44 protein-coding genes and 1 other RNA gene (1 of these 45 running past the window's edge) are annotated in these 57,671 nt (G+C 72.3%); 24 read left to right on the forward strand and 21 right to left on the reverse strand.

Features of this window, described 5'->3' with window-relative positions:
- Window positions 1-134 precede the first annotated feature (134 nt).
- The 5 genes from ACZ64A_RS24870 to ACZ64A_RS24890 all read right to left on the reverse strand — a co-directional run bounded on the left by ACZ64A_RS24870 (window position 135) and on the right by ACZ64A_RS24890 (window position 5,880).
- Window positions 135-1,445, reverse strand: a complete 1,311-nt coding sequence (locus ACZ64A_RS24870; protein WP_469813238.1) for a DUF58 domain-containing protein — start codon at window positions 1,443-1,445, stop codon at window positions 135-137.
- Window positions 1,445-2,434, reverse strand: a complete 990-nt coding sequence (locus ACZ64A_RS24875) for an AAA family ATPase (protein WP_469813239.1) — start codon at window positions 2,432-2,434, stop codon at window positions 1,445-1,447. Before ACZ64A_RS24875 ends, ACZ64A_RS24870 begins: the two co-directional genes overlap by 1 nt.
- Window positions 2,434-3,630, reverse strand: coding sequence for a DUF4350 domain-containing protein (locus ACZ64A_RS24880; protein ID WP_469813240.1), 1,197 nt, complete (start codon window positions 3,628-3,630; stop codon window positions 2,434-2,436). The genes ACZ64A_RS24875 and ACZ64A_RS24880 overlap by 1 nt, the downstream gene beginning before the upstream one ends.
- Window positions 3,627-4,370: a DUF4129 domain-containing protein gene (locus tag ACZ64A_RS24885; protein ID WP_469813742.1), complete on the reverse strand. Its 744-nt coding sequence runs from the start codon at window positions 4,368-4,370 to the stop codon at window positions 3,627-3,629. Before ACZ64A_RS24885 ends, ACZ64A_RS24880 begins: the two co-directional genes overlap by 4 nt.
- A 175-nt stretch (window positions 4,371-4,545) precedes the next feature.
- The gene (locus ACZ64A_RS24890; protein ID WP_469813242.1) at window positions 4,546-5,880 is read right to left on the reverse strand and encodes a glycerophosphoryl diester phosphodiesterase membrane domain-containing protein; all 1,335 of its coding nucleotides are present in this window, start codon (window positions 5,878-5,880) and stop codon (window positions 4,546-4,548) included.
- Between the two features lie 140 nt (window positions 5,881-6,020).
- Between ACZ64A_RS24890 and mtnA the strand changes: the two genes are divergently transcribed.
- The 7 genes from mtnA to ACZ64A_RS24925 all read left to right on the forward strand — a co-directional run bounded on the left by mtnA (window position 6,021) and on the right by ACZ64A_RS24925 (window position 14,799).
- Window positions 6,021-7,163 (forward strand): S-methyl-5-thioribose-1-phosphate isomerase, encoded by a 1,143-nt coding sequence (mtnA, locus tag ACZ64A_RS24895; RefSeq protein ID WP_469813244.1) that lies wholly within the window; start codon window positions 6,021-6,023, stop codon window positions 7,161-7,163.
- A 126-nt stretch (window positions 7,164-7,289) separates the two neighbouring features.
- Window positions 7,290-7,979: a two-component system response regulator MtrA gene (gene mtrA / locus ACZ64A_RS24900; protein ID WP_009188938.1), complete on the forward strand. Its 690-nt coding sequence runs from the start codon at window positions 7,290-7,292 to the stop codon at window positions 7,977-7,979.
- A gap of 1 nt (window position 7,980) precedes the next feature.
- On the forward strand, window positions 7,981-10,059 hold the full coding sequence (gene mtrB, locus ACZ64A_RS24905; protein ID WP_469813246.1) for an MtrAB system histidine kinase MtrB: 2,079 nt from the start codon (window positions 7,981-7,983) through the stop codon (window positions 10,057-10,059).
- Window positions 10,049-11,896, forward strand: coding sequence for an LpqB family beta-propeller domain-containing protein (locus ACZ64A_RS24910; RefSeq protein ID WP_469813247.1), 1,848 nt, complete (start codon window positions 10,049-10,051; stop codon window positions 11,894-11,896). The genes mtrB and ACZ64A_RS24910 overlap by 11 nt, the downstream gene beginning before the upstream one ends.
- A gap of 98 nt (window positions 11,897-11,994) precedes the next feature.
- On the forward strand, window positions 11,995-12,837 hold the full coding sequence (locus tag ACZ64A_RS24915; RefSeq protein ID WP_469813248.1) for a ComF family protein: 843 nt from the start codon (window positions 11,995-11,997) through the stop codon (window positions 12,835-12,837).
- Between the two features lie 315 nt (window positions 12,838-13,152).
- Window positions 13,153-13,845: a ribosome hibernation-promoting factor, HPF/YfiA family gene (gene hpf / locus ACZ64A_RS24920; RefSeq protein WP_469813250.1), complete on the forward strand. Its 693-nt coding sequence runs from the start codon at window positions 13,153-13,155 to the stop codon at window positions 13,843-13,845.
- Window positions 13,846-14,049: 204 nt separating this feature from the next.
- Window positions 14,050-14,799 carry a response regulator transcription factor gene (locus ACZ64A_RS24925; protein WP_361638535.1) on the forward strand — a complete coding sequence of 250 codons (750 nt, stop codon included), beginning with the start codon at window positions 14,050-14,052 and terminating at the stop codon, window positions 14,797-14,799.
- Between the two features lie 53 nt (window positions 14,800-14,852).
- Here ACZ64A_RS24925 and ACZ64A_RS24930 read toward each other — a convergent pair whose 3' ends face one another.
- On the reverse strand, window positions 14,853-16,043 hold the full coding sequence (locus ACZ64A_RS24930) for a winged helix-turn-helix domain-containing protein (RefSeq protein ID WP_469813251.1): 1,191 nt from the start codon (window positions 16,041-16,043) through the stop codon (window positions 14,853-14,855).
- Between the two features lie 85 nt (window positions 16,044-16,128).
- A complete protein-coding gene (locus tag ACZ64A_RS24935) occupies window positions 16,129-16,698 on the reverse strand; it encodes a GNAT family N-acetyltransferase (protein ID WP_469813253.1) in 570 nt (189 codons plus the stop codon).
- A 280-nt stretch (window positions 16,699-16,978) separates the two neighbouring features.
- Here ACZ64A_RS24935 and secA point away from each other — a divergent pair, with 280 nt between their 5' ends.
- Window positions 16,979-19,789 (forward strand): preprotein translocase subunit SecA, encoded by a 2,811-nt coding sequence (gene secA / locus ACZ64A_RS24940; protein WP_469813254.1) that lies wholly within the window; start codon window positions 16,979-16,981, stop codon window positions 19,787-19,789.
- Between the two features lie 133 nt (window positions 19,790-19,922).
- Here the strand turns inward: secA and ACZ64A_RS24945 are convergent, their stop codons facing one another.
- The gene (locus ACZ64A_RS24945; RefSeq protein WP_469813256.1) at window positions 19,923-20,471 is read right to left on the reverse strand and encodes an Rv3235 family protein; all 549 of its coding nucleotides are present in this window, start codon (window positions 20,469-20,471) and stop codon (window positions 19,923-19,925) included.
- Between the two features lie 285 nt (window positions 20,472-20,756).
- On the opposite strand from ACZ64A_RS24945, the gene ACZ64A_RS24950 reads away from it, so the two are divergent.
- Both ACZ64A_RS24950 and ACZ64A_RS24955 read left to right on the forward strand, forming a co-directional pair.
- Entirely contained in the window at window positions 20,757-21,272 is a 516-nt protein-coding gene (locus ACZ64A_RS24950) for a DUF6912 family protein (protein WP_469813744.1), read from the forward strand.
- Window positions 21,273-21,329: 57 nt separating this feature from the next.
- Window positions 21,330-21,995, forward strand: coding sequence for an HAD family hydrolase (locus ACZ64A_RS24955; protein ID WP_469813257.1), 666 nt, complete (start codon window positions 21,330-21,332; stop codon window positions 21,993-21,995).
- A gap of 3 nt (window positions 21,996-21,998) precedes the next feature.
- Here ACZ64A_RS24955 and ACZ64A_RS24960 read toward each other — a convergent pair whose 3' ends face one another.
- Window positions 21,999-22,565: a DJ-1/PfpI family protein gene (locus ACZ64A_RS24960; RefSeq protein WP_469813258.1), complete on the reverse strand. Its 567-nt coding sequence runs from the start codon at window positions 22,563-22,565 to the stop codon at window positions 21,999-22,001.
- 917 nt (window positions 22,566-23,482) lie between these two features.
- Here ACZ64A_RS24960 and ACZ64A_RS24965 point away from each other — a divergent pair.
- Window positions 23,483-28,435, forward strand: a complete 4,953-nt coding sequence (locus ACZ64A_RS24965; RefSeq protein ID WP_469813260.1) for an NAD-glutamate dehydrogenase — start codon at window positions 23,483-23,485, stop codon at window positions 28,433-28,435.
- 77 nt (window positions 28,436-28,512) lie between these two features.
- Here the strand turns inward: ACZ64A_RS24965 and ACZ64A_RS24970 are convergent, their stop codons facing one another.
- From ACZ64A_RS24970 to ACZ64A_RS24980, 3 genes are all read right to left on the reverse strand, one after another.
- Window positions 28,513-30,165 carry a serine/threonine-protein kinase gene (locus ACZ64A_RS24970; protein WP_469813261.1) on the reverse strand — a complete coding sequence of 551 codons (1,653 nt, stop codon included), beginning with the start codon at window positions 30,163-30,165 and terminating at the stop codon, window positions 28,513-28,515.
- Window positions 30,166-30,282: 117 nt separating this feature from the next.
- Window positions 30,283-31,098, reverse strand: a complete 816-nt coding sequence (locus ACZ64A_RS24975; RefSeq protein WP_469813745.1) for an ABC transporter ATP-binding protein — start codon at window positions 31,096-31,098, stop codon at window positions 30,283-30,285.
- Between the two features lie 46 nt (window positions 31,099-31,144).
- Entirely contained in the window at window positions 31,145-32,062 is a 918-nt protein-coding gene (locus ACZ64A_RS24980) for an ABC transporter permease (RefSeq protein WP_469813262.1), read from the reverse strand.
- Between the two features lie 158 nt (window positions 32,063-32,220).
- Between ACZ64A_RS24980 and ACZ64A_RS24985 the strand changes: the two genes are divergently transcribed.
- Window positions 32,221-32,847 carry a TetR/AcrR family transcriptional regulator gene (locus tag ACZ64A_RS24985; RefSeq protein ID WP_469813263.1) on the forward strand — a complete coding sequence of 209 codons (627 nt, stop codon included), beginning with the start codon at window positions 32,221-32,223 and terminating at the stop codon, window positions 32,845-32,847.
- Between the two features lie 351 nt (window positions 32,848-33,198).
- On the opposite strand, the gene ACZ64A_RS24990 is transcribed toward ACZ64A_RS24985, so the two are convergent.
- Window positions 33,199-33,684: a MarR family winged helix-turn-helix transcriptional regulator gene (locus ACZ64A_RS24990; RefSeq protein ID WP_469813265.1), complete on the reverse strand. Its 486-nt coding sequence runs from the start codon at window positions 33,682-33,684 to the stop codon at window positions 33,199-33,201.
- A 116-nt stretch (window positions 33,685-33,800) separates the two neighbouring features.
- Between ACZ64A_RS24990 and ACZ64A_RS24995 the strand changes: the two genes are divergently transcribed.
- Window positions 33,801-34,214, forward strand: a complete 414-nt coding sequence (locus ACZ64A_RS24995) for an organic hydroperoxide resistance protein (protein ID WP_469813267.1) — start codon at window positions 33,801-33,803, stop codon at window positions 34,212-34,214.
- Window positions 34,215-34,306: 92 nt separating this feature from the next.
- Here ACZ64A_RS24995 and ACZ64A_RS25000 read toward each other — a convergent pair whose 3' ends face one another.
- The 6 genes from ACZ64A_RS25000 to ACZ64A_RS25025 form a co-directional block, all read right to left on the reverse strand.
- A complete protein-coding gene (locus ACZ64A_RS25000; protein ID WP_469813269.1) occupies window positions 34,307-36,001 on the reverse strand; it encodes a hypothetical protein in 1,695 nt (564 codons plus the stop codon).
- Between the two features lie 251 nt (window positions 36,002-36,252).
- Window positions 36,253-37,464: a glycosyltransferase family 2 protein gene (locus tag ACZ64A_RS25005; protein WP_469813270.1), complete on the reverse strand. Its 1,212-nt coding sequence runs from the start codon at window positions 37,462-37,464 to the stop codon at window positions 36,253-36,255.
- 123 nt (window positions 37,465-37,587) lie between these two features.
- Window positions 37,588-38,502 (reverse strand): carbohydrate ABC transporter permease, encoded by a 915-nt coding sequence (locus ACZ64A_RS25010; protein ID WP_469813272.1) that lies wholly within the window; start codon window positions 38,500-38,502, stop codon window positions 37,588-37,590.
- Complete coding sequence (locus ACZ64A_RS25015) at window positions 38,499-39,842, reverse strand: carbohydrate ABC transporter permease (protein ID WP_469813273.1); 1,344 nt, start codon at window positions 39,840-39,842, stop codon at window positions 38,499-38,501. The genes ACZ64A_RS25010 and ACZ64A_RS25015 overlap by 4 nt, the downstream gene beginning before the upstream one ends.
- A 4-nt stretch (window positions 39,843-39,846) precedes the next feature.
- Window positions 39,847-41,238 (reverse strand): ABC transporter substrate-binding protein, encoded by a 1,392-nt coding sequence (locus tag ACZ64A_RS25020; RefSeq protein ID WP_469813275.1) that lies wholly within the window; start codon window positions 41,236-41,238, stop codon window positions 39,847-39,849.
- Window positions 41,239-41,451: 213 nt separating this feature from the next.
- Window positions 41,452-44,985, reverse strand: a complete 3,534-nt coding sequence (locus ACZ64A_RS25025; RefSeq protein WP_469813276.1) for an FHA domain-containing protein — start codon at window positions 44,983-44,985, stop codon at window positions 41,452-41,454.
- Window positions 44,986-45,328: 343 nt separating this feature from the next.
- Here ACZ64A_RS25025 and ACZ64A_RS25030 point away from each other — a divergent pair, with 343 nt between their 5' ends.
- The 4 genes from ACZ64A_RS25030 (at window position 45,329) to ACZ64A_RS25045 (ending at window position 51,280) form a co-directional block, all read left to right on the forward strand.
- Complete coding sequence (locus ACZ64A_RS25030; RefSeq protein ID WP_469813277.1) at window positions 45,329-47,065, forward strand: serine/threonine-protein kinase; 1,737 nt, start codon at window positions 45,329-45,331, stop codon at window positions 47,063-47,065.
- Between the two features lie 128 nt (window positions 47,066-47,193).
- Window positions 47,194-48,444 (forward strand): serine/threonine-protein kinase, encoded by a 1,251-nt coding sequence (locus tag ACZ64A_RS25035; RefSeq protein WP_469813279.1) that lies wholly within the window; start codon window positions 47,194-47,196, stop codon window positions 48,442-48,444.
- Between the two features lie 581 nt (window positions 48,445-49,025).
- Window positions 49,026-50,132, forward strand: coding sequence for a peptide chain release factor 2 (gene prfB / locus ACZ64A_RS25040; protein ID WP_469813281.1), 1,107 nt, complete (start codon window positions 49,026-49,028; stop codon window positions 50,130-50,132).
- Window positions 50,133-50,416: 284 nt separating this feature from the next.
- Entirely contained in the window at window positions 50,417-51,280 is an 864-nt protein-coding gene (locus ACZ64A_RS25045; protein ID WP_469813283.1) for a hypothetical protein, read from the forward strand.
- 115 nt (window positions 51,281-51,395) lie between these two features.
- On the opposite strand, the gene ACZ64A_RS25050 is transcribed toward ACZ64A_RS25045, so the two are convergent.
- On the reverse strand, window positions 51,396-51,587 hold the full coding sequence (locus ACZ64A_RS25050; protein WP_469813284.1) for a hypothetical protein: 192 nt from the start codon (window positions 51,585-51,587) through the stop codon (window positions 51,396-51,398).
- A gap of 298 nt (window positions 51,588-51,885) precedes the next feature.
- Between ACZ64A_RS25050 and ftsE the strand changes: the two genes are divergently transcribed.
- From ftsE to ACZ64A_RS25085, 7 genes are all read left to right on the forward strand, one after another.
- Window positions 51,886-52,575 (forward strand): cell division ATP-binding protein FtsE, encoded by a 690-nt coding sequence (ftsE, locus tag ACZ64A_RS25055; RefSeq protein WP_361622374.1) that lies wholly within the window; start codon window positions 51,886-51,888, stop codon window positions 52,573-52,575.
- Between the two features lie 51 nt (window positions 52,576-52,626).
- A complete protein-coding gene (gene ftsX, locus ACZ64A_RS25060) occupies window positions 52,627-53,544 on the forward strand; it encodes a permease-like cell division protein FtsX (RefSeq protein ID WP_361622377.1) in 918 nt (305 codons plus the stop codon).
- A gap of 68 nt (window positions 53,545-53,612) precedes the next feature.
- Window positions 53,613-54,782: a S41 family peptidase gene (locus ACZ64A_RS25065; protein WP_469813286.1), complete on the forward strand. Its 1,170-nt coding sequence runs from the start codon at window positions 53,613-53,615 to the stop codon at window positions 54,780-54,782.
- Window positions 54,783-54,847: 65 nt separating this feature from the next.
- Complete coding sequence (gene smpB, locus ACZ64A_RS25070) at window positions 54,848-55,327, forward strand: SsrA-binding protein SmpB (protein WP_361622383.1); 480 nt, start codon at window positions 54,848-54,850, stop codon at window positions 55,325-55,327.
- A gap of 140 nt (window positions 55,328-55,467) precedes the next feature.
- Window positions 55,468-55,872: a transfer-messenger RNA gene (ssrA, locus tag ACZ64A_RS25075) on the forward strand.
- A 104-nt stretch (window positions 55,873-55,976) separates the two neighbouring features.
- The gene (tsaA, locus tag ACZ64A_RS25080; protein WP_469813288.1) at window positions 55,977-56,381 is read left to right on the forward strand and encodes a tRNA (N6-threonylcarbamoyladenosine(37)-N6)-methyltransferase TrmO; all 405 of its coding nucleotides are present in this window, start codon (window positions 55,977-55,979) and stop codon (window positions 56,379-56,381) included.
- Between the two features lie 107 nt (window positions 56,382-56,488).
- Complete coding sequence (locus ACZ64A_RS25085) at window positions 56,489-57,409, forward strand: DUF4232 domain-containing protein (protein ID WP_469813290.1); 921 nt, start codon at window positions 56,489-56,491, stop codon at window positions 57,407-57,409.
- Window positions 57,410-57,415: 6 nt separating this feature from the next.
- Here the strand turns inward: ACZ64A_RS25085 and ACZ64A_RS25090 are convergent, their stop codons facing one another.
- Window positions 57,416-57,671, reverse strand: partial view of an HAD family hydrolase gene (locus ACZ64A_RS25090; RefSeq protein ID WP_469813292.1) — the 3' end only. 854 nt of this gene lie beyond the right edge of the window; 256 of the gene's 1,110 nt are visible here — the last part of the coding sequence; its start codon lies off the right edge, out of view — the gene reads right to left on this strand; its stop codon occupies window positions 57,416-57,418.

Below are 57,671 nucleotides of genomic sequence, written 5' to 3' on the forward strand. Positions count from 1 at the left end.
GTACTGCAGGGGGGACCCTGTGGGAGAGTAGGACACCGCCGAACAATTCTTGGGAAAACCCCCGCATCTTCGGATGCGGGGGTTTTCTGCGTTTCAGAAGCTTTTCGCCCCCGGGAGGGGAGCGAAAGCCGCTGTCAGAGCCGGCCCGCTGCCTTCAGCGCCAGGTAGGCGTCGGCGACTGCCGGCGCCAGGTCGTCCGGGGTGGCGTCGACGACGGTGACGCCATGACGGCGGAGCTTGTCGGTGGTGCGGTTGCGTTCTGCCTGCGCCTGGGCGGCCGCGGCGGCCTCGTAGACCGCGTCGGTGGAGCCGCGGGCCGCTGCCATCCGGGCGATGTGCGGGTCGGACACGGATGCCACCAGGACCGTATGACGCTGGGTCAGCTGCGGGATGACGGGGAGGAGCCCTTCTTCCACGGGGGCCGCGTCCAGCGTCGTCAGAAGGACGATCAGGGAGCGGCGGGGGGCCGTACGCAGGGCTGTGGCGGCCAGGCCACGAGCGTCCGTCTCGACGAGCTCGGGTTCGAGGGTCGCCATGGCGTTGACCAGGGACGGCAGGAGGTCGCCCGCCGTGCGGCCCTGCACCAGGGCGCGGACGCGGCGGTCGTAGGCGAGCAGGTCGACGCGATCGCCGGCCCGGGAGGCGAGGGTGGCCAGGAGCAGAGCGGCGTCCAGGGAGGCGTCGAGGCGCGGGGCGTCTCCGACGCGGCCGGCCGAGGTGCGGCCGGTGTCGAGGACCAGAAGGATGTGACGGTCGCGCTCGGGACGCCAGGTGCGGACGGCGACGGTGGTGTGGCGGGCGGTGGCGCGCCAGTCGATGGAGCGGGTGTCGTCGCCGGGGACGTATTCGCGGAGGCTGTCGAACTCCGTGCCCTCGCCGCGTTGCAGGACGCTGGTGCGGCCGTCCAGTTCGCGCAGGCGGGCCAGCTTCGACGGCAGGTGCTTGCGGCTGGTGAACGGCGGCAGGACGCGGACCGTCCAGGGCACCTTGTGGGTGCCCTGTCGGGCGAACAGACCGAGCGGGCCGTAGGAGCGGATGGTCACGCGGTCGGCCTGGCGGTCGCCGCGGCGGGTGGGTCGCAGGCGGGTCGTGACGCGGCGGCGCTCGCCCGCCGGGACGGTGAGGTGGTGGCGGGACGCCTCGACCTCGGTGCCGGGGCGCCAGCTGCTGGGCGGCCAGGCGTCGCGCAGATGCGCGCGGAGCGGTCGGCCGGTGGGGTTGGTGACCGTCAGGGTGACGTCGGCGGAGTCACCCAGGCGTACCGAGGTGTCGCCCGAGCGGGTGAGGCCGAGACGGCGCACGGGGGCGGCGAGGGCGTAGTCGCAGGCGCAAGCGAGTGCCAGGGTGCCGTTGACCGCGAGGATGCCCGTCCAGCCGGGTTCCAGGATGCCGACGGGCAGGGAGCCGATTGCCGCGAGGAGCGCGGCGCGTCCGGTGAGCGCCATCAGCGGGGCACGGGGACGTGGGCGAGGATGGCGGTGATGACGGAGTCGGCGGTCACGCCCTCCATCTCGGCCTCCGGGCGCAGTTGGACGCGGTGGCGGAGCGTGGGCAGGGCGAGGGCCTTCACGTCGTCGGGGATGACGTAGTCGCGGCCGGTCAGCCAGGCCCAGGCGCGGGCCGTGGACAGCAGGGCGGTGGCGCCGCGGGGGGAGACGCCGAGGGTGAGGGAGGGTGACTCGCGGGTGGCGCGGCAGATGTCGACGACGTACGCGGCGATCTCGGGGGAGACGGTCGTCTTGGCGACGGCGGCGCGGGCGGCTTCGAGTTGGGCGGCGTTCGCGACGGGGCGTACGCCGGCGGCGCGCAGGTCGCGCGGGTTGAAGCCGGCGGCGTGGCGGGTGAGGACGTCGATCTCGTCCTGGCGGGAGGGCAGCGGGACCGTGAGCTTGAGCAGGAAGCGGTCCAGCTGGGCCTCGGGGAGGGGGTAGGTGCCCTCGTACTCGACCGGGTTCTGGGTGGCGGCGACGAGGAAGGGGTCGGGGAGGGCGCGCGGGGTGCCGTCGACGGTGACCTGGCGTTCCTCCATCGCCTCCAGGAGGGAGGACTGGGTCTTCGGGGGCGTCCGGTTGATCTCGTCGGCGAGGAGGAGGTGGGTGAAGACCGGGCCGGGCTGGAAGGAGAACTCGGCCGTGCGGGCGTCGTAGACCAGGGAGCCGGTGATGTCACCGGGCATCAGGTCGGGGGTGAACTGCACGCGCTTCGTGTCGAGTTCGAGGGCGGCGGCGAGTGCGCGCACGAGGAGGGTCTTGGCGACGCCGGGGACGCCTTCGAGCAGGACGTGGCCGCGGCACAGCAGGGCGACGACGAGGCCGGTCACGGCGGGGTCCTGACCGACCACGGCCTTGGCGATCTCGGCGCGCAGGGCTTCGAGGGCGGCGCGGGGGTCGCCCGGCTGTCCGGTCCGCCCGGCGTTGTCAGTGGTCGGGTCCATCATGGACGGCGTACCTCTCTTTCGAGGGCGTCGAGTCGGTCGGCGAGTGTGATCAGGGCTGCGTCGTCGCTGGGTGGCGGCCCGAACAGGAGGGTGTGCAGGTCGTGTTGCCCGTCGCTGTGCAGGCGGGCGGACAGGGCCGGGAGCAGAGCTTCGGGCGTGTGCGCCTGGGTGGTGGGCACGCCGACGAGGGGGGCGAGGCGGGTGCGGGTGGTGGAGCGCAGAGCGGCGGCGGCGCGGTCGCGGGCGTTCGCCTTGCGGTAGAGCCGGGCGCGGCCTTCGGCGGTTTCGGAGGCGCGGATCGCGACGGGGAGTTTTTCGGGGACGAGCGGGCCGAGCCGGCGGGCCCGCCACAGGGCGGCGAGGGCTGCCGCGACGAAGAGTTGCAGGGTGCCCCGTAGCCAGCCGGAGGGGAGCAGGTCGACGAGGGATTTCCGGTCGTCGGGTGCGGTGGCCGAGGTGTCGGACAGTGAGGGGAGGTACCAGACGAGATGGGGGCGGGAGCCGAGGAGTTGGAGGGCGAGCGAGGCGTTGCCCTGCTCGTCGAGGTGCTCGTTGACGAGGATGTCGGGCGCGCCGAGGGCGACGGTGTCGCCGTGGCCGGTGGCGTCGGGGACGCGTACGAGGGTGGCCAGGCCGTCGCTGGGGTAGCACTCGTCGGCGTGGACGTGGGTGGTGGTGTAGCGGATGCCGCCGGTGTCGGCGGTGCCCGCGCGTTGCGCGGCGGGCAGGGCGCAGCCGGGTTCGAGCAGGGAGTCGGTGCTGGTGACGGGGTCGGCGGTGACGCCGGGGGCGAGCCGTTCGACGGAGGTGTTGCCGGCGACGAGGAGGGTGCGGCCGCCCGAGTCGGCGGTGGCCGTGCGCAGTTGGCGTTGCTGACCGGGCGTCAGCAGGTCGGGGACGGCGACCAGGAGGGTGGTGTCGGGGCCTGCGGCGGTGCGTGCCTCGTCCAGGGTGGTGACCACGCGCGTGTGGACGCCGTGGTCGGCGAGGAGTGCGGCGATGGCGCGGCTGCCGGAGGGGTCGGCGGAGCGTGGGTCGAGGGAGCCGTGCTGGGTGGTGGAGCGGACCAGGGCGATCACGACGGCCGCAGCCAGGAGGAGGACGAGCGCGAGGGCGATGCCCCGGGCGCGGGTGAGGACCTGACGGGCGGTGGGCGAGGCCGAGGTGGTCGGGAGGGTGGCCTCGGTGGTCATCCGGCGGCTCCCTGCGGGGTGTCGGGGGTCGGGCCGGCGGTGCTGGTCGTGAGCCGGGGCCTGGTGCTCTCCAGGTCGCGGTCCAGTTCGGCGAGGCGCTGGTACGACTGCTCGCTCGCGCTGCGGCCGCCGTATGTGACGTCGTCGAACTCCCGGGCGGCGGCGCGCAGTCGGTCCAGGTGCGCGGGCAGGGCGCGGCCGGCCTCGTCGGCGGCTTCGTCGGCGGTGCGGCCCGGGCGTACGTCGAGCAGGGCGCGTTCTTCCAGGGAGCGGACGATGGCGCGCATGCGTTCCTGGACGGCCTGGTTCCAGTGGCCTTGGGCGGCGTGTGCCTCGGCGGCGGCGCGGTGTTCGGCGGCGCTGCGGGGGCGGTCGTCGAACAGGGCGGCGGCGGAGGCGGGTCGGCGGTGCGGGGTGCCCAGGCGCCACCAGAGGGCGGCGAGGACCGCGAGTACGGCGACGACGATGACGACGAGGCCGACGGTGCCGCCGGGCGTCGCCGTGGTGGCGGCGCTGAAGAGGCGGTCCAGCCAGTCCCAGAAGGCGTTGAGGGCGCGCTGGAGCGGGCTGGGGTCGTCCTGGTGGTACATCCGCTTGGACAGTTCCCGGCGGGCGGCCTCCCGTGCGGGGTCGCGCGGTGTGGTCACCGGGGGAACCCCGTCGGAGCCGGCGCGCGAGAGCAGGGAGGTGCCGTGCAGGCGCAGCAGTGCGTGTACGGCGGTGTCGGTGGCGTGGGCCAGTGTGGTCGCGGCGGTGTCGGCGGCGCGGGCCAGCGTCGTGCCGGCGGTGTCCGCCGTGTGGGCCAGTGCGGCCGAGGCCGTGTAGGTGGCGTGCGGCCAGGCCGGCACGGCCGTGTCGGCGGTGTGTGGCGGTGCTGTCGCCGCCGTGACGATTCCCCCCGTCAGGCTCACGGCATCAGCTCCGCGGTGTGCTGCCGGCCGGGCCGGTGCTGTGGTCCTGGAGGCCGGCGGCGCGGGCGAGTTCGAGGTCGAGGGCCTCGCGGCGGATGCGCTGGTCGATGTAGAGCAGGACGGTCACTCCGGCGCTGATCGGGAAGGTGATCATGGAGCCGATCACCGAGCCGATGCCGCTGATGATGAGGAAGGTCCAGCCGCGTTCGCCTTCCATGAGGCCGGAGACGCCGCCTCCGTTCGCGGCGGCGGCGATGAAGGTGAAGGGGATGACGACGAGCGCGGCGATGATGTTCGCGATGATCCCGGCGAGCAGCTGGATGCCGAAGACCCGCCACCAGGTGCCGCGTACGAGCTTGGCGGAGCGGCTCATCGACTTGCGGATGCCCTGCTTCTCCAGCATCAGGGCCGGGGAGGCCAGGGAGAAGCGGATCATCAGCCACAGGACGACGACGAACGCGGCGAGACCGCCGAGGGCGCCGAGCCCCGCTCCGGCGTCCGCGTTGCCGCCGACGGCGACGAGGATGCCGGGGGTGATGCCGACGCCGAAGACGACGGCGCCGATGAGGACGAGCAGCCCGATCAGCCCGAAGAGCCTGGGCAGTTGGGTGCGGGCGTCGCGCCAGGCCTCGCCGATGGTCACCGGCCGGCCGAGGACGGCCCGGCTGGTCACCGTGGTGAGCAGGGCGGTCGCCGTGACCGTGCCGATCATGGAGATCAGGAAGATGACCGCCGAGTTGAGCATGGTGTCGCCCAGGGCGCGGGTCACCTCGCTGAGGGTGGCGCTACGGTCGTCGAGGGCGTCGGTGCCCGTGGTGTCGAGGGCGAGGCCCTGCACCAGGACGGCGAGGACCTCGGTGACGACGGCGACGGACAGGGTGATGCCGAGCACCGTGCGCCAGTAGGTGCGCATGGTGGACACCGCGCCGTCGAGGATCTCGCCGACACCGAGGGGGCGCAGCGGGATCACACCGGGCTTGGCCGCGGGCGGCGGCCCGCCCCAGCCGGCTCCCCAGGCGCCGTGACCGGGGGCGCCGTAGCCGTATCCGCCGGGGGGCCCGTATCCGCCGGGTCCGTACCCGCCGGGGCCCGCCGGGGGCGCGCCCCAGCCGGGGCCGGGCGGCGGGGGCGGCGGGGACTGGGCCGGGCCCTGCTGCCCGGTCGGCGCCGACCACTGGCCGGCCGGTGGCTGCACCTGGGACCACTTCGTGCCGGGGCTCTGCGGGTCCTGAACCGGCTGGTCCGCGGGCTGCTCCGGCTCGGCGGGGCGGGACGCGCCGGGCTGCTGCCCGTCGGACGGGGCGGATCCGGGCGAGGCCCAGCCCGGAGTGTCGTTCATCGTCGCTCCTTCACGGTGCCCGTCCGCGGTCGCGGCGGCAGGTTGGCAGCCATCGTGCCATGGGGTCGTCATCCGGGTACCGGCCGAGGTCGGGCCCGCGCATCTTCAATTGTCCGCCGGATACGGGGAAGACTGACGGCATGGCTGATCAGTACGCGCACGCCGGCGACGACACGCAGCTCACCGGGATCCCCGCGATCCGCTGGGAGGAGCCGCCCGAAGGACCCGTTCTGGTCCTGCTGGACCAGACGAGGCTGCCGACCGAGGAGGTCGAACTGGTCTGCACGGACGCGTCCGCGCTGGTGGAGGCGATCCGTTCGCTCGCCGTGCGCGGGGCACCGCTGCTCGGTGTCGCGGGGGCGTACGGGGTCGCGCTCGCCGCCGCGCGCGGCTTCGACGTGGACGAGGCCGCGACCACGCTGGCCGGCGCCCGGCCGACGGCGGTGAACCTGTCGGTCGGGGTACGCCGGGCCGTCGAGGCGCACCGGGCGGCGTGCGAGAAGGGCGCCACCCCCGGGCAGGCCGCGCAGGCGGCGCTGGCCGCGGCGCGGACGCTGCACCGGGAGGACGCCGAGGCCAGCGTCCGCATGGCCGAGCACGGCATGGCGCTGCTCGAGGAGTTGCTGCCCGCCGGAGGGCACCGGATCCTCACGCACTGCAACACCGGGTCGCTGGTGTCGGGCGGTGAGGGCACGGCGTTCGCGGTGGCGCTGGCGGCGCACCGGGCGGGGCGGCTGCGGCGCCTGTGGGTGGACGAGACGCGGCCGCTCCTGCAGGGGGCGCGGCTCACGGCGTACGAGGCGGCACGGCACGGCATGGCGTACACGCTGCTCGCGGACAACGCGGCGGGGTCGCTGTTCGCTGCCGGTGAGGTGGACGCGGTGCTGATCGGGGCGGACCGGATCGCGGCCGACGGGTCGGTGGCGAACAAGGTGGGCAGCTATCCGCTCGCGGTGCTCGCCCGCTACCACCATGTGCCGTTCATCGTGGTCGCGCCGGTGACGACCGTCGACCTCGACACCCCGGACGGGGCGGCCATCGAGGTGGAGCAGCGTGCCGGGTTCGAGGTCACGGAGATCCCGGTGCCGCAGGTGCAGGCCAGCGGTCCGGGAGGCGGGGTGCCGGTGGCGCCGCTGGGGACGCAGGCGTACAACCCGGCGTTCGACGTGACGCCGCCGGAGCTGATCACGGCGATCGTCACGGAGGGCGGCGCGCTGTCGCCGGTGACGGGCAAGGGGCTCGCGGAGCTGTGCGCGCGGTCCCGGGAGGGGGCCGCCGGGTAGGCCCGCGGTCGGTGCGGTGCTCTCGCCCGCGGAGGTCGTGGGCAGACAGTGACCGGTGAGTACGACTATCGTCACGGGCCAGTGACGTGCCTCACCAGGCGCCCCGGTCACTGTTACGAGAATGGGATGATGTCGTTTATGAAGGGACGAGTCCTTGTCGTCGACGACGACACCGCACTGGCCGAGATGCTCGGCATTGTGCTGCGTGGTGAGGGTTTTGAGCCGTCTTTCGTAGCCGACGGCGACAAGGCGCTGGCTGCGTTCCGGGAGGCCAAGCCCGACCTGGTGCTGCTGGACCTGATGCTGCCCGGCCGGGACGGTATCGAGGTGTGCCGTCTGATCAGGGCGGAGTCCGGGGTGCCGATCGTGATGCTCACGGCCAAGAGCGACACCGTCGACGTCGTGGTGGGTCTGGAGTCCGGCGCGGACGACTACATCGTCAAGCCGTTCAAGCCCAAGGAACTGGTGGCCCGGATCCGGGCGCGCCTGCGCAGGTCCGAGGAGCCGGCACCGGAGCAGCTGGCCATCGGTGACCTGGTCATCGACGTGGCCGGGCATTCCGTGAAGCGCGACGGGCAGTCGATCGCGCTGACCCCGCTGGAGTTCGACCTGCTGGTGGCGCTGGCCCGCAAGCCGTGGCAGGTGTTCACCCGTGAGGTGCTGCTGGAGCAGGTGTGGGGCTACCGCCACGCGGCGGACACCCGCCTGGTCAACGTGCATGTGCAGCGGCTGCGCTCCAAGGTCGAGAAGGACCCGGAGAAGCCGGAGATCGTGGTGACCGTCCGTGGCGTCGGTTACAAGGCCGGACCGAGCTGACATGTCCAGGGACAGTGCCGCCTCGGCTCCCGGCCGGTCCGGGGTCCACGCCGGGCGGCCTGTCGGCCGGAAACCGGTCGGCTCGCGCTGGGCCCGGCTGGTGGAGGGCGGGCTCCTGCACGGCGGGGTGCACGGCAGCCCCGTGGTCCGGCTGTTCATGCGCTGGATACGCCGCCCGCTGCTGCCGGTGATGCGGTTGTGGCGGCGCAACATCCAGCTGAAGGTCGTCGCCACCACGCTTTTGATGTCGCTGGGTGTGGTGCTGCTGCTCGGCTTCGTCGTCATCGGGCAGGTGCGCAACGGCCTGCTGGAGGCGAAGGTGAAGGCCTCGCAGAGCCAGGCCGCGGGCGGCTTCGCGGTGGCCAAGCAGAAGGCGGACGAGGCGGCCGCGGGCACCGACGACGGCACCGGTGTCGACACGCGCCCCTCGCAGAACGTCATCGAGTGGATGAGCAACCTCGTCTCGTCCCTCGCCAGCGGCGGACAGGGCGCCTTCGACGTGGTCACGCTGCCCGCCGGCGCCGGGGCCGGCAGCGCGGGCGGCCTCGGGCCGCGTGCCTCCGGGTTCGTCAGCCCGTCGGAGAGCGTGCCCGTCGCCCTGCGCGAGCGGGTCGACTCCAGCACGGGCGCGGCACAGAGCTACACCCGGATCATCTACAGCAACGGCCGCCCCTCGCAGCCCGCGCTGGTCATCGGCAAGCAGGTCAACGACCCCAACGGCGACCCGTACCAGCTGTACTACCTCTTCCCGCTCACCCAGGAGGAGAAGTCGCTCAGCCTGGTCAAGGGAACGCTGGCGACCGCCGGGCTGTTCGTCGTCGTCCTGCTCGGCGCCATCGCGTGGCTCGTGGTGCGCCAGGTCGTCACGCCGGTGCGGATGGCGGCCGGGATCGCCGAGCGGCTGTCGGCCGGGCGGCTGCAGGAACGGATGAAGGTCACCGGCGAGGACGACATCGCGCGGCTCGGTGAGGCCTTCAACAAGATGGCGCAGAACCTCCAGCAGAAGATCAGCCAGCTGGAGGACCTGTCGCGGATGCAGCGCCGCTTCGTCTCCGACGTCTCGCACGAGCTGCGTACGCCGCTGACGACCGTGCGGATGGCCGCCGACGTCATCCACGAGGCACGCGAGGACTTCGATCCGGTGACCGCCCGCTCGGCGGAGCTGCTCGCCGACCAGCTGGACCGGTTCGAGTCGCTGCTCGCCGACTTGCTGGAGATCAGCCGCTTCGACGCGGGCGCGGCGGCCCTGGAGGCCGAACCGATCGACCTGCGGGACGTGGTGCGGCGTGTGGTCAGTGGGGCCGAGCCGCTCGCCGAGCGCAAGGGCACGCGGATCAGGGTGGTCGGCGATCAGCAGCCCGTGATCGCCGAGGCCGACGCCCGGCGGGTGGAGCGCGTCCTGCGCAACCTCGTCGTCAACGCCGTCGAGCACGGTGAGGGCAAGGACGTGGTGGTCAAACTGGCCGCCGCGGGCGGAGCGGTCGCGGTCGCGGTGCGTGACTACGGTGTCGGGCTGAAGCCCGGCGAGGCGACACGCGTGTTCAGCCGCTTCTGGCGCGCCGACCCGGCACGCGCGCGTACGACGGGCGGTACGGGCCTGGGCCTGTCGATCGCCCTGGAGGACGCGCGGCTGCACGGGGGCTGGCTGCAGGCGTGGGGCGAGCCCGGTGGTGGCTCGCAGTTCCGGCTGACGCTGCCCAGGACCGCCGATGAGCCGCTGCGGGGCTCGCCGATACCGCTGGAGCCCAAGGACTCGCGGCGCAACCGTGGACTGAACGACGCAGGATCCGGGCGCGGCGGGGAGAAGACGGCCACCGTGCCGGCCCAGCCCGCGGCCGGTGAGCAGCGGCCCGGCCTGCCGTGCCGGGCGCAGTTGGCGCCGCGGACGGCCGGGTCCGCGCCGACGGCCGACCCGACGGCGCTGCCGGGCAACGGCGCGCGCGTGGTGCCCCGGCCCGGTGGCACGGCGACCCGCCCGGACGGCGTGGCGGGTGGGGAGCCCGCCAAGGACCGGGCGGACGCCGCCGTGGTCCGGCCCGACGACTCCGACACACAAGGGGAGGCCTTCCGTGGGCGCTGACCGCGAGGGGGGCGCCCGGCGCACGCCGGCGCGCGCGGTGGCGTACGCCGCCTGTGGGGTGGTCCTGCTGGCGGGCTGCGCGTCGATGCCCGACAGCGGGGACCTGCGCGGTGTGGAGTCCACGCCGCGGCCCGACTCGCAGGTGCGGGTGTTCGCGATGCCGCCCGCCGAGGGCGCGCCGCCCGCGGACATCCTGCAGGGCTTTCTGGAGGCGCTGACCAGCGACGATCCCGGCTATGCGACGGCACGGCAGTACCTGACGCCGCACGCGGCGCGGGCCTGGCAGCCGGGTCGTGCCACCACGGTGCTGGAGGACGGGCCGAGCATGCAGGCCGCCCGTTCCGCCAGCCGGGAGGACGCCGACGACGCCGCTTTCACGCTGACCGGGACCCGGGTCGCGACGGTGGACGCGCAGCAGTCGTACCGGCCGGCCGACGGGCCGTACCGGCAGACGGTGCACCTGACACGGGACGACAAGACACAGCAGTGGCGCATCGACGGACTGCCGCAGGGCGTCGTCATGGGCAAGTCGGACTTCCAGCGCAACTACATGTCCGTCAACAAGTACTACTTCGCGTCCAACGTGGCCGCCACGAACGGGCAGACCACGGCCGTCGCCGACCCCGTCTACGTCCGCGAGCGGGTGGATCTGATGACGCAGGTCGTGCGCTCCGTGCTGCAGGGCCCGACCTCGTGGCTGCGGCCGGTGGTCCGCTCCAGCTTCCCCACCGGCACGGATCTGGCGCGGGGTACGGCCGCGCTCACCCCCGACGACCAGAACAAACTGACCGTGCCGCTCAACGACAAGGCCGCACGGGTCGGCCGGGCCCGCTGCGACGAGATGGCGGCGCAGCTGCTGTTCACCCTGCAGTACGTCACGCCCACGGTGAACGAGGTCGAGCTGCGCTCCGGCGAGGAGCACCTGTGCTCCCTCACCGCCGACCAGGCCGAGGCGGTGGCCGCCCGCGGCTCCACCGCGCACCCCGACTACGTGTACTTCATCGACGACAGCAGCCGGCTGGTACGGCTGGCCACCGGCGCCGCCGGCACCAGGGCCGAACCGGTGCCGGGCGCCCTGGGCCAGGGGGTACGGCCGCTGCGGGCGGCCGCCGTGTCGCGGGACGAGCGCGAGGCGGCCGGTGTCAGCAACGACGCGAGCGCTCTGTACGTCGGCTCGCTGGTCTCCAGCAGCTCGCTCGGCAGCGCGGTGGTGACCAGTCATGGCGCGACGCCCGCGGACCGGCTGACGACGCCCAGCTGGGACGCGAACGGCGACCTGTGGGTTGCCGACCGCGACCCCGCCCATCCGCACCTGTGGCTGTTGCAGCAGGGCGGGGGGACCCCCGTGGACGTGGCCGTTCCGGGGCTGGACGGGCGCGTCCGGGAGGTCCGGGTGGCCGCGGACGGGGTGCGGATCGCGCTGGTCGTGGAGAAGGACGGCAAGCAGTCGCTGTTCGTGGGGCGGATCCAGCGACCCGACGACAAGGACGCCGCCGGGCCCGGCGCGCGCCCGGCGGTGTCCGTGCTGGAACTACGCTCCGCCACGCCGGGCCTCGAGGAGATCAAGGCGATGTCGTGGTCCGGCGACAGCCGGCTCGTCGTGGTCGGGCGCGAGGCGGGTGGCGTGCAGCAGATGCGGTACGCGCAGGTCGACGGCTCCACCCCGGAGGGGCCGCCGCCTGCCGCGCTGTCCGGTGTGGAGGACATCGCCGCCTCCGAGGACGACCGGGTGCCGCTGGTGGCGTACTCCGGTGAGGACGGCATCGTGCGGCTGCCGTCGGGGGCGCAGTGGCAGAAGCTCGTGAAGAGCGGTACGGCGCCGGTGTACCCGGGCTGAGGCGGGCCGGGGCGGCCTGAGGCGGGCGCCCGGGGGTTTTCCACAGGGCGTTGTCCACAGGGGTGGCCGGGGTCCGGCGTGCTTGGCACAGTGGTCCTATGCGGGGGTGGTGGCAGGACCTCACCGACCTGGTGCTGCCGGTCGATTGCGCCGGCTGCGGGCGGCCTCGTGCGGTGCTCTGCCCCGCGTGCCGTACGGCGCTGAGCGGGGCCGTGCCGTGCCGGGTGCGGCCGGTGCCGCGGCCACCGGGCCTGCCGGCCGTGCACGCGGCGGCGCCCTACGCGGACGAGGTGCGGGCACTGCTGCTCGCGCACAAGGAGCGGGGCGTGCTGGCGCTGGCCCGGCCGCTGGGCGAGGCGCTGGCGGCGGCGGTGCGGGCCGGGCTCCGGCAGGGCGGAGTGCCCGGTGGCGTGTCGGCGGGCGGGTGCGTGCTGCTGGTGCCGGTGCCGTCGGCGCGCGCGGCGGTACGGGCGCGCGGGCACGACCCGGCGCGGCGGATCGCGCTGGCGGCGGCCGGGGAGCTGCGCCGGGGCGGGATGCCGGTCCGGGTGGCGGCGGTGCTGCGGCAGCGGCGGGTGGTGGCCGACCAGGCGGGGCTGGATTCCCGGGAGCGGCTGGAGAATCTGTCGGGCGCGCTGACGGTCGTACCCGGCGGCGGGCGGCTGCTCGCGCGCGGTCCCGTGGTGCTCGTCGACGATCTGATGACGACCGGTGCCTCGCTCGGTGAGGCGGCGCGAGCGGTGAGTGATACCGGCGTGTCGCCCGTGTACCCCGGAGCGGGTGGGGAAGGACGGAAGGAACGCGAAGCCGCTGTGCCGGAAGGGAGACCGGATCGGGCGCACGTGAGGTGGGGAATGCCGGACGGGAACCGCGCGGGCCGTGTGGTCTGCGCGGCGGTGGTCGCGGCTTCTCCCGATGCTTTCGAAATAAACCGGAACTGATCGAGAACTTCTGTCGTTGCAGGTAATGAGGGGTCAATTCACCTGAAGGGAGGTACACGTCAGGAGAGGGTGACGACATCCGGCCGGGCGAGATATGTTCGGTTGTGAGGGAAAGCCGCAGGCCATGCCCCTCGTTTCCGAATGCCGTGCCGCGGGTTTTGAGTAATCATCCGCAGCACAGGGGGTGTAGATCTTGCCCATGGGGGAGGAGGAGGTGAAAGTCACCGAGTCCGCGGTTCCGGGCCACACCGGAGCCTGGTGCAAAAGGGAGATGCCCCGCCAGTGAAGCGGGGTGATCCGGGAACGGAGTTCTGCGTGGACATCGTCGTCAAGGGCCGCAAGACCGAGGTGCCCGAGCGGTTCCGGAAGCACGTGGCCGAGAAGCTGAAGCTGGACAAGATCCAGAAGCTCGATGCCAAGGTGATCAGCCTCGACGTCGAGGTGTCCAAGGAGCCCAACCCCCGACAGGCCGACCGATGCGACCGAGTGGAGATCACCCTCCGCTCCCGCGGTCCGGTGATCCGGGCGGAGGCGGCTGCCAACGATCCGTACGCGGCACTCGACCTGGCGGCGGAGAAGCTGGAAGCCAGGCTGCGCAAGCAGCACGACAAGCGGTTCACCCGCCGCGGAGCCAAGCGGATCAGCGCAGCAGAGGTCCCCAACCACGTCCCGGGCGTCGCAACGCTCAACGGGAACGGCCATCCCGTCCCGGCGGAAGAGCCGGACAGCGTGCCCACCAAGAAGATCGGCTCGCTCGAGGTGCAGGGCGACGGCCCCCTCGTCGTACGCGAGAAGACGCACGTCGCCGCCCCCATGACACTCGACCAGGCCCTCTACGAGATGGAACTGGTCGGCCACGACTTCTACCTCTTCGTCGACTCCGAGACCAAGGAGCCCAGCGTCGTCTACCGGCGCCACGCCTACGACTACGGCGTGATCCACCTCAGGACCGACACGATGGTCACCGAGGCGTCCTCCCCCGACGCGGGCGGTTCGCTGGGCGGTTGACCCTCCGTACGACAGCCGGGCCGGTGCCCCTGGAGCGCGGCGTGCGCCCCCAGGGGCACCGGCGTGCGACCCTTCGCCCACCGCTGCGTCACCGCGTTGTCGCCGAGGCATGGAATCATGGCCGCAACGGCTCAACCGGTGGGTCGTTGCCTTGGGTTGGCGATGGCACAGGACCACGGGCCACAGCCTTCAGGGGGAGGAACGATGGCGGACACCTTCGGACCGATGCGGGACGAGGACGCCGATGACGGCGTCGTCGGCATGAGCCCGGGCACTGCCGGCTCCGCACGCAGCGAGCCGATCAGAGTCCTGGTCGTGGACGACCACGCCCTCTTCCGCCGCGGCCTGGAGATCGTGCTCGCCGCCGAGGAGGACATCCAGGTCGTCGGTGAGGCCGGTGACGGCGCCGAGGCCGTGGAAAAGGCCGCCGATCTGCTGCCGGACATCGTGCTCATGGATGTGCGCATGCCCAAGCGGGGCGGTATCGAGGCGTGCACCTCCATCAAGGAGGTCGCCCCCAGCGCGAAGATCATCATGCTGACGATCAGCGACGAGGAGGCCGACCTCTACGACGCGATCAAGGCGGGCGCGACCGGTTACCTGCTCAAGGAGATCTCCACCGACGAGGTGGCCACCGCCATTCGCGCGGTGGCCGACGGCCAGTCGCAGATCAGCCCCTCGATGGCCTCCAAGCTGCTCACCGAGTTCAAATCGATGATCCAGCGCACCGACGAGCGCCGGCTGGTGCCCGCGCCGCGGCTCACCGACCGTGAGCTGGAGGTGCTCAAGCTCGTCGCCACCGGGATGAACAACCGCGACATCGCCAAGGAGCTGTTCATCTCCGAGAACACCGTGAAGAACCACGTGCGCAACATCCTGGAGAAGCTGCAGCTGCACTCCCGGATGGAGGCCGTGGTCTACGCGATGCGGGAGAAGATCCTCGAGATCCGCTGAGCGTTCAGGCGAGCGTTGCCGGTGATCGACCGAGGTGATCGCTCCGGTGTGCGTCAGGCCGTCAGCCGGGCCAGCTCGGCGATCAGCGGCTCGCGCAGCTCCGGTGCCTCGACACGCTCCACGCGCACGTCCGTGCAGTCCACCCAGGACGCCGCCTCCACCAGCGCCCGGGCGACGGACGGCACGGCCTTCCCGCTGTCCACGGTGACCTGCTTGGCGACCAGCGTGGCCCCCTCGCGCGCCGGGTCGACACGGCCCACGAGGCGACCGCCGGCCAGGACCGGCATGGCGAAGTAGCCGTGGATCCGCTTGGGCCGGGGGACGTAGGCCTCCAGCCGATGGGTGAAGCCGAAGATCCGCTCCGTGCGCGCCCGCTCCCAGATCAGGGAGTCGAACGGCGACAGCAGCGTGGTGCGGTGCCGGCCGCGCGGCGGGGTCCGCAGGGCTGCCGGGTCCGCCCACGCCGGGCGGCCCCAGCCCTCCACCGTCACCGGCACCAGACCCGAGTCGGCGATCACAGCGTCCACCTGCTCGCCCTTGAGCCGGTGGTAGTCGGCGATGTCCGCGCGCGTGCCCACGCCGAGGGCCTCGCCCGCCTGGCGGACCAGACGGCGTACGCACTCGGTGTCGTCCAGCTCGTCGTGCAGCAGCTCCGCCGGGATCGCCCGCTCGGCCAGGTCGTAGACGCGCTTCCAGCCGCGACGGGTCACGCAGACCACCTCGCCGTACATCAGCGCGCGTTCCACGGCGACCTTGGTGCCGGACCAGTCCCACCAGTCGTTCGTCTTCTTGGCGCCGCCCAGCTCCGTCGCGGTCAGCGGGCCGTCGCTCCGCAACTGCTTGATGACCTGGTCGTAGGCGCCGTCGGGGAGGTCGTGGTGCCAGTGCGGGCGGTTGCGGTAGGCGCGGCGGCGGAAGGCGAAGTGCGGCCACTCCTCGGCGGGCAGGATGCACGCCGCGTGCGACCAGTACTCGAAGGCGTGCGCGTCCGTCCAGTAGGCCTGCTCGACGGTCTTGCGGCCCACCGCGCCGAGGCGGGCGTAGGGAACGAGCTCGTGCGAACGGGCCAGGACGGAGATGGTGTCGAGCTGGACCGCGCCGAGGTGACGGAGAACACCGCGGACCGCCGCGCCGGGGCCGCTGCGGCGGGCGTACGACGGCGTGCCGAGGAGACCCTGGGCACGGAGGGCGATGCGGCGGGCCTCGTCTGCGGTGAGCTCTGCGGTGGGGCGCGGGGTCGTCATGCTCGGCACGATAGGGGTCGGGACTGACAGACCGTGGTGAGCTGGGGTTTCTCGCCGCGTGGGGCGGGAGTTGCGGCTGCGCCGGTCATGCCCGGGCCGGCAAGTAGGGCGCCGTGGAGGGCAGGTCGAGGTCCGAGGGGAGCAGGGAGCCCACCCAGCAGTCCCGGCGTACCCCCTTGTTGTTGAGCGCGGAGCGCAGTGTGCCCTCGATGGTGAAACCGGCCCGTTCCGCCACCGCGCGGGAGGCGTGGTTGCCCACCTCGGCCCGCCATTCGACGCGGTCGACGCAGAGGTGGGTGAACGCCCAGCGGGTGGCGGCGACGGTGGCCTCGGTGAGGTAGCCGTGACCGCGGTGTTCCTTCGCCGCCCAGTAGCCGACCTCCGTCATGCCCAGGGAGCGCATCGTCAGGGCGAGCATGCCGGTCAGCTCACCGCCGGGCAGGAACACGCCGAAGGTGCACATCGAGGCGTCGGCCCAGCCCTCGGGGACCGTCTGCTCGATGAAGGCACGCGCGTGCTCGGGCAGGTAGGGCGAGGGAATGGTCGTCCAGCGCTGGATGTCCGGGTCCTGGGCGGCGGCGTACACCGCGTCGGTGTCCTGCGGGCCCACCGTGCGCAGGACGAGGCGGTCGGTGGCGAGCGTGACGGGTTCCATCGGCCGATTCTGCTCGGGCCGGTCGACGTCCGCCATCCTTTTGCTCTGGGTGAGCGGGCGATCACATTTCGCGCAATTCGTCGGCGGCATCCGGCACCATCCGCGCCGCTCGGCCGTTGTCCTCCTTGAAGGAGATTTGAAGCAGAGCACAGAAGGAGGGACGGTCCTCGTCACGGCAGGCCTCCCGGCGCGGCGGGGTCCTCGCATACGATGGCCGTTGCTCAGTAAGTCAAGTGGTAACCGACCGTCCCAGGCCCGACCGGCAAGGAGACCAACCCCCGTGTCCGTCCTCTCGAAGATCATGCGTGCAGGCGAAGGCAAGATCCTGCGCAAGCTGCACCGCATCGCGGACCAGGTCAACTCCATCGAAGAGGACTTCGTCGACCTCTCCGACGCCGAGCTGCGGGCCCTCACCGATGAGTACAAGCAGCGGTACGCCGACGGCGAGAGCCTGGACGACCTGCTGCCCGAGGCGTTCGCCACGGTCCGCGAGGCCGCCAAGCGCGTCCTCGGCCAGCGCCACTACGACGTGCAGATGATGGGCGGCGCCGCCCTGCACCTGGGCTATGTGGCCGAGATGAAGACCGGTGAGGGCAAGACCCTCGTCGGCACCCTGCCCGCCTATCTGAACGCCCTGTCCGGCGACGGCGTGCACATCGTCACGGTCAACGACTACCTGGCCGAGCGCGACTCCGAGATGATGGGCCGCGTCCACCGCTTCCTGGGCCTGTCCGTCGGCTGCATCCTCGCGAACATGACGCCGGCCCAGCGCCGCGAGCAGTACGCGTGCGACATCACCTACGGCACGAACAACGAGTTCGGCTTCGACTACCTGCGCGACAACATGGCGTGGTCGCAGGACGAACTGGTCCAGCGCGGGCACAACTTCGCCATCGTCGACGAGGTCGACTCCATCCTCATCGACGAGGCCCGTACGCCGCTGATCATCTCCGGCCCGGCCGACCAGGCCACCAAGTGGTACGGCGACTTCGCCAAGCTGGTCACGCGCCTCAAGCGCGGCGAGGCCGGCAACCCGCTCAAGGGCATCGAGGAGACCGGCGACTACGACGTCGACGAGAAGAAGCGCACGGTCGCCATCCACGAGTCCGGCGTCAGCAAGGTCGAGGACTGGCTGGGCATCGACAACCTCTACGAGTCGGTGAACACCCCGCTGGTCGGCTACCTCAACAACGCCATCAAGGCCAAGGAACTGTTCAAGCGCGACAAGGACTACGTCGTCATCGACGGCGAGGTCATGATCGTCGACGAGCACACCGGCCGTATCCTCGCCGGCCGCCGCTACAACGAGGGCATGCACCAGGCGATCGAGGCGAAGGAAGGGGTGGACATCAAGGACGAGAACCAGACGCTCGCCACGATCACCCTGCAGAACTTCTTCCGCCTCTACAACAAGCTGTCCGGCATGACCGGTACGGCCATGACCGAGGCCGCGGAGTTCCACCAGATCTACAAGCTCGGCGTGGTCCCGATCCCGACCAACCGCCCGATGGTCCGCAAGGACCAGTCGGACCTCATCTACCGCACCGAGGTCGCGAAGTTCGAGGCGGTCGTCGACGACATCGCCGAGAAGCACGAGAAGGGCCAGCCGATCCTCGTCGGCACCACGTCCGTCGAGAAGTCCGAGTACCTCTCGCAGCAGCTCAGCAAGCGTGGCGTCCAGCACGAGGTGCTCAACGCCAAGCACCACGAGCGCGAGGCGCAGATCGTCGCCCAGGCGGGCCGCAAGGGCGCCGTGACGGTGGCCACCAACATGGCCGGCCGTGGTACCGACATCAAGCTCGGCGGCAACCCCGAGGACCTCGCCGAGGCGGAGCTGCGCCAGCGCGGCCTCGACCCCGAGGAGCACATCGAGGAGTGGGCCGCGGCCCTGCCCGAGGCGCTCAAGCGCGCCGAGGAAGCGGTCAAGGCCGAGAAGGACGAGGTCGAGAAGCTCGGCGGTCTCTACGTGCTCGGCACCGAGCGCCACGAGTCGCGGCGGATCGACAACCAGCTGCGCGGTCGTTCCGGCCGTCAGGGCGACCCGGGCGAGTCCCGGTTCTACCTGTCGCTGGGCGACGACCTGATGCGGCTGTTCAAGGCGCAGATGGTCGAGCGCGTGATGTCGATGGCGAACGTCCCCGACGACGTGCCGATCGAGAACAAGATGGTCACGCGCGCGATCGCCTCCGCCCAGGCGCAGGTGGAGACCCAGAACTTCGAGACGCGCAAGAACGTCCTGAAGTACGACGAGGTGCTCAACCGCCAGCGCGAGGTCATCTACGGCGAGCGCCGCCGCGTCCTGGAGGGCGAGGACCTGCACGAGCAGATCCAGCACTTCATGGACGACACCATCGACGCCTATGTGCAGGCCGAGACCGCCGAGGGCTTCCCGGAGGACTGGGACCTGGACCGTCTGTGGGGCGCGTTCAAGCAGCTCTACCCGGTCAAGGTGACCATCGAGGAGCTCGAGGAGGCGGCCGGCGACCGGGCCGGGCTCACCGCCGAGTTCATCGCGGAGTCCATCAAGGACGACATCCACGACCAGTACGCGGCGCGTGAGGAGCAGCTCGGCTCCGAGATCATGCGGGAGCTGGAGCGCCGGGTCGTGCTGTCGGTGCTGGACCGCAAGTGGCGTGAGCACCTCTACGAGATGGACTACCTCCAGGAGGGCATCGGCCTGCGCGCGATGGCCCAGAAGGACCCGCTGGTCGAGTACCAGCGCGAGGGCTTCGACATGTTCACCGCGATGATGGACGGCATCAAGGAGGAGTCCGTCGGCTACCTGTTCAACCTGGAGGTCCAGGTCGAGCAGCAGGTCGAGGAGGTTCCGGTCGAGGACGTCGTGCCCGCGGCGGGCGTCCAGGACGCGGTGCCGGCGCAGGCGGGTGCCTCGCGTCCGGAGATCCGCGCGAAGGGGCTGGACGCGCCGCAGCAGCGGAACCTGCACTTCTCCGCGCCGACCGTGGACGGCGAGGGCGGGATCATCGAGGGTGACCTGACGACCGACGAGGACGGCCTGCGGTCCGAGACGGACGGGCTGACCCGGGCGGAGCGGCGCAAGCAGCGGGGCGGGCGTCGCCGCAAGAAGTGATGGTGCGCTGCGCGGACTTGACCGTGTGACGTGAGCTGAGGGCCGGGTACCTGAGGGTGCCCGGCCCTTCGGCGTGCGGGTGCCTGCGGCGCGGAGCGCGGTGTGCCTGCGCCGGCCCGTTGCTGTCCGGGGGTCAGTCCGTGTCGGGGCGGCGGGGGCCGCCGGTGTCGACGGCTGTGCAGCGCCAGCGGTGGTCCTGGCCGCGTTCCAGACGGAAGGCCAGGGCGCTGAGGCGGTTGCCCGTGGTGATGCGGGCGAAGACCTCCAGGGCGCCGGGGTGGACCTCGTAGTAGCCGAGGTCGTGGACGACCGGCTGGGGGCCGCGGGCGGCGCGCAGAGGGCCGCGTTCGGCCAGCCAGGCCAGTTCGTCGTAGGCGCGGCCGCGGGTGTGGCCGAGCATGAAGTGGACGGGGCGCCGGCCGGTGAGGACGGCGAGGAGGCGCTCGGCGAAGAAGTCCGTGGGGACGGGGGCCGGCGGGGCCGTCGGGGGCCGGGTGTCCGTGGGCCGGGTACGGGCGCGGGGGGTGCGGCCCGGGCCGGCCGGCGGGCGGGCGCCGGACGCCGTGCGCGGTGGGGTGCCGCCCGGGGTGCGCGGGGGAGTGCCGCCCGGCCGGGTGGTGTCGCGGCGGCCGGCCGGCCGGGTGCCCGCGCGGCGCTGCAGCCTGGTCATGACCTTGTTCATACGTGTCCCCGTTTCACGGCGAGCCGGTCGATACCGGTCGGTAACTTCCTGTCACGGATCTTGTACGGCCGGTGAGAGCCGGGCAAGGGAGGGATCCGCCGGCGAGGGCCGGACGGAGATTCACTTATCCGGGTGACGCGGTGGGGCGGGATCCCGCCGTCGGGCGGGCGGTGGGGGGTGAACCCGCGGACGGGGATGGACGCCGTCGAGCCCGGGGACAGGAACCCGAAAGGGGACCGTCCCACGTATCCTGAAGACCCTTTGACCACGAGAGAGCGGCCGGCCATGCGCGTCTACGTCCCCCTGACCCTCCCCGCGCTCGCCGAGGCGTACAAGTCGGGTGAGCTGGGGGCCGGCGGGCCGGTCACGGCGTACGCGGTCACGCCCGGGCTGCGGGAGTGGTACGTCTCCGACGACATCGAGGAGCTGGAGTACGCGGCGCTGAGCCGGGCCGCGCTGGCCTCGCTGAGGCTGCTCGCGGCGGACCCGGACGCCGCGCGCCGGCGGGTGGTCGTCGCCGTGGACGTGCCCGACGGCGCGGCGAGCGCCGATCCCGGCCGGGCGCTGGACGCGGCGACGCTCGGCGAGGTGCGGGTGAGCGGGGTCGTACGGCTGGCCAAGGCGGCCGCGGTGCACGTGGACGCGGACGACGCCGAGGCGGACGTGGCGGCCGCGGCGCAGGCGCTGGCGGCGGCGGACGGTGGGGACGACGACGCGCAGTTCGTGGTGGACGGCGCCGAGGACCATGAGCTGCTCTGGTACGCGACGCAGGAGATCCCGAACCTGGTGCAGGGCATCTGAGCTGCGGTGATCACCGTCAGTCCCCGATTGTCAGTGGGGGCGGGTACCTTTTTCGACATGGGGATGCGAGGAGCGTCGCACATTGTCTGGGACTGGAACGGCACGCTGTTCCACGACAATGAGGCGATCATCGGGGCGACGAACGCGGCGTTCGGCGAGCTGGGTCTCGAGCCGATCACGCTGGAGCAGTACCGCGCGCTGTACTGCGTGCCGGTGCCGAAGTTCTATGAGCGGCTGCTGGGCCGGCTGCCCACGGATGCCGAGTGGGAGCTGATGGACGGCGTCTTCCACCGGTACTACACCGAGCACCGCATACGGTGCGAGCTGACCGTGGGCGCCGCCGAACTGCTGGCCGGGTGGAGGTCCGCGGGGCACAGCCAGTCGATCCTGAGCATGTACGGGCACGAGGACCTCGTCCCGCTCGTGCGGACCTTCGGGATAGAGCAGCACTTCCTGCGGGTGGACGGGCGTACGGGGCCGTCCGGCGGCAGCAAGGCCGAGCACATGGTGCGGCATCTGAGTCTGCTGACGGGCGTGGACCCGGCGCGCACGGTGGTGATCGGGGACGCCGCCGACGACGCGGTGGCCGCGCGGCACGCCGGGGCGCAGGCGGTGCTGTACACCGGCGGGTCGCACAGCCGGGCCAGCCTCGAGGGGGTCGGGGTGCCGGTGGTGGACACGCTCGAGGAGGCCGTCGAGGAGGCCCGGCGCATAGCCGCGTGAGGGTCAGGTCACGGGGGCCTTCGCGCGCAGCACGGTCAGGAACTCGCGCATCCAGGTCGGGTGGTCCGGCCAGGCGCGGGAGGAGACCAGGGTGCCGTCGACGACCGCCTCGGCGTCCTGGAAGGTGGCGCCGGCGGACTGCATGTCCAGCTCCAGGGCGGGGTACGCGGTGACCCGGCGGCCACGGAGGCCGTCGACGGCGGCGGTGACGAGCGGGCCGTGGCAGATCTGCGCGACCGGCTTGTCGGCGTCGAAGAAGGATTTGAGGATCTTGCGGAGTTCGGGATCGTTGCGGAGGTACTCCGGGGCGCGTCCGCCGGGGATGACGACGGCGGCGTAGTCACCGGGGTCGACCTCCGAGAAGGCGAGGTCGGCGGGCCAGGTGTAGCCGGGCTTCTCGGTGTAGGTGTCGAAGCCCTCTTCGAAGTCGTGGACGACGAACCGGAGCTTCTTGCGGGTGGGGGCCGCGATGTGGACGTCGTAGCCCTCCTCGATGAGGCGCTGGTAGGGGTAGAGGACCTCCAGGGACTCTGCTGCGTCGCCGGTGACGATGAGGATTTTCGCGGGCATGTCGGCTGCGCTCCCCTCGGGGCAGTGGCTTCCAAGGGCAACGTGCCTCGCCAGGACGGCGTTGCCAAGGGGGGCGCGCCGGATTGCGTGGGCATTCCTTGGACGGCGGCGGTGACTCCACCCTTGGCAGTGCCCTGGCAGTGCCCTGGCGGGTCGGCCGGCGGCTTGCGTGCCACGGTCATCGGCGCGCCGCAGGCCGCCTGAGGGCAGCGGACGTCGCAGGCATGCCGCCTGACGGTGGCGGACGTCGGCGGTGTCAGCGTCGGACCCGGTGTCGGTGCCAGTGCCGGACCCGGTGCCAGTGGCGGACCCGGCGGCAGGCGGTCGGTTCCGCCGGACGCTGCCGCATGCCGCATGCCGCATGCCGCATGCCGCATGCCGGCTCGGCGCGGGCCGATCGGCGGCGCCGGTTGTGTGGCCGGTCGCGCGGCGACGGCGTGGCCGAATCGCTGCGGATTTCGTACCTACGCCACCCTCCGCCCTCCAGCCCCTGTGCAGAACGTCAAACTTCTACCCCTGGATTTGTACACATACGGCTCATGACGGGCCCCCGGTAAGGAGCGATAGCCTTGGTGGCGTGATCAGCGCGATAGCTCGCGGGGGCAGTGTTGCCCCTGCCCTGCGCCCGGCGAGCACGGACGACATCCGTGACCGGGCGGCGGTCGCTGGTCTTCATGGGCGGGTCGGGGCCCCAAGGGCTCCCAGGACGCCGGACACATCCCTGAAGCAGGCGGCACGCGAAACGGCGTCCCGTGTTGCGGGTGTGTTGAACATGGCTGATATCCCCCCACTCATCTCACCTTGCGGCATAGCGTCGGAACAGACCGGACACCCCGCGTCTCGGCGTCACGTCGGAAGGCCGGAGACCGTACTTCCTTCTACGTCACGCAACGGCGCGCGACAGGAGCCAGAGGACAATGCAGACCAAGCTGGACGAAGCCAAGGCCGAGCTGCTCGAGAGGGCGGCCCGGGTCGCTGAGAACAGCCCGGTCGGGGGGCACCTTCCGACCGGGGCGACGGCCGAGGGCTCCCCGGACACCCCGGGCACGGGCACCTCGGACCGGGAGACCGTACTCGCGTTCCTCCAGCGTTACTACCTGCACACCGCGCCCGAGGACCTCGCCGACCGCGACCCGGTCGACGTCTTCGGCGCCGCCCACTCGCACTACCGCCTGGCCGAGAACCGCCCCCAGGGCACGGCGAACGTCCGCGTGCACACGCCGACGGTCGATGAGAACGGCTGGACGTGCAGCCACTCCGTCGTCGAGGTCGTCACCGACGACATGCCCTTCCTCGTCGACTCGGTCACCAACGAGCTCACCCGGCAGGGCCGCGGCATCCACGTCGTGATCCACCCGCAGATCGTGGTGCGCCGTGACCTCACCGGCAAGCTGATCGAGGTCCTCACCACCCCGCCGTCCGGCGACCTGCCGCACGACGCGCACATCGAGTCCTGGATCCACGTCGAGATCGACCGCGAGACCGACCGCGGCGACCTCAAGCAGATCACCGCGGACCTGCTGCGCGTGCTGTCCGACGTGCGCGAGGCCGTCGAGGACTGGGAGAAGATGCGGGACGCCTCGGCCCGCCTCGCCGACGGCCTGCCCTCCGAGCCCCGCCCCGAGGACCTGCCCGTGCAGCAGGTCGAGGAGGCGCGCGAGCTGCTGCGCTGGCTGTCCGACGACCACTTCACCTTCCTCGGCTACCGCGAGTACCAGCTGCGCGAGGACGACTCGCTGGCCGCCGTCCCCGGCACCGGCCTCGGCATCCTGCGTTCCGACCCGCACCACGCCGACGACGACCAGCACCCCGTCAGCCCCTCCTTCGAGCGGCTGCCCGCCGACGCCCGCGCCAAGGCGCGCGAGCACAAGCTGCTCGTGCTGACCAAGGCCAACAGCCGCGCGACCGTGCACCGGCCGTCGTACCTCGACTACATCGGTGTGAAGAAGTTCGACGCGGACGGCAACGTCATCGGCGAGCGCCGCTTCCTCGGCCTGTTCTCCTCCGCCGCCTACACCGAGTCCGTGCTGCGCGTGCCGGTCATCCGCCGCAAGGTGGACGAGGTGCTGCAGCTCGCCGGCTTCTCCCCGAACAGCCACGACGGGCGCGACCTGCTCCAGATCATGGAGACCTACCCGCGCGACGAGCTGTTCCAGACCCCGGCCGAAGAACTCCAGGCCATCGTCACCTCCGTCCTCTATCTGCAGGAGCGCCGCCGGCTGCGGCTGTACCTGCGGCAGGACGAGTACGGCCGCTACTACTCGGCCCTGGTCTACCTGCCCCGCGACCGCTACACCACCGGGGTGCGGCTGCGGATCATCGACATCCTCAAGGAGGAGCTCGGCGGCACCAGCGTCGACTTCACCGCCTGGAACACCGAGTCGATCCTGTCCCGGCTGCACTTCGTCGTCCGGGTCGCGCCGGGCACCGAGCTGCCGGAGCTCAGCGACAGCGACAAGGAGCGCATCGAGGCCCGCCTGGTGGAGGCGGCCCGCTCCTGGGCGGACGGGTTCTCGGAGGCGCTGAACGCCGAGTTCGGCGAGGAGCACGCCGCGGAGCTGCTGCGCCGCTACAACAACGCCTTCCCCGAGGGCTACAAGGCCGACCACAGCCCGCGCTCCGCGGTCGCCGACCTCGTCCACCTCGAGGCGCTGGGCAAGGAGAAGGACTTCTCGCTCAGCCTGTACGAGCCGGTGGGCGCGGCCCAGGACGAGCGCCGCTTCAAGATCTACCGCAAGGGCGAGTCGATCTCGCTGTCGAAGGTGCTGCCCGTGCTGGCGCAGCTCGGCGTCGAGGTGATGGACGAGCGGCCCTACGAGCTGCGCTGCGCGGACCGGTCCGTGGCGTGGATCTACGACTTCGGCCTGCGCATGCCGAAGGCGGTCGGCGGCGGCGACTACCTGGGCGACGACGCCCGCGAGCGCTTCCAGGAGGCCTTCGCCGCCACCTGGACCGGCAAGGCGGAGAACGACGGCTTCAACACCCTCGTGCTGAGCGCCGGGCTGACCTGGCGGCAGGCGATGGTGCTGCGGGCGTACGCGAAGTACCTGCGGCAGGCCGGTTCCACCTTCAGCCAGGACTACATGGAGGACACCCTCCGCAACAACGTCCACACCACGCGGCTGCTGGTCTCGCTGTTCGAGGCGCGGATGGCGCCCGAGCGGCAGAAGGCCGGGCTGGAGCTGATCGACGCGCTGCTGGAGGAGGTCGACGCCGCTCTCGACCAGGTGGCCAGCCTGGACGAGGACCGCATCCTGCGCTCCTTCCTCACCGTCATCAAGGCGACGCTGCGCACCAACTTCTTCCAGAAGACGGACGCGGGCACGCCGCACGCGTACGTGTCGATGAAGTTCGATCCGCAGGCCATCCCCGACCTTCCGGCGCCGCGCCCGGCGTTCGAGATCTGGGTGTACTCGCCGCGTGTGGAGGGCGTGCACCTGCGCTTCGGCAAGGTCGCCCGTGGTGGTCTGCGCTGGTCGGACCGGCGTGAGGACTTCCGCACGGAAATCCTCGGCCTGGTCAAGGCGCAGATGGTGAAGAACACCGTCATCGTGCCGGTGGGCGCCAAGGGCGGTTTCGTCGCCAAGCAGCTGCCCGACCCGGGCGTGGACCGCGACGCGTGGCTGGCCGAGGGCATCGCCAGCTACAAGACGTTCATCTCGGCGCTGCTCGACATCACCGACAACATGGTCGCGGGCGAGGTCGTCCCGCCCAAGGACGTCGTGCGGCACGACGAGGACGACACCTACCTGGTGGTCGCCGCCGACAAGGGCACGGCGACGTTCTCCGACATCGCCAACGACGTCGCGCAGTCGTACAACTTCTGGCTCGGTGACGCCTTCGCCTCCGGCGGCAGCGCCGGCTACGACCACAAGGGCATGGGCATCACCGCCCGCGGCGCCTGGGAGTCGGTGAAGCGGCACTTCCGCGAGCTGGGCGTGGACACGCAGAGCGAGGACTTCACGGTCGTCGGCATCGGTGACATGTCCGGTGACGTGTTCGGCAACGGCATGCTGCTCAGCGAGCACATCCGGCTGGTCGCCGCGTTCGACCACCGGCACATCTTCATCGACCCGACCCCGGACGCGGCGACCTCCTTCGCCGAGCGCCGCCGCCTGTTCGACCTGCCGCGCTCCAGCTGGGAGGACTACAACAAGGAGCTGCTGTCCCCGGGCGGCGGCATCTTCCCGCGCAGCGCCAAGTCGATCCAGGTCAACGCGCACATCCGCGAGGCCCTCGGCATCGAGGCGGGCGTCACCAAGCTGACCCCGGCCGAGCTGATGAAGGCGATCCTCCAGGCGCCGGTCGACCTGCTGTGGAACGGCGGCATCGGCACCTACGTCAAGGCCTCCACCGAGTCCAACGCCGACGTCGGCGACAAGGCCAACGACGCGATCCGTGTCGACGGCGCCGACCTGCGGGTCAAGGTCGTCGGCGAGGGCGGCAACCTGGGCGCGACGCAGCTGGGCCGGATCGAGTTCGCGCACCACGGCGGCAAGATCAACACCGACGCCATCGACAACAGCGCGGGTGTGGACACCTCCGACCACGAGGTGAACATCAAGATCCTGCTCAACGGCCTGGTCGCGGACGGCGACATGACCGTCAAGCAGCGCAACAAGCTGCTCGCCGAGATGACCGACGAGGTCGGCCGTCTCGTCCTGCGCAACAACTACGCGCAGAACACGGCGATCGCCAACGCCCTCGCCCAGTCCAAGGACATGCTCCACGCCCAGCAGCGCTTCCTGCGCCACCTGGTGCGCGAGGGTCACCTGGACCGGGCGCTGGAGTTCCTGCCCACCGACCGCCAGATCCGCGAGCGCCTCTCGCAGGGCCAGGGCCTGACCGGCCCGGAGACGGCCGTGCTGCTGGCGTACACGAAGATCACGGTCTCCGAGGAGCTGCTGGCGACCTCGCTGCCGGACGACGAGTACCTGCGCGAGCTGCTGCACTGCTACTTCCCGACCGCGCTGCGCGAAGGGTTCGCGGAGCGGATCGACGGCCACCCGCTGCGCCGCGAGATCACCACGACCGTGCTGGTCAACGACACGGTCAACACGGGCGGTACGACGTATCTGCACCGTCTGCGCGAGGAGACGGGCGCGTCGCTGGAGGAGATCGTCCGGGCGCAGACCGCGGCCCGTGTGATCTTCCGCTCGGCGGCCGTGTGGGACGCGGTGGAGGAGCTGGACAACAAGGTCGACGCCGCCGTGCAGACCCGCATCCGGCTGCATTCGCGCCGGCTGGTCGAGCGCGGCACGCGCTGGCTGCTCAACAACCGGCCGCAGCCGCTGCAGCTGCGCGAGACGGTGGACTTCTTCGCCGAGCGCGTCGAGCACGTGTGGCAGGAGCTGCCGAAGCTGCTGCGCGGCGACGACCTCGAGTGGTACGAGCAGATCTACGACGAGCTGACGCGGGCCGGCGTGCCGGACGAGCTGGCCACGCGGGTCGCCGGGTTCTCCTCGGCGTTCCCGACGCTGGACATCGTCTCGATCGCCGACCGCATGGGCAAGGAGCCGCTGGACGTCGCCGAGGTGTACTACGACCTCGCGGACCGGCTCGGCATCACGCAGCTGATGGACCGCATCATCGAGCTGCCGCGCAACGACCGCTGGCAGTCGATGGCCCGCGCGGCGATCCGCGAGGACCTCTTCGCGGCGCACGCGGCGCTCACCGCGGACGTCCTGGCCGTCGGCAACGGCACGTCCACGCCGGAGCAGCGCTTCGAGCTGTGGCAGCAGAAGAACGCGCCGATCCTCGGACGGGCGCGCACCACGCTGGAGGAGATCCAGGGTTCGGACGCGTTCGACCTCGCCAACCTGTCGGTGGCGATGCGCACGATGCGGACGCTGCTGCGGGCGCACTCGTAAGTCACCTCTGCGTCGAAGGGGGCGCCCCGGACCTCGTACGGTCCGGGGCGCCCCCCTTTGTCGCCTGCGCGCCTCGGTTACGGCTGCTTCCACAGGGTGAGCTCGGTGGCGTAGTCGGGGAGGTTGCCCGCACTCGCGGTGATGCCGGTGACCTTCAGCATGGCCAGGTGTCCCTCGTCCGTCTCGGTGCACAGGACCGTGCCGACCGGGATGGTGGTGCGCAGGTTTTTCGCCTCGATCTCGGTGGGCAGGACGTCGCCCTGGGCGCCCTGCAGGCACTGCTCGGGGGTGGTGCCTGCGCTTTTGCCCCAGGGCGTCTTGAAGGTCCAGTGTCCGCCCGCCACCTCGTCGAGTTCGATCTCGTTGCCCGACGTGATGTCCGACGTGCCGTGCACCTTGGGGATGTCCAGGTCGGCCTGGACGACGGCGGCCGGGCCCGGGGAGCGCAGGGCGAAGGCCCGGTCGGTGAACACGGCGGTGTACCCGGAGTCGGAGGAGGGCGAGCCCGAGTGCGAGGCTGCCGGGTCCGGGCTCGGCGCAGGCGTGGCGGAGTGTGTGGGCTGCGCCGACTGCTTGCCGTCGCCCTGCTTCTGCCCCTGGCCCTCGTCCGACGTGCCGTGCGAACGGGTCAGCGCCCATGTCACCGTCACCGCGAGAACGACGGCCAGGGCGGCGCCCGCGACGACGAGCCCGGTACGGGAGCGGCGCGGGGCGGCCGGGGCGTACGTCGGCGGGGGCGGCGCCACGGTCGGGGCAGCGGCGAAGGTGGGACCGTGCGGCGGCCTCGGCGCCTGCGGCCCCTGATCGGTGACGGTCGGCTCCGGCGGCGGTGTGAGGGCGGCCCGTTCGCGCGCGGCGAGGGCGGCGGAGAGCGGCTCGGGGAGCCAGCCGGTGAAGTCGTTCAGGAGGCGGCCCGCGGCTTGTTCGCACAGCGCGGCCAGTTCCTCGGTGCCGATCCGGGCGGCGGGGTCGGCGGCGAGGCAGCGCGTCAGGAGCGGGCGGAGCCGCTCGTCGTAGGCGTCCAGGCGGGGCGGGCGTACGGCCGTGTTGGCGATCTGCGCGGCGAGGGTGAGGGCGCCGCCGTCGCCGTAGGGGTGGCGGCCGGTAGCGGCGACCGCGGCGATCAGACCGAGGGAGAAGATGTCGGTGGCGGGCCCGACCGGCTCGCCCAGGGCGTGCTCGGGGGACATGAACTGCGGGGTGCCGATGACACCGCCGGACACGGTGAGCTGGGTGGCGTCGGCGGCCCGGGCGATGCCGAAGTCGATGACGTAGGGGCCCTGGTTGGACAGCAGGATGTTGCCGGGCTTGAGGTCGCGGTGCACGATGCCGGCGGAGTGGATCGCGCTCAGCGCCCGCGCGGTGCAGCCGACGAGCTGCAGCACGGCCGGCAGCGGCAGCGGGCCGTGTGCCGCGAGGGCCTCGTGCAGGGGCAGGCCGGGGACGAACACGGAGGCGAGCCAGGGCCGTTCACCGGTGGTGTCGTGGTCGACGACCGGGACGACGTGGTAGCCCTGCACCCGCCGGGCCGCCTGCACCTCCTGCTCGAAGCGGGCGCGGAAGCCCTGGTCGCCGCCGAGGTCGCGCCGGATCACCTTCAGCGCGACGGGCTGGCCGCCGCGGGTGCGGGAGAGGTAGACGGTGCCCATGCCGCCCTCGCCGATGCGGGCGAGCAGCCGGTACCCGGCGATCTCCCTCGGGTCCTCCGCCCGCAGCCGTTCACCTGTCACGTCCGCCGCCATGCCGACCGCGCCCCCGTTCCTTGATCGCCGTGTGCGGCGAGGGTAACGGAGGGCGGCCCGGCGCCGCTCGCGGTTTCAAGTGCCGGTCCGCTCACGGCGGTTGGCCTACAGGGGGCGGGGCTTCTTGCCGCCGTTGGTGAAGGCCTCGTACTCCTTCATGACGTCCTCGGTGGGGCCGTCCATGAGGAGTTCGCCGCGCTCCAGCCACAGCACGCGGCCGCAGGTCTCGCGGATCGAGGCGTTGCTGTGACTGACGAGGAAGACCGTGCCGGCCTGCCCCCGCATCTCCTCGATGCGTTCGGCCGAGCGCTTCTGGAAGCGGGCGTCACCGGTGGCCAGGGCCTCGTCGATGAGGAGGACGTCGTGGTCCTTGGCGGCGGCAATGGAGAAGCGCAGCCGCGAGCTCATGCCGGAGGAATAGGTGCGCATCGGCAGGGAGATGAAGTCGCCCTTGTCGTTGATCCCGGAGAAGTCGACGATCTCCTGGTACCGGGCCTTGATCTGCTCGCGGGACATGCCCATGGCGAGGCCGCCGAGGTGGACGTTGCGCTCGCCGGTCAGGTCGTTCATCAGGGCGGCGTTGACGCCGAGCAGGGAGGGCTGGCCGTCGGTGTAGATACGGCCCCGTTCCACCGGCAGCAGGCCCGCGACGGCCTTGAGCAGCGTGGACTTGCCGGAGCCGTTGGTTCCGACGAGCCCGATCGCCTCGCCCTTGTACGCGACGAAGGACACGTTCTTCACGGCGTGCACCCGGCGCACACCGGACACCTTCTCGGTCTTGCCGCGGCGCAGGATGCGGTTGAGGGCGGCGGTCGCGCTGCCGCGGCCGGCTCCCGTGCCGTTGACCCGGTAGACGATGTCGACGTGGTCGACGACGACGGTCGGGGCCGGTTCGGCGGCGCCCGGGAAGCCCTCGGGCAGGGCGTCGCTCAGGAGGCCGTCGGCCAGGGTGCCGTTCAGGAGGGTGTCAGCCACGGCCGTAGGTCTCCTCTGCCTTCCAGAAGTAGATGAACCCGCCGACGCCCGCGAGCAGGGCCCAGCCCGTCGCGACCGCCCACACGTGCGGCGGCAGCTGGTTGGCGTGGAAGGTGTCGATCAGTGCGAAGCGGATGAGGTCGATGTAGACGGCGGCCGGGTTGCACTGCAGGGCGGTGAGGACCCCGTGCGGCAGATGGTCGTGGCCGACCGTCTTCTGGATGCTCCACATGACACCGGAGACGTACATCCAGGTGCGCAGCAGGAACGGCATCAGCTGGGCGATGTCGGGGGTCTTCGCGCCCATCCGCGCCATGATCAGCGACACGCCCGCGTTGAACGCGAACTGCAGGACCAGCGCCGGGACCAGCAGCACCCAGGACAGGGTGACGGGGACGCCGCAGCACAACAGGATGACCAGCAGCGCCGCCATGGAGAACATCAGCTGCTGGAGCTGCTGGAGGCAGAACGAGATCGGCAGCGCGGCGCGCGGGAAGTGCAGGGCGCGCACCAGACCGAGGTTGCCGGAGATGGCGCGGGTGCCGGCCATGATCGAGCTCTGGGTGAACGTCCACACGAACACGCCGGTGACGAGGAACGGGATGTAGTCCGCGACGCCGTGCTTGGTGCCGAGCAGCACGCCGAAGATGAAGTAGTACACCGCCGCGTTCAGCAGCGGGGTCATCACCTGCCACACCTGGCCCAGCTTGGCCTGGCTGTACTGGGCGGTGAGCTTGGCGGTGGCGAAGGCGGTGATGAAGTGGCGGCGCGCCCACAGCTGGCGGACGTACTGCGGCAGGGAGGGGCGTGCGCCGCTCACCGACAGGCCGTGGCGGGCGGCGAGCGCCGCGAGGTCGATCTGGGCGGCCGGCTTCGAGCTCGGGGGCGGTGTGTCGAGGGCCTGGCTCACATCCGCTGCTTTCGTTCGGGGCGGGGTCTTCCCGTCGTTCTTCACGGTTCTCTATCCGGATTCTTACGTCGGAACGAGACCGTAGCGTCGTAACGCGAGCGTAGGGCCATCCGACGTCGGGACGCAACCGTTTCGTCGTGACGGCCTATGCTGTTCGTATGACGACGAACGCCGACGGGCCCCAGACGCCTGCGCGCCGCCGGGCCCCCGCCGGCGCCGCCGTACTCCGTGAGGACGTGACGGAGGCCATCCGCGCGGCCGTCTTCGAGGAGCTCGCGGCCGTCGGCTACGCGCGCATGTCCATCGAGGGCATCGCGCGGCGGGCGGGCGTCGGCAAGACGGCGGTGTACCGGCGGTGGCGTTCCAAGCTGCACCTGGTGCTCGACGTGGTGTCGGCGCTGGCGGTGATGGGCCTGCCGGTGCCGGACACGGGCACGCTGGAGGGCGATCTGCGGCTGCTGTACCAGGTGACCTCGCGCGCCCTGCGCCATCCGGTGGCCTCGCAGATCATCCCCGACCTCCAGGCGGAGGCGGCCCGAAACCCGGACATCGCCGAGGCCATGCAGAAGACCCTGCGGGAGGGCCAGGAGGGCGTGGCCAGCGGCATCGTGGCGGCGGCGCAGCGGCGCGGGGAGGTCCGCGACGACATCGACGACGACCTGGCCCTCGACCTGATCTCCGGCCCCCTGTACTGGCGCTCGGTCGTCATCCGCAGCCCCCAGCTGCCCAAGGACTACCTGGACGCCCTGTCCCGCGCGACGGCGGCGTCCCTCAGGGCGCTGTAGGCCCGCCGGCCTGCGGGTCGACTGCGAGGCCCGCGCCCACGAGACTTGGTCGCCCGTTGCGGCGGCCGCCGCTGCGCGCGCCACCGCGTAGGTGCACCCGCGTACGGCGGGGAGGGGACGGGGTGGGGGGTGTCCGCCCGCAGCGTCCGGCACCGACCAACGGCGCCCCTCGTCGGAAACGGGTGGCCGGACCGAGGACGGACACCCCCCACCCCGGCCCCGACTCAGAAACCGGCCGTAGGCGACGCGCGCCACGACGCGACCGCAACGGGCCGCCGCAGGCACAAAAGGGGCGCGGGGAACTGCGCGATCAGCCCCCGCACACCCGCAGACGACAATGGCGCCCCCCGCTCAAGACCTGACGCCCTCCCCCTGTGCCGCCGCGTCCAGCGCGGTCGTCAGTCGGTCGAGGCGGCCGCGCAGTTCGCGGATCTCGTCGAGGTCGAAGCCGGTGGATGCCATGATCCGGCGCGGCACCTCCAGCGCGTGCTCGCGCAGTGCCGTGCCCTCCTCGGTGAGCCGCACCCGGACCGACCGCTCGTCCTGGGCGTCACGCTCGCGCCGCACCAGCCCGGCCCCCTCCAGCCGCTTCAGCAGCGGCGAGAGCGTGCCGGAGTCCAGGCGCAGGTGTTCGCCGAGCTTCTTGACGGGCAGCTCGCCCCGCTCCCACAGCACCAGCATCGCCAGGTACTGCGGATAGGTGAGCCCGAGGTCCTTGAGGATCACGCGGTAGACGCCGTTGAAGGCGCGGGACGCGGCGTGCAGCGAGAAGCAGATCTGGCGGTCCAGGCGGAGCCAGTCCTCCTGCTCGGCGGTCGGCGGGGTGGTCGGGGTCATGAGATCCAGGGTAGCCCCGGCCCAATCAAGTTGCGAGTCATTTAATTGCACACAACTCAATTTCGTGCTCTACTTGAGCCCGTCACCGACTCCGACTCCGACAGGGAAGGTCCGCCATGGACACGCTCTACACCGCCGTCGCCACCGCCACCCACGGCCGCGAGGGCCGTGCCGTCAGCTCCGACGGCCGCCTCGACCTGCAGCTGGCCATCCCGGTGGAGATGGGCGGCAACGGTCAGGGCACCAACCCCGAGCAGCTCTTCGCCGCCGGTTACGCCGCCTGCTTCGCCAGCGCCCTCGGCCTGGTCGGCCGGCAGGCCAAGGTGGACGTCAGCGACGCCGCCGTGACCGGCGAGGTCGGCATCGGCAAGGAGGGCCAGGGCTTCGGGCTCGCCGTCACCCTGCGCATCGAGCTGCCGGAGCACATCGACGAGGCCACCGGCCGCAAGCTGGTGGAGACCGCCCACCAGGTCTGCCCCTACTCCAACGCCACCCGCGGCAACATCCCCGTCGACCTGATCATCGAGTAACCCCCTGAGCGCCCGGAGCGCGCCCGCCGCTCCTCACCGGGGAGCAGCGGGCGCGCCCGATCCGGAAGCCGCGGGCGCGCCCGATCGGGAAGTCAGGGGCACGCCCGATCCGGAGTCAGGGGCGCGCCCGATCCGGAACCCGCGGGAGCATCCGCCCCTGAAGTCACGGGCGCCCCGGCGGGGGACCCCGTCCCGCCGACCCGCGCGAGCACCTCCCCGGTCCGCCCGCTCCACGCCACCACGACGGCCTCCGCCGGCAGCCGGCGCCGGGGCGTCAGCAGCAGCCAGCGCACGTGGTAGCGGCGGGCGATCGCCGCCCGCTCGGCGCGCGTCGAGCCGTCGGCGAGGTAGGCGTCCACGTCGGCCTCACGCCGCCGCCGCGCGCGCTCGTCCAGCGCCGGGTCCGGCCAGGTCGGCACGGCCAGGTCGGGGCCGTATCCGGGCAGCATGCGCTTGGCCTGGTAGCCGTCGGCGATGACCGCCTCGCCGGGCCGGATGTACCGCGCGGCCCAGGCGTACGACGGCCAGTCCGGCGGCTGTTCGAAACCCACCGGGTCCAGCCAGCGCGGCACGACCGCCCCGGCCTGGACCGTGCAGAACCCCACCCCCGCGGCCACGGCGGTCACCGCCCCCAACGCCTTGCGCCCCGTCCGCCACGGCCGGGGCGCCGTCAGTTCCACCGCGACTGCGATCTGGGGCGGCAGCAGGGCCGCGCCGAGGACCCGGCCGTAGGTGTAGTGGCCGGTGATCCAGCCGTACGCCACGACCAGGCAGTCCAGCGCGAACATCAGCACCAGCGGATCGCGGCGCCCGTACCGCCGGGCCCGCAGCCACAGTGCGGGCAGCCCGGGCAGCAGCGCCAGCCAGAAGCGGGCCACCAGGTGGTCGTAGAGCCCCCGGTGGATGGGGTCCACGCTGCCGTTCCCGGCCAGCGCGAGCACATCGCAGTACGGCCACACCGCGGCCGTCAGCAGGGCGACCGCCAAGGTCAGCCCCCAGCGGACCGCCACCGCGGCACGCCGTCCGCGCTGCCACCCGGCCACCAGGGCGACCGCTCCCGTCGCCGTCGCCACGAAGGTGATCGGGTGCACGAGCAGGATCGTGCCGTACAGGACGCCCAGGGCGGCGTACCCGGCGAAGCCGCGCAGGCCGCTCGGGCCGACGTAGCGCACCCGGCGCGTGTCCCGGGCCCGGGTCCCGGTCAGCGCCCACGCCCACAGCGTCAGCCCGAGCGCGGCGGTGGACGGGTAGCCGAGGTCGGTGGTCATCGCGATCAGGCTCGGACAGCCGCTCCACAGCAGCCGCTCGGTGCCCCACAGCAGGGTCACCGTGCCCAGGGCGAGCACCGGCGCCCACGGGCGCGGGGTGAGCGTCCGCAGGAACCGGCCGAGGCCGGTCAGCAACAGCAGCAGGTTGAACGGGCCGGCCAGCCGCACCACTTCCCAGCCGCGCAGCCCGGTCAGTCGCGCGAAGACGCCCTCGGCCAGCGCGTACGGCGAGTAGTACGGGCTGCCCGCGCCCGGCAGGTCGGCCATCGGGAGGCGGGGATGCAGCAGATCGGCGCGCAGCCGTTCGATCACCGCCGCGTGCTGGCCGGCGTCGCAGCACAGCGGCACCCGCCAGTACGCCAGCGTCATCACCAGCCAGAAGAGCAGGCCGACGGCCTGGTACGGCGTCGGGCGCCACGGTCGTCCACCGCGCAGGGCGGTCGCGCCGCGCGCGGACCGGCGTCCGACGGCGCCGGGGCTCGCGCCCGCGGGCACGCCCGCGTGGGCGTCCGTGCTCATCGGACGACCGGATGATCGGACATTCGGGGCATTGGGCTTATATGCCCACACGGCCCCGCGCCGGTCGCCGGCCGCGCCGCCCCTCACCCCGTCGGGACGCTACGTCACCCGATCGGCCGCCCGCGCCCGCCCCCACGCCCGCCACCGCTACCGCCTCCGGGTCGGCCGCCCGGGCGCCAGGTGGGCGGCCGGGTCGGAGTGGGCCGCGAGGGACTGGACGGCATGGGAACTCCCGGGAGCCTCGAAGACGTTCAGTTGACGATCGGTCGGTCGGTGACGGCTGCTCGATGGGCAGCGGTGGGTGCGGCCGGCCGGTGGTGCTCAGCCGGCCGGTAGTCGCGGTGCGCGGGCACGTACAGCAGGGCCACCGTGCCCCGCGGGATGCCGAGACTGGCACGCAGGCGCGCCACGTCGTCCGGGGTCGCCGTGTGGAAGACGTCGGTGCGCGGGCAGCCGTGGGGGAGTGTGGTGTAGCCGCCGGGGTGGAACCGCTCGTAGGTCAGGGTGGTGTGCCGGTTCGCGGTCAGCAGGTAGTCCCAGGCGCCGGCCTCCAGCGCGCCGGGGTCACCGCCGTATCCGCGCCCGCCCTCGGCCGTGAACACCGCCCGGTCGGCGTCCAGCGGCAGGCAACGCTGGACGCGGTAGTGCAGCCGCGGCGCGGCCACCCGCAGGCCCCGCGCCAGGCGTACGGCGCCCCGGCCGGTGCGGCGCGCCCCGGCCGACACCAGCCGTAGCGCGCGCAGGGTGCGCAGCAGCCCGAACCGGATCAGGGGCGCCGGGAAACGGGCCGTGCCGTGGCGCCGGTACAGGGCGCGGACCAGGCGGGCGAACTCCACACGGGCGGTGCGCGGCAGCCGGGGCGGGCGGGTGACGAGCGTGGCGAGATGCCCGGTCCTCCGGCGCGACGGCACCGCCCGCCACCGCTGAAGCTCCGAGTGCCGCCCGACGAACGCGAAGAGCCGGTCCCACGCCGCCGGAGGCAGACCGAGCAGCCCGGGGCGGTCCTCGGGCCGGAAGGGCGCGGGATCCCGCTCGGTGAGCAGATGGGCCGGCGCCGCCCGCACCACGCGGCCGTCGAGGTGGACGCGTGCGTGCCCGTACACCAGCGCGTCCGGCTCGCCCGCCTCCTTGACCCGGTCGGCGATCGCGCGCAGCGCGCCCGGCGCGAGGGTGTCGTCGCCGTCCAGGAAGAGCAGGTAGTCGCCGTCGGCCCGGGACGGTCCCGTGGTGCGGGCGGGGCTCGCGCCGGAGTTCTGCGGCAGGTGCACGGCCCGTACCCGCGGATCGCGGGTGGCCGCCTCCTCGATCAGCGCCCCGCACGCGTCCGGTGAGCCGTCGTCGACCGCGATCAGCTCCCCGTCGGTGTACGACTGCGGCAGGACCGACTCCGGACACGCGGGCAGATACGCCTGGACCTGGTGCGCGGGGACGATGACACTGAACCTGGGCAACGGGGCATCCATGGGCTCGGCACGGGCGTTTGCCCGGCAACGGCCCAGGTGGGGGCGGGGTTACGGCCCGTACGGCATCCGGGGGAACGGCGAAGGGCGCACCCCTCGCCGTTCCCAACCGGCCTGGCGGCACGGCTACTTGACCGCGCCCGCCATCACCCCGGAGACGAACTGCCGCTGGAACGCGAAGAACACGGCCAGCGGGACCACCATCGAGATGAACGCGCCGGGTGCCAGCACGTCGATGTTGTTGCCGAACTGCCGTACCTGCGTCTGCAGCGCGACCGTGATGGGCTGGGTGCCGGACTTGGTGAACACCAGCGCCACCAGCATGTCGTTCCACACCCACAGGAACTGGAAGATGCCGAGCGAGGCGATCGCCGGCCCGCCCAGCGGCATCACGACCCGGGTGAACAGCCGCAGCTCGCCCGCCCCGTCCAGCCGGGCCGCCTCCAGCAGCTCGCGCGGGATCTCCGCGAAGAAGTTGCGCAGCAGGAACACCGCGAACGGCAGGCCGAACCCCACATGGAACAGGATCACTCCGAGGATCGTGCCGAACAGGCCGATCTTGCCGAACAGTTCGGCGATCGGGATCAGCGCCACCTGCACCGGCACCACCAGCAGCCCGACCACGCCGAGGAACCACCAGTCGCGGCCCGGGAACTCCATCCACGCGAACGCGTAGCCCGCGAGCGAGCCGACCACCACGACCAGCACCGTCGCCGGGACCGTGATGAGCACGGTGTTGACCAGCGAGTTGGTGATGTCCGGGTTCTCCAGCAGCTTGGAGTAGCTGGCGAAGGTCAGCTGGGACGGCTTGGTGAACACCGTCCACCAGCCGCTGGCGCTCATGTCCTCGGGCGTGCGCAGCGAGGAGATGAGCAGTCCGATCGTCGGCACCAGCCAGAACAGACCGACGATGATCAGGAACGCGCGCACCGCGCCGCCGCTGACCCATCCCGCGAGCCGGGAGGCCGGCGACCGCTTCGCCTTCACCGTTCCGGCCGGCGGCGGCACCGCCCGCGCCAGACTGCCGGCGTCCGCCGTCATCGCCGCACCTCCCGCCTGAGCCGCCTGATGTTGAACCACATGACGGGGATCACGAGCAGCAGCAGGAACACCGCGATGGCGCTCGCGATGCCCGGCTGGTCCTCCGAGAAGCCCTTGCGGTACAGCTCCAGCGCCAGCACGTTCGCGTCGTCCTGCGAGGAGCCCGGGGCGATGATGAAGACCAGGTCGAAGATCTTCAGCACATTGATCATCAGCGTGACGGCGACGACCGCGAGGACCGGCGCCAGCAGCGGCACCGTCACCCGCCGGAACACCTGCCACTCGTTGGCCCCGTCGACCCGCGCCGCCTCCAGCAGCTCACGCGGCACCCCCGCGAGCCCGGCCGCGATCAGCACCATCGCGAAGCCCGCCCACATCCAGATGTACGACCCGATGATCGCCGGCGTGACCAGCGACGGGCCCAGCCAGTCCAGGCCGTTGTACGGCTGCTTGAAGTTGCTCGCCGGAAGCCTCAGCTGCGCCCCGGCGGCCTTGTCCGGCAGCGTGAAGGTGCCGTCGTCGGCGGCTGTCGTGGACGCCACCACCTTGCCGTCCTTGACCGCCTCGATCCGCATGCCGGCGTAGCCCAGTTCGGACGGGTCGGGTACGCCGAGCCTGCCGACGCCCTTGCCGCGGGTGAAGTCCTGCCAGGTCGTGCCGGTGATCTTCCCCGGCTCGGCCCGGGGCGGCACGGCCTTCTTCGCGCTGCCGGGCATCTGGTCGGGCGCGACACCGACCAGCGGCAGCAGGACCGGCTGCCCCGCCTGCACCGGCGTCTTGGTGACGAAGCCGCCGCCCTGCGGCTCCAGCGGCGAGTTGCGGCCCGGGTGCGCCTTCGGGAACGCGGAGGACTGCACGAACGTGTCGTGCACGCCCACCCACACCGCGTTCGCCACGCCCTTGTCGGGGTCCTGGTCGTAGACCAGGCGGAAGATGATGCCGGCCGCGAGCATGGAGATCGCCATCGGCATGAAGACGACCAGCTTGAACGCCGTGCCCCAGCGCACCCGTTCGGTCAGCACCGCGAAGATCAGCCCCAGGGCGGTGGCGACCGTCGGCGCGAACACCACCCAGATGATGTTGTTCTTCAGGGCGGTGCGAATGCCCTGGTCCGTGAACAGGGCCTTGTAGTTGTCGATGCCGGCGAAGGAATGGCCGGACTGGTCGTAGAAGCTGCGCACGACCGAGTACCCGATCGGGTACACCACGAGCGCGCCCAGCAGCACCAGCGCGGGCAGCAGGAACAGCGCCGCCACGCTTTTGCGGGTGCCGGTCACGCTCTTGCGCCTGCGAGGAGCGGCAGGGGTCTTGGAGACCCCTGCCGCCGTGGCCGACGCCATGGCGTCAGCTCCCGTAGGCGGCGGCCGCGTCCGCCTCCAGCTTCCGCTGCGTGCCCGCGACGTCGCTCGGGTTCTTCAGGAAGTCCTGCAGGTCCTTCCACTCGCCCTTGCCGGGCGTGCCGCCGAAGGACTGCGGGGCCTGGTCGGACATGTCGAACCGGAAGTCGTCACCGGAGTCGATCAGCGCCTTGGCGATCTTGCGCTGCACCTCGTTCGGGTACGCCGAGTTCGGCACGCTCTTGTTCGGCGACAGGTAACCGCCCAGCTTGGCCTGGATGGTGGCCGCGTCGGGCGAGGCGAGCCACTTCGCCAGCGCCTGCGCACCCTTGGAGTCCTTCAGGATCACCGCCGCGTCACCACCGGAGACCACCGGCGCGGTGCTGCCCACGGTCGGGAACGGGAACACCTTGGCGTCCGTGCCCACCTTCGCCTTGGTCTCACCGATGTTGACCTGCGCGAAGTCACCCTCGTAGACCATGGCGGCCTTCGGCTGGTCGCCGCCGGTGAAGGTCTGCGTGACCGACGCCGGGAACTCCGTCTGCAGCGCGCCGTCCGGGCCGCCCGCGATCCAGTCCTTCTTGCCCCAGATCTGCGCCAGCGTGGTCAGCGCGTCCTTCACGGACGGGTCCGTCCACTTGATCTTGTGCTGGGCGAGTTCGTCGTACTTCTGCGGACCGGCCTGCGACAGATAGACGTTCTCGAACCAGTCGGTGAGCGTCCAGCCGTCCGCGCCGCCGATCGAGAACGGCGTGACACCGGAGTCGGACACCGTCTGCGCGGTGCTCAGCAGGTCCTTCCACGTCTTGGGCTCTTTCGCGCCCGCGTTCTGGAAGACCTTGGCGTTGTACCAGATCAGCGACTTGTTGGCGGCCTTGTAGTACACGCCGTACTGCTTGCCGCCGACCTTGCCGATGTTCTGCCAGCCCTGCGAGTAGTTCTTGCTCAGCTCGGACTGGACGTCGGCGCCGACCGGCTTCGCCCAGCCCTTGTCCACGGCCTGCTTGATGGCGCCGGGCTGCGGCAGCATCGCCACGTCCGGCGGCTGCCCGCCCGCGATCTTGGAGCCGAGGAAGTTGATGATCGGGTCCTGCGCGGGCACGAACGTCACGCTCGCGCCGGTGCGCTTCTCGAACTCCGCGAGAACCTTCTTGAAGTTGGACTGCTCGGCGCCGGTCCAGACGGCGGCGACCTCCAGATGGGTGCCGTTCAGCTTCGGCAGGTTCAGGCCGCTGTCGCTGCCGGCGGCGCTGGGCGTGGACCCGCCCGTGTCCGTGCCGCCCTTGTCGCCGCCGCCCCCGCACGCGGCGAGAGAGAAGGCAAGGGCGCTCGCGGCCACGGCGGCTGCGGCCCTCGCTCCCCTGGTGTTCCGGATGGTGCTGCTGCTCGTGGTGCGCATCACTTCCCCGTTCTTTCGTTCGTCGTCGAACGATCGAGTGTTTGCCCCGTGGCGTCTGGTCTACGCCGGGTCAAAGGGGTCGGCAAGACCGCGAAGGGTGTCAACCCGGGGATCGTGACCGCCTCGTGATGGGTCTTGAGCGTCGCTGAGCCCGTGCTCGAGGAAACGCCCGCCTCCCGTTGTGCGCCGCGGGAGCCGGGACGTGCGCGTCGGCTAAAGGAGTGACGGGACCTGCGCCGCCGACACCTCCTTCGCCGCTCTCTGCAACGCGCTGGCGAGCAGCGCCAGATCGGTCGGGCCGTTGCCCAGCTCCCGCACCGGACGGCGGGCCGGCGGGTCGCCCATCCGGTGCCACTCCAGCGCGACGACCGTCGGCCGCAGCGTCGCCGTACGCGGGATACGGCCCGTGACGCGCCCCGCCTGGAACGTCGTGGTCCGCCCGCGCGCCCCGGTCAGCCGGCCCCGGCCGGGCGACGGGGCGTCCGGTCCGGTCTGCGGTGCCTCCAGCACGATCCGCAGCGCCGCCCGCCGCACCGGCTCCGACTCGGCCGTACGGCCCCCGGGATGGGCCGCCGCGACCAGATGCACGCCGAGCCGCTCACCCTCCCGGGCCACCGCCTCCAGCGCCCGCATCACCGAACCGGCGGCGGGCCGGCCCGCCGCGCCCAGCGGGGGCGCGACCAGGGCGTCCAGGTCGTCGACGACCACCACGAGACGGGGAAGCGGCGGAGCGGCCTCCGCCTGCCGGCGGGCGGCGGCGGACGGACGCAGCCGCAGGGTGGAGCTCGGCGGGGCGTCGAGGTCGGCGGCGCCGGCCGAGGTGCCGGCCGGTGTGCCGGTGGGTCCGGCGTGGGAGCCGCCGGTGGGGTGAGCGGTGCCCGCGAGGCCGTGCGCGGTGCGGGCGCCCGGCGCGCCGCGCTGGGCGACCAGGCGGCCGGAGACCTCGCGGTGCCGGTGCCACTCGGCGAAGTCGGAGCGGCCCAGCATCTCGGCCCGCCGCTTCAGCTCCGCGCTCAGCGACTGCGCGAACTCCCGCATCAGCACCGGGTCGTTGGCGGTCAGATGGGTCGTGACGTGCGGGACGTCCCGGCACACGTGCAGACCGTCGCCGCCCGCGCCGCTCACCCGGTCCCGGCCGTCCATCAGCACGATGCCGAGCCGGTCGGGCCGCTCGGCCGCCGCCAGCGAGGCGACCAGGGCGCGCAGCAGCTCGGTGCGGCCGCTGCCGGGCGGCCCCTCGACGACGAGATGCGGGCCCTCGGCGACCAGGTCCACGGTGACCGGACCGCGCGGGCCCGCGCCCAGCACCGCCCACGCCCGTCCGCCGAGCGCCTCGGCGTCGTCGGCCGCGTCCGCCCACCGCGCCATCAGGGACGTCGGTGTGGCCCGGGCCAGACCCAGCTCGTCCAGCAGGCGGGCCGACGACGGCAGCGGAGCGGACACCCGCGCGTGCTTCTCCCCGGCCCCGTCCGGCCGCAGCGGCGCCAGCGCCCGCGCGAACCGCTCCGCCCAGGCGCTGGAGACCGCGTCCACCACCGCGACCGTGCCGTGCCCGACGGGCGCCGGGTCCGGTGCGGGCGCCACCCGCAGCAGGCGCAGCGCGCTCGCCACGTCACCGCTGAGCAGGGCGACGGCACCGCACTGACGGAACGTCGGCGCGGCCGCGCAGGCCGCCTCGTACGTGTCGGTGACCGGGGACGCGGGGGAGGCGGGGGCCGTCTCGGCGAGGCACACGACGTGGATGCCCGCGCGCGGGCCCTCCAGCGCGAGCCGTGCCACCGTCTCCCGCAGCCCGGCCCCGCCCGGATCGCCGTCCACGACGACCACGGTGTACGGACCCGGGAAGGCGGTCGACCGGCCCTGACCGCCGTCGCCCGGGGTGTCGTCGTCGGGGCGGGCCCAGGAGGGGCGCCGCGGGGGAGCCTGGGTGCCCTCCTCGGCGGCCGGTGTCACCGGCACGGCGGGTCCCGGCCCGGCTCCCGGAGCGGACGACGGCTGGTCGGCGAGATGGTCGGCCAGCCGGCGCAGCAGTTCGTCGGTGCGGGCGGCGGCCTGCTCGCGGTCGTAGGCGAGCAGCAGGCGGCAGTCCTGCCCGTGGCCCGGGCGGACGTGGGGCAGCCAGCCGAGCCAGCCCCATTCGGCCGTGCGCTCCTCCAGGGGGCGCGCGCGGTCGACGCTGATCAGCACGATCTCCAGCACGTCCGGGGAGTGCAGCGCGGCGAGCTGGGCGACCACCGCGCGGGCCAGCCCGGACAGCCGCGGGCGCGGCCCGGCCAGCCCCAGCGCACCGGCCTCGCGCAGACCGGCGGTCACGGGGACGGCGGGCAGCAGACCGGAACCGTCGGGCGTGGTGCGGTCGGCCGTGCCCAGCCGGACGGTGAGCGCCTCCGGGTGGCCCGGGCCGCGCTCCCACAGCCGGGGGCCCGGGCCGAGCGCGGTGAGCAGCAGCGCCGCCGGGTCCGGCCACGTCTCCGCGCGGGCGGTGGCCGTGTCGGCCGTGACGGGCGGCACGGGGGCGGGCCGCTCACCGTCCGGCGCGGCGTACGCCACACCGTCGGCCTCGGCCCGCGTCGGCGCCTGCTCCGGCTCGCCGCGTCCGCCGGTCAGCCGGCGGGCCCACGCCGAGAGCCCGCCGCGCCGCCGGGCGCCGCCCTTGCGGCCGCCGCCCTCGGCGTCGTCCTCCTCGGGCTGCGAGTGCGAGTGCGAGTGCGGATGCGAGTGCGCGGGCGCGTGCTCGTGGGCGTCGGCGAGCGCGCCGAACGGGACACCGCCGCCGTGCGTGTCCAGGGCGCGGTGGTGGCCAGCCGGGGCGGGCGCGCCGACACGCGGAGCCGGCGTACCGGAGGCACTCGGGGCGGGCGCGCCGGTGGCACGCGGAGCCGGCGTACCGGGGGCACGTGGAGCCGGCGTACCCGTGGCACCCAGTGCGGGCGTGTCGGAGACCGGGGGGCCCGGGGCCGCCGTACGGGGAGGGGCGCCGGCGGCCGCCGTGCCGCCGTAGCTCTCGGCGCGGGGTGCGCCGCCCTGGCCCGGGACCGTCGCCTGTTCCGCGGGAGCGGACGGACGGGACCCGTGCGGGTGAGCCGCGTCGCCCGCCGCGCGCACGCGCACGTGCCCCTCGCCGTCCGGTGCCGTCGCCACGCGCGTGCCCGGGCCGCCGGGCGGGGCGAGCCGCAGGGCCGACTCGCCGATCCGCAGCAGCGAGCCCGGTGAGAAGCGCACCGCTCGCCCGCTCACGTGCGTGCCGTCCAGCGTGGTGCCGTTGGTGGAGCTCAGGTCGGCGACCGTGACGCCGCCGTCGGCGGACAGGGTCACCGCGCAGTGCAGCCGGGAGACGTCCGGGTCGTCGAGCGGGACGTCGGCGTCGGCGGAGCGTCCCACCCGCACCTCGCCGCCGTGCAGCAGATGGACGCCGCCCGCGTCCGGGCCGGCGACGACCTGCAGCTGGGCCGGGGCGTCGTCCAGTTCGGGATGGGGTTCGGGGTCGGCGGGCGCGCCCAGGGAGAGCACGGCGCCGTCGATGAGCGGGGGCTCGCCCAGGGTGCAGCGCTGCGCGTCGAGCCGGTCCGCACCCGCGTACAGCACGATGGGGCCGTCACCGGCCTGGAGCGCCGCGGCGAGCGCCGACGCCACCGCGGCCAGAGCCGTGCCCGCGGGGGCCGTCACCAGCACGTCGCAGCTCGCGGCGCGGCCGCGCGCCCCCGGGTGCGGGGCCTGCGGATCTACGACGGTCAGCCGGATCTGCATCGGCGTCAGCGGTCCCTTCTGCGCGGGCGGCGCGGACTCCCCCCACCCCACACGAGCACGACGGCCAGTTGCTTTGAGGCATCCTCGCACCTGCCACTGACAACACGCCCACGCGTCCACGACAAGTGATCTTGATTGGTCGGCTCTGCCCGCAAAAGTGCTGGGCCGGGGCGGCAGCGGCGACCGCTTGAGATCGGTCACGCCTGCTTTCGGCAACCCGTGAGACCACCTCGTGCGTCTTTCGTACGCAAGACGTACAGATCTCCGACTCCGCCGGTGCCCGGCACCACGGCACTACAGTGGGTCGGAACGTAGGCAAGGCACACAGCAGGGAGCGCGTGACGTGCGGCCAGTCGGCAGCAAGTACCTGCTCGAGGAGCCGCTCGGACGCGGCGCCACGGGCACCGTCTGGCGAGCGCGCCAGCGGGAGGCCGCGGGCGCCGAGGCGGCCGTGGCGGGCCAGCCCGGCGAGACCGTCGCCATCAAGGTCCTCAAGGAGGAGCTGGCGAACGACGCCGATGTCGTGATGCGGTTCCTGCGGGAGCGGTCCGTCCTGCTCCGGCTGACCCATCCGAACATCGTCCGGGTGCGCGACCTGGTCGTCGAGGGCGATCTGCTGGCGCTGGTCATGGACCTCGTCGAGGGCCCCGACCTGCACCGCTACCTGCGCGAGAACGGCCCCCTCACGCCCGTCGCCGCCGCCCTGCTCACCGCGCAGATCGCCGACGCGCTCGCCGCCAGCCACGCCGACGGCGTCGTCCACCGCGACCTGAAGCCGGCCAACGTCCTGCTCAAGCAGGACGGCGACCGGATGCACCCGATGCTGACCGACTTCGGCATCGCCCGGCTGGCCGACTCGCCCGGCCTCACCCGCACCCACGAGTTCGTCGGCACGCCCGCGTACGTCGCCCCCGAGTCCGCCGAGGGCCGCCCGCAGACCTCCGCGGTCGACATCTACGGTGCCGGCATCCTGCTGTACGAGCTGGTCACCGGGCGCCCGCCGTTCTCCGGCGGCAGCGCGCTGGAGGTCCTCCACCAGCACCTGAGCGCCGAGCCGCGCCGTCCCTCCACCGTCCCGGACCCGCTGTGGACGGTCATCGAGCGCTGTCTGCGCAAGAACCCCGACGACCGGCCCAGCGCCGTCAGCCTCGCCCGCGGGCTGCGGGTCGTCGCCGAGGGCGTCGGCGTGCACGCGAGCTCCGCGCAGATCGCCGCCGCCGAGGGCGTCGGCGCCCTGCTCGCACCCGACCCCGCGCCCGCCGCCGTACCGGGCGCCCCCGGCGCGGCCGACCCCACGCAGGTGCTGCCGCACGGCGCCGGGGGGTACGACCCGAACGCCGCGACCAGCTTCCTGCCGCACACCGGCGCCCCGGCCGGCGCCGCCGACCCGACCGCCGTCCTGCCGAACACCGGCGCGGGCGCCGGAGCGGCCGACCCGACCGCCGTTCTGCCGCCGGTGCCGCAGCACCAGCCCGGACAGCAGGATCAGTACGGCCGGCAGGGGCAGGGGCAGGGGCAGTACGGGCAGCAGGGGCAGCAGGGCCCGGACCAGCCGCATCCCTGGCAGACCCAGCTGCGCGCCGCCCGCGACCGCAACGAGCAGACGCAGATCCAGTACCTCGACCCGAACGACGACCCGCTGCGCCGCCGCCCCCAGCGGCAGGTCGCCCGGCCCCAGCAGCCGGCGCCGCGCCCGCAGCAGCAGCGCGCCCCGCAGGGCGGGCAGCCGCGCTACCAGCAGGGCTACGGCTACCCGCAGGGTCAGCAGCCGCAGCGGTACGCCCCGCCGGCCCCGCCCCAGCAGCCGCAGCGGCCGGTCCGTGAGCCGCGGCCGGCGCGGCAGCGCAGCGCCAACCCGATGAAGATCCCCGGGCTCGGCTGTCTGAAGGGCTGCCTGTTCGTGATCGTCATCCTGTTCGTCGCCGGGTGGATGATCTGGGAGTTCACCCCGCTGCAGGACTGGATCGGGACCGGGCGGAGCTACTGGGGCGAGCTGAAGCACTGGTACGACACCGTGACCGGCTGGATCGGCGATCTGGGCGGTTCGTCCGGCGGTTCGTCGGGGGGCAGCGGCAACTGACCCGTGCGCCCCGCCGGGCGTGAGTGTGGGGATTTGTCGACAGCGGACGGGTGATTTCCGTCTCCGCGGTGAACGCCGGCTCCGCGGACGCGTAGTTTTAGCGACAACACGCGTCTGTAGGAGCAGTCTTGGCACGGAAGATCGGCAGCCGGTACACCGCCCACCAGATCCTCGGCCGGGGCAGCGCCGGAACGGTGTGGCTGGGCGAGGGCCCCGACGGGCCCGTCGCCATCAAGCTGCTGCGTGAGGACCTCGCGTCCGACGAGGAGCTCGTGGGCCGCTTCGTGCAGGAGCGCACGGCGCTGCTCGGCCTGGAGCACCCGAACGTGGTGTCGGTGCGGGACCTCGTCGTCGACGGCAACGACCTCGCGCTGGTCATGGACCTCGTGCGCGGCACGGACCTGCGCACCCGGCTGGAGCGCGAGCGGCGCCTCGCGCCGGCGGCGGCCGTGTCGATCGTGGCGGACGTCGCCGAGGGACTCGCCGCCGCGCACGCGGCCGGGGTCGTCCACCGGGACGTCAAGCCGGAGAACGTCCTGCTCGACATGCAGGGCCCGCTCGGGCCCGGCGGCTCGCACCGGGCCCTGCTGACGGACTTCGGGATCGCGAAGCTGATCGACACCCCGAAGCGGACCCGCGCCACGAAGATCATCGGAACGCCGGACTATCTCGCCCCCGAGATCGTGGAGGGCCTGCCACCGCGGGCGGCGGTGGACATCTACGCGCTCGCGACGGTGCTCTACGAGCTGCTGGCGGGCTTCACGCCGTTCGGCGGCGGGCATCCCGGGGCGGTGCTGCGGCGCCATGTCACCGAGACGGTGGTGCCGCTGCCCGGCATCCCGGAGGAGCTGTGGCAGCTGCTCGTCCAGTGCCTGGCCAAGGCCCCGGCGTCCCGCCTGCGCGCGTCCGAGCTGGCGGTACGGCTGCGGGAGCAGCTGCCGATACTGGAGGGCCTGCCTCCGCTGGACGTCGACGAGCCGGACGCGGAAGCGGAGGACGAGGAGGAGGCCGAGGCCGGCGACGGCACGGAGTCGGCGGGGGACTCCGGGCGGCCCCGGACCCGCCGGGGAGCGGTCCCCCTGGTCCGCGGCGCGGCGCCGGACTCCAACCGGGACACGCATACGTCGATGAGGGTGCCGGGGCCCGACGAGCTGGCCGGCGGAGCCCTCGGCACGGCCCGAGCGCCCCGTGCCGCGGGCGCCCCCCGCCCCGGCTCGGCCCGCAACCGCGCGACGGCCGTGCGGCGGCGCAGGGTCACGCTGGGGGTGGCGGGAGTGCTGGTCGCTGCCGCGGTGGGCGTGGGGGCGTGGGCCGCCACGTCGTCCGGTGAGGACGCGCCCTCCCCGGACACGAAGAACTCGGCCCCGGTCACGCCCTGACACCACTCGCCCAGGGCTCCGCCCGTGAACCCCGACCCTCCTGCGCAAGAGCCACCGCGTCCTGGGCCCCCGCTAGGGGCTCCGCCCTGGACCCCGGGGGCCCGCCCGCCCGACTCGCTTGGGTAAGAGCCACAGCCCTGGGGCTTCGCCCTGGTCCCGCCAGGGGCTCTGCCGCTGCACCCTGGGGGCCTGCCCGACTCGGTTGCGCAAGAGCCACCGTCCGTCCCAGGGGCTCTCCCCCCGGCCCGGCCCGCCAGGGGCTTTGCCCCCCGCCCCCGTCGGCCGCTCCGGCTGGGCTCCGCCCACGGGCCAGGCGGCCAGCCCCGTCAGGGGCGGACGCCCCCGCCTTGGCAGGCGTGGGTCCCGACCCGGGCAGGGTGGGTCCCGGCCCCGGGGCCGGGGTAGATCCCGGCCCCGGGCAGCTGTAGATCCCGGCCCCGGGCAGGGGCGGATGCCCGGACGTCGGCCGGGGTCGGCCCCGCACCCCGGCGTGGTGCGGCATCCGGCCGTCCCGGAGGGCCCCCGTAGCCGACGGCAGTCGTCCGGCGTTGGTCGGGCGGGGGAGCCGTTACGCTGGAGGCGTGGCAGTCGTCGATGTATCCGAAGAGCTGAAGTCCCTCTCCTCGACCATGGAGTCGATCGAGGCCGTCCTGGACCTCGACAGGCTGAGGGCAGACATCGCCGTGCTCGAGGAGCAGGCGGCCGCGCCGTCCCTGTGGGACAACCCGGACGAGGCGCAGAAGATCACCAGCAAGCTTTCGCACCTCCAGGCCGAGGTGCGGAAGGCCGAGGCCCTGCGCACGCGGATCGACGATCTCGCCGTGCTCTTCGAGATGGCCGAGGAGGAGGACGACCCGGACACCCGCGCCGAGGCCGAGTCCGAGCTCGTCTCCGTCAAGAAGGCACTGGACGAGATGGAGGTCCGCACGCTGCTGAGCGGCGAGTACGACTCCCGTGAGGCGCTCGTCAACATCCGCGCCGAGGCCGGTGGCGTCGACGCCGCCGACTTCGCCGAGAAGCTGCAGCGGATGTACCTGCGGTGGGCGGAGCAGAAGGGCTACAAGACCGAGCTCATCGAGACGTCGTACGCCGAAGAGGCCGGCATCAAGTCGACCACCTTCGCGGTGCACGTCCCGTACGCCTACGGCACCCTCTCCGTCGAGCAGGGCACGCACCGCCTCGTGCGCATCTCGCCCTTCGACAACCAGGGCCGCCGCCAGACCTCCTTCGCGGGCGTCGAGGTCCTCCCCGTCGTCGAGCAGTCCGACCACGTCGACATCGACGAGTCCGAGCTGCGCATCGACGTCTACCGGTCCTCCGGCCCCGGCGGCCAGGGCGTCAACACCACCGACTCCGCGGTGCGCATCACGCACCTGCCGACCGGCATCGTCGTCTCCTGTCAGAACGAGCGCTCGCAGATCCAGAACAAGGCGACCGCCATGAACGTCCTCCAGGCCAAGCTGCTGGAGCGGCGCCGTCAGGAGGAGCAGGCCAAGATGGACGCCCTCAAGGGCGACGGCGGCAACTCCTGGGGCAACCAGATGCGCTCGTACGTCCTGCACCCCTACCAGATGGTGAAGGACCTGCGCACCGAGCACGAGGTCGGCAACCCCGAGGCCGTCTTCAACGGCGAGATCGACGGTTTCCTCGAAGCCGGAATTCGCTGGCGCAAGCAGCAGGAGAAGTAAGTTTGTCGACAAACCCAACCGCCCCTCGCGTAGGGGCGGTTGGCGTTTGTCCATGTTTTACAGCACGCTCACACACGCCAACCCCCGGCAAAGATCACCTTATCCGGACATCGTGCCCGGAACGGCCTTGACGTTGCTTTGAAAAATGGGAAGGGTTGGGCGCGGCATGCGTATTTCTGGGGCGCATGTGAACCGGGGGAATTGAGCAAACGTGCGACCTCCTCCGTTGATCACCGTCCCGAGCGCCGCCTCACTGACGATCAGCTACTGGGGGTAGCAACCACATGACCAAGAAGACGCGGATCCGCGTCGCGCGGATAGCCGCCGGCGCCGTGATCGCGGCCGGTGCCTCCCTGACGGCGGCAGGAGCCGCCTCGGCACTCGACTTCAATGTCGGCGTGAGTCTCGACGGCGGGACCACCGAAGGCTCGACCGAGGGGGCGACCGAAGGGACGACCGAAGGAACGACCCAGGGCACCACCGAGGGCGCCACCCTGGGCCTGACCGAGGGCACCTCGCTGGGCACGACTGAGGGAACCACTCAGGGGACCACCGAGGGCACGACCCAGGGGACCACCGAAGGTACGACCCAGGGCACCACTCAGGGGACCACCGAAGGTACGACCCAGGGCACGACCCAGGGCACGTCCACCGGTACCTCGGCGGGCACGTCCACGGGCACCTCCGCCGGCACGTCGGCGGGCACGTCCACCGGTACCTCGGCGGGCACGTCGTCCGGTACCTCGGCGGGCACGTCGTCCGGCACCTCCGCCGGCACGTCGTCCGGCACCTCCGCCGGCACCTCCGCCGGCAACGACGGTGGTAACGGCAACGGCGGTAACGGCAACGGCGGCAATGGTGGCGGCGGTTCCACCACCGGCGGTTCCACCACCGGTGGTGACCACACCGACCCCAACGGTGGCAGCTCCACCCAGGACGAGGGCTCCTCGGCCCTGACCGACACCGGTGAGGCCGGCTCCTCCACCGGCGGGTCCGCCGCCTCCGCCCAGGGCAAGGACGGCCAGCTCGCCGAGACCGGTGCCGGTCAGACCGCGTTCCTGGTCATCGGCGCCGCGACGATGATCGCCGGCGGTATCGGCTTCCGCATCCTGCCGCGCCTCGCCGCGGGCCGCGGCGCTGCTGCCTGACCGTAGCCACACCGGCACCGGCGGTACGCGGCGAACGCCGTACACGCACGACGAAGGGCCCGGAGCATCCCGCTCCGGGCCCTCAGTCGTCGTGGATGCGTTCCGTGACCGTCTGCTACACGGTCTGGTGCGCCAGCAGCGCCACCGCCGCGATCAGCGCGGCCAGCAGGGCGATCAGCGCCACGGGGTTCAGTCCGGCGAAGAAGTTCTCCTGCTGCAGCCGCTCGCGGTTCGCACGGCACACGGGGCACCGGCCTTCGCTCACGGGCGCCGCGCAGTTCGCGCACACCAGCCGGTCGTACGTCATGCGCTCGCCCTCCTTTGAACCGGTTTCTGTCCCCTACAACGCATACGGAAACGCGAACGTTCCCCCTACCACTGTGCCAGGTTCCACCGGAGGCCGCGCGGGCCCCTGAGAAGGGGCCGCTCACGTGGCCGCGCACACCGTCGCGCACGCGTCAGGCCGGCGTGGGCGTCGTCACCGGCGTTGCAATGTTCCGTACAAAAACGTACAAGCCTCGCTCAACCGTTACCGGTGACTGCGCTCCCACACCCGCTTCGCGTATGGTCACGCTCATCTACCCCCGGCGACCCGTGGTGCATCCGTGATCCGATTCGACAACGTCTCCAAGGTCTACCCCAAGCAGACCCGTCCCGCCCTCAGGGATGTCTCCCTCGAGGTCGAGAAGGGCGAGTTCGTGTTCCTCGTGGGGTCCTCCGGCTCCGGTAAGTCCACCTTCCTGCGGCTGATCCTCCGCGAGGAGCGGTGCAGTCACGGACAGGTGCACGTCCTCGGCAAGGACCTCGCGCGCCTCTCCAACTGGAAGGTGCCGCAGATGCGCCGCCAGTTGGGGACCGTCTTCCAGGACTTCCGTCTGCTGCCGAACAAGACGGTCGCCGAGAACGTCGCCTTCGCGCAGGAGGTCATCGGCAAGTCCCGTGGCGAGATCCGCAAGTCCGTGCCGCAGGTGCTGGAGCTGGTCGGTCTCGGCGGCAAGGAGGACCGCATGCCGGGCGAGCTGTCCGGCGGTGAGCAGCAGCGCGTGGCCATCGCACGCGCGTTCGTCAACCGGCCCAAGCTGCTGATCGCGGACGAGCCCACCGGCAACCTCGACCCGCAGACCTCCGTCGGCATCATGAAGCTGCTCGACCGGATCAACCGGACCGGCACGACCGTCGTGATGGCGACGCACGACCAGAACATCGTGGACCAGATGCGCAAGCGCGTCATCGAGCTGGAGAAGGGACGCCTCGTGCGCGACCAGGCCCGCGGCGTCTACGGCTACCAGCACTGACCGACGCGTACGAGACCGCATCCAAGCCACGGAAAGGCATAACCAGCCGCCATGCGCGCCCAGTTCGTCCTGTCGGAGATCGGTGTGGGTCTCCGCCGCAACCTGACGATGACCCTCGCGGTCATCGTCTCCGTCGCCCTCTCGCTCGCCCTGTTCGGCGCGTCGCTCCTGATGAGCGACCAGGTGAGTCAGATGAAGGGCTTCTGGTACGACAAGGTCAACGTCTCGATCTTCCTCTGCAACAAGAGCGACGCCGAGTCCGACCCCAACTGTGCCAAGGGCGCGGTGACCGCGGACCAGAAGAAGCAGATCCTCGACGACCTGAAGAAGATGACGGTCGTCGACAAGGTCGTGTACGAGTCGCAGGACGAGGCGTACAAGCACTACAAGGAGCAGTTCGGCAACTCCCCGCTGGCCAGCTCCCTGACGCCGGACCAGATGCAGGAGTCGTACCGGATCAAGCTGAAGGACCCGGAGAAGTACCAGGTCATCGCGACCGCCTTCAACGGACGTGACGGTGTGCAGTCGGTGCAGGACCAGAAGGGCATCCTGGACAACCTGTTCACGCTGCTCGGCTATCTCAACCTCGGCGCGCGCGGCGTGATGCTGGTGATGCTGTCGGTGGCGCTGCTGCTGATCGTCAACACCGTGCGTGTCTCGGCGTTCAGCCGTCGACGGGAGACCGGGATCATGCGGCTGGTCGGCGCGTCCGGCCTGTACATCCAGGCGCCGTTCATCATGGAGGCGGCGGTCGCCGGGGTGATCGGCGGCACGGTCGCCTGTACGTTCCTCGTCCTCGGCCAGTACTTCGTCATCGACCACGGTGTGGCGCTGTCGCAGAAGCTGCCGCTCATCAACTTCGTGGGCTGGGACGCGGTGTTGACCAAGCTGCCGCTCATCCTCGCCGCGAGCTTCCTGATGCCCGCGCTGGCCGCGTTCTTCGCGCTGCGCAAGTACCTGAAGGTGTGACCAACGCCAAGAGGGCCGCGGGGGCAAGAGCCCCTGCGGCCCTTCGTCGTTGTCCTAGACTCACCGCCATGTCAGGTCGTGACCTGTTCTGTCAGCCCCGCCGCATCGGCCGCGGGGCCACCCTGACATTGGTGTTCGCGAGCGTGCTCGTCGCGGGGGCCGCGACCGGTTCGCTGCCCGGCGCCGAGCGCAGGACCACGGTGGACACGGCCCGCACGGCCGCCGCCGGCGCCCGCCACGAGGCGGTCGCACGGGCCGCCGCCGAGGCGATGGCCGACGGCAAGTCCCCGACGGAGGCCGCCGAACGGGCCGTCAGCCGCAGCGGGGACCGCTGGGGCGCCGTCTACTCGCAGGGCGAGTACGAGGAGTTCCAGGACGCCCTCGACGGCCGCTACACCGGCGTCGGGCTGTGGGCGCGGCGCGAGCGGGGCGGCCGTATCGAGGTGACGAAGGTCAGCGCCGGGTCGCCCGCGGCCGAGGCCGGCATCCGCGCCGGCGACCGGCTGCGCAGCATCGACGGGCACCCGGTGGACGGCCGCCCCGTCACCGACGTCGTCTCCTTACTGCGCGGCGACGCCACCGACGCCGGAGCCGGTACGCCGGTCAGGCTCGGCCTGGAGCGCGGCACGCGCGCGTGGACGCTCACCCTGCGCCGCGCCCGGCTGTCCACGAACTCGGTGACCGTCCACACGCTGCCCGGCGGCATCACCGTCATCAGGATCGCCTCCTTCACCAAGGGGGTCGGTGACAAGGTCCGTGCCGCGGTGCGGCGGGCGCCGGCCGACGCGGGGATCGTGCTCGACCTGCGCGGCAACTCCGGCGGCCTGGTCACCGAGGCCGTGGACACCGCGTCCGTCTTCCTCGACGGCGGTCTGGTCGCCACCTACGACGTGGACGGCGCCCCGCGCGTCCTGCGCGCCGCGCCCGGCGGGGACACCGCGAGGCCCCTGGTCGCGGTCGTCGACGGCGGGACGATGAGCGCGGCCGAACTGCTCACCGGAGCCCTGAAGGACCGCGGCCGCGCGGTGGTCGTCGGCTCGCGCACCTTCGGCAAGGGCTCGGTGCAGATGCCGAGCCGGCTGCCGGACGGCTCCGTGGCCGAGCTGACCGTCGGGCACTACCGCACCCCCTCGGGCCGTGGCGTCGACGGGGCGGGCATCACACCGGACCTGGAGGCCGACGGCGAGGCGCTGAAGCGGGCCCAGACGGTGCTCGGCGGCCTGGGCGACACCACGTAGAGCATCGGGCCCGGGTTAATCCACTTCCCGTGCACCCCCGGTGTGGTGCGAAAATGGGCGGCACTATGGCTAAGGAAAAAGGGCGCAAGCTGATCGCGCAGAACAAGAAGGCGCGGCACGACTACCTCATCATCGACACCTACGAGGCCGGTCTCGTCCTCACCGGCACCGAGGTGAAGTCGCTGCGCCAGGGGCGGGCGTCGCTGGTCGACGGCTTCGTGCAGCTGGACGCGCACGAGGCGTGGCTGCACAACGTGCACGTCCCGGAGTACAGCCAGGGCACCTGGACCAACCACAGCGCCCGCCGCAAGCGCAAGCTGCTGCTGCACCGCGAGGAGATCGACAAGCTGGAGTCGAAGTCCCAGGAGACGGGTCACACGATCGTGCCCCTCGCCCTGTACTTCAAGGACGGCCGGGCGAAGATCGAGATCGCGCTGGCGAAGGGCAAGAAGGAGTACGACAAGCGTCAGACGCTGCGCGAGAAGCAGGACCGCCGCGAGACCGAACGCGCGATCTCGGCGGTACGGCGCAAGCAGCGGGCGTAGGGGCCGCCTCGCCGGTCACGCCGCACCCGCGACGCCTGGCCCCCGGGCCGGGAATACGCTGGCATCCACCGGCGTTGGTCACGTACGATGGCAGGTAGCACCGGACGTCAAGCCCGGTGTGCTCATTGAAAAATCAACATGGGGATGATCGGTTTCGACAGCGGCTGTCGAAGCAGGGGAAGCGTGTCGAGGAAGCGGCCATGATCTCGTAAACCACAGGCCGAAAAAAATAATCGCCAATTCCAAGCGCGATCTCTCCCAGGGCCAGCTGGCCCTCGCTGCCTGATCTCAGGTAGCGAGCAGCGGCTGCCCTACTCATAGGGAGTGTCAGCCCGGGGGTGTTCCCGACCCGGATCCTGGCATCAGCTAGGGAACTAAACCTCTAGGCCCGGTCACGGGGTGTAGAGGGAAATCACACAGTGACTGAGCCCGTCGGAGACTTGTCCGCGTGATCTCCGGGGCTGAGAAAAGCACAGCGGACTGCACACGGAGAAGCCCTGATTCCGCACCGTTGGACGCGGGTTCGATTCCCGCCATCTCCACGAGATCCCTCCGGGGATCACCCCCATGTGGGCGAAGGCCCCGTCGCTTCGAGCGGCGGGGCCTTCGTCATGGGTAGGTGTGCAACGGTACGGAAGGGGTTCAGGACGTGACCGCATACACACTGCGCCCGGTCGGGCATGTCGAGTCCGTGCTCACGGACCGCGCCGCGGCGCCCCGCCAGCCGGACGAGGGCGCGCCCGACGCCTGGCTGGTCCTCGACGAGCGGTACGCCGCCGCGCTCGACGGACTCACCGAGGGCGCCGACGTCGTGCTGCTGACCTGGCTCGACCGCGCCGACCGCGACACGCTCACCGTGCACCCGCGCGGCGACGTCACCCGGCCGCTGTCCGGTGTCTTCGCCACCCGCTCGCCCGACCGCCCCAACCCGATCGGTCTGCACACCGTCCGCATCCTCGCCGTGGACGGCACGCGCATCCATGTGCGCAATCTGGAGGCCATCGACGGCACCCCCGTCCTGGACGTCAAGCCCGTCCTCACCCCGGACCGCTGACGGACACCGGCCGATGCCACCCCGCGGGCCGGTCTGTGACACCCCTGTGACCGGAGCAGTGGCTTCCGCCACAGCCGTCCCGACCGGGACCCTGATGGGGTGACCGGATGCGGACCTCTACCCTCGCCGTCCCAACCGTTCTCGCCGCCGCCCTGCTGCTCGCGGCGTGCGGCACGGGAACGGCGGACGGACCGGCCGGCGCCCCGACCTGCTCCTCGCCCTCACCGGCGGGCGGCGCGGGGGAGGAGAAGGACGGGGTGCGGATCACCGCGCTCCCGGGCTCCGGCCGGGCCGGCGCCTGCGACCGCACCGGCGCCACGGTCGCCTACGAGGTCACCAACCGCACCGGTGCCGAGCTGACGTACACCGTCACGCTCGCCTTTGTGACGGTGGGCGGCGGCGCGCTCGACAACGTGACGCAGACGGTGGAGCGGGTGGCGCCGGGCGCGACCGTCCGGCGGACGGCCGGCCCGGGCTACCGGGCGGACGACGTGACGGGCGCGAAGATCCTCCGGGTGCGCTCCGTCCCCTCCGCCGAGGCGCCCTCGCAGAGCGGCCCGTGTCCGCCCTCCGGGGTGCGGGTGTACGCCGACCGGGGCGACGCCGCGATGGGCCTGCGGGTCGTGGGGCTGCACCTGCAGAACTGCGGCACCGGGACCTACCACGTCGACGGCTACCCGGGGCTCCAGCTCCTCGACGAGGACCATGAACCCGTCGGCACGGTCCGCGTCCTGCACGGCGGCGCCGAGATCGCCTCCGGCACCGGCGCGGACGGCACCCCGCAGCCCCTCGCCCTGAAACCCGGGGAGCGTGCGGTGGCCGTCCTGACGTGGCGCAACACCACCGGCTTCGGCGACGCGGTGAACGCCCCCTACGTCCGGGTGCGGGCCACGGCGGGCGCCCGCCCGGTGACGGTCACCCCGGAACTCGACCTCGGCACGACGGGCAAGCTGGGCGTGGGCCCGTGGAAACGGGAGACGGGCACCCCGGCCGGGGGAGCCGAGGGACGTGCGCCCGGCTCCCGGTGAGCCCTGCTAGCCGCCGATCTCCGCGGGTTTGACGACCAGCCAGCCCCGGTCGGCGTCCACCGGTACGCCGGCCGCCTTCTGCCGGTCCGCCCGTTCGGCTTTCTCCCTCTCCAGCGCGTCGGTGTACTTCTCCTTGCGGTTGACCCACAGGCGCAGCCCCCCGTCCCGCACATCGGTGTCGAAGAGCATGAACCAGTCCGACGGGGAGTCGCCCGCGACGAGCGCGGGCCGCCGGTAGGGGTCGATGTACTCCTTGATGCCC

Source organism: Streptomyces sp. NPDC104814, assembly GCF_055583185.1.

Coding starts and splice junctions, on each gene's coding strand:
- ACZ64A_RS25045 (WP_469813283.1), top strand. CDS start 50,417: ATGACCAAGAAGACGCGGATCCGCGTCGCGCGGATAGCCGCCGGCGCC.
- ACZ64A_RS24950 (WP_469813744.1), top strand. CDS start 20,757: ATGCGCGTCTACGTCCCCCTGACCCTCCCCGCGCTCGCCGAGGCGTAC.
- ACZ64A_RS25010 (WP_469813272.1), bottom strand. CDS start 38,502: ATGACGGCGGACGCCGGCAGTCTGGCGCGGGCGGTGCCGCCGCCGGCC.
- ACZ64A_RS24870 (WP_469813238.1), bottom strand. CDS start 1,445: ATGGCGCTCACCGGACGCGCCGCGCTCCTCGCGGCAATCGGCTCCCTG.
- ACZ64A_RS24925 (WP_361638535.1), top strand. CDS start 14,050: ATGGCGGACACCTTCGGACCGATGCGGGACGAGGACGCCGATGACGGC.
- ACZ64A_RS24990 (WP_469813265.1), bottom strand. CDS start 33,684: ATGACCCCGACCACCCCGCCGACCGCCGAGCAGGAGGACTGGCTCCGC.
- ACZ64A_RS25065 (WP_469813286.1), top strand. CDS start 53,613: ATGTCAGGTCGTGACCTGTTCTGTCAGCCCCGCCGCATCGGCCGCGGG.
- ACZ64A_RS24915 (WP_469813248.1), top strand. CDS start 11,995: ATGCGGGGGTGGTGGCAGGACCTCACCGACCTGGTGCTGCCGGTCGAT.
- ftsX (WP_361622377.1), top strand. CDS start 52,627: ATGCGCGCCCAGTTCGTCCTGTCGGAGATCGGTGTGGGTCTCCGCCGC.
- ACZ64A_RS24875 (WP_469813239.1), bottom strand. CDS start 2,434: ATGGACCCGACCACTGACAACGCCGGGCGGACCGGACAGCCGGGCGAC.
- ACZ64A_RS24995 (WP_469813267.1), top strand. CDS start 33,801: ATGGACACGCTCTACACCGCCGTCGCCACCGCCACCCACGGCCGCGAG.
- mtrA (WP_009188938.1), top strand. CDS start 7,290: ATGATGTCGTTTATGAAGGGACGAGTCCTTGTCGTCGACGACGACACC.
- ACZ64A_RS25050 (WP_469813284.1), bottom strand. CDS start 51,587: ATGACGTACGACCGGCTGGTGTGCGCGAACTGCGCGGCGCCCGTGAGC.
- ACZ64A_RS24985 (WP_469813263.1), top strand. CDS start 32,221: ATGACGACGAACGCCGACGGGCCCCAGACGCCTGCGCGCCGCCGGGCC.
- ACZ64A_RS25085 (WP_469813290.1), top strand. CDS start 56,489: ATGCGGACCTCTACCCTCGCCGTCCCAACCGTTCTCGCCGCCGCCCTG.
- ACZ64A_RS25000 (WP_469813269.1), bottom strand. CDS start 36,001: ATGAGCACGGACGCCCACGCGGGCGTGCCCGCGGGCGCGAGCCCCGGC.
- smpB (WP_361622383.1), top strand. CDS start 54,848: ATGGCTAAGGAAAAAGGGCGCAAGCTGATCGCGCAGAACAAGAAGGCG.
- ACZ64A_RS24930 (WP_469813251.1), bottom strand. CDS start 16,043: ATGACGACCCCGCGCCCCACCGCAGAGCTCACCGCAGACGAGGCCCGC.
- ACZ64A_RS24890 (WP_469813242.1), bottom strand. CDS start 5,880: ATGAACGACACTCCGGGCTGGGCCTCGCCCGGATCCGCCCCGTCCGAC.
- mtnA (WP_469813244.1), top strand. CDS start 6,021: ATGGCTGATCAGTACGCGCACGCCGGCGACGACACGCAGCTCACCGGG.
- ACZ64A_RS25015 (WP_469813273.1), bottom strand. CDS start 39,842: ATGGCGTCGGCCACGGCGGCAGGGGTCTCCAAGACCCCTGCCGCTCCT.
- ACZ64A_RS24955 (WP_469813257.1), top strand. CDS start 21,330: ATGGGGATGCGAGGAGCGTCGCACATTGTCTGGGACTGGAACGGCACG.
- ACZ64A_RS24960 (WP_469813258.1), bottom strand. CDS start 22,565: ATGCCCGCGAAAATCCTCATCGTCACCGGCGACGCAGCAGAGTCCCTG.
- mtrB (WP_469813246.1), top strand. CDS start 7,981: ATGTCCAGGGACAGTGCCGCCTCGGCTCCCGGCCGGTCCGGGGTCCAC.
- ACZ64A_RS25020 (WP_469813275.1), bottom strand. CDS start 41,238: ATGCGCACCACGAGCAGCAGCACCATCCGGAACACCAGGGGAGCGAGG.
- ACZ64A_RS24935 (WP_469813253.1), bottom strand. CDS start 16,698: ATGGAACCCGTCACGCTCGCCACCGACCGCCTCGTCCTGCGCACGGTG.
- ACZ64A_RS24880 (WP_469813240.1), bottom strand. CDS start 3,630: ATGACCACCGAGGCCACCCTCCCGACCACCTCGGCCTCGCCCACCGCC.
- ACZ64A_RS24965 (WP_469813260.1), top strand. CDS start 23,483: ATGCAGACCAAGCTGGACGAAGCCAAGGCCGAGCTGCTCGAGAGGGCG.
- ACZ64A_RS25025 (WP_469813276.1), bottom strand. CDS start 44,985: ATGCAGATCCGGCTGACCGTCGTAGATCCGCAGGCCCCGCACCCGGGG.
- ACZ64A_RS25005 (WP_469813270.1), bottom strand. CDS start 37,464: ATGGATGCCCCGTTGCCCAGGTTCAGTGTCATCGTCCCCGCGCACCAG.
- ACZ64A_RS24945 (WP_469813256.1), bottom strand. CDS start 20,471: ATGAACAAGGTCATGACCAGGCTGCAGCGCCGCGCGGGCACCCGGCCG.